The 55,342-nt window shown below is 58.3% G+C and carries 61 protein-coding genes, 5 tRNA genes and 1 pseudogene (2 of these 67 cut by a window edge); 55 read left to right on the top strand and 12 right to left on the bottom strand.

Annotation, left to right across the window (positions count from 1 at the left end; all coding sequences use genetic code 11):
• A protein-coding gene (locus HQN78_RS15955; RefSeq protein ID WP_235084841.1) for an adenosylmethionine--8-amino-7-oxononanoate transaminase crosses the window boundary here: on the bottom strand, positions 1–725 show its 5' portion. Its footprint begins 628 nt before the window's first position; 725 of the gene's 1,353 nt are visible here — the first part of the coding sequence; its start codon is at positions 723–725; the stop codon falls past the left edge of the window.
• Positions 726–920: 195 nt separating this feature from the next.
• Between HQN78_RS15955 and HQN78_RS15945 the strand changes: the two genes are divergently transcribed.
• The 5 genes from HQN78_RS15945 to HQN78_RS15925 all read left to right on the top strand — a co-directional run bounded on the left by HQN78_RS15945 (position 921) and on the right by HQN78_RS15925 (position 5,511).
• Positions 921–1,340 carry a pilin gene (locus HQN78_RS15945; protein WP_304502819.1) on the top strand — a complete coding sequence of 140 codons (420 nt, stop codon included), beginning with the start codon at positions 921–923 and terminating at the stop codon, positions 1,338–1,340.
• A 15-nt stretch (positions 1,341–1,355) separates the two neighbouring features.
• A complete protein-coding gene (locus HQN78_RS15940) occupies positions 1,356–1,793 on the top strand; it encodes a pilin (protein WP_235084839.1) in 438 nt (145 codons plus the stop codon).
• A gap of 47 nt (positions 1,794–1,840) precedes the next feature.
• Positions 1,841–2,788, top strand: a complete 948-nt coding sequence (locus HQN78_RS15935; protein ID WP_235084837.1) for a pilin glycosylation ligase domain-containing protein — start codon at positions 1,841–1,843, stop codon at positions 2,786–2,788.
• Positions 2,710–3,651 (top strand): PglL family O-oligosaccharyltransferase, encoded by a 942-nt coding sequence (locus HQN78_RS15930; protein ID WP_235084834.1) that lies wholly within the window; start codon positions 2,710–2,712, stop codon positions 3,649–3,651. The genes HQN78_RS15935 and HQN78_RS15930 overlap by 79 nt, the downstream gene beginning before the upstream one ends.
• 75 nt (positions 3,652–3,726) lie before the next feature.
• On the top strand, positions 3,727–5,511 hold the full coding sequence (locus HQN78_RS15925; RefSeq protein WP_235084832.1) for a PglL family O-oligosaccharyltransferase: 1,785 nt from the start codon (positions 3,727–3,729) through the stop codon (positions 5,509–5,511).
• A 72-nt stretch (positions 5,512–5,583) separates the two neighbouring features.
• Here HQN78_RS15925 and rpoH read toward each other — a convergent pair whose 3' ends face one another.
• The 4 genes and pseudogenes from rpoH to ftsY form a co-directional block, all read right to left on the bottom strand.
• Entirely contained in the window at positions 5,584–6,447 is an 864-nt protein-coding gene (gene rpoH, locus HQN78_RS15920; protein ID WP_235084829.1) for an RNA polymerase sigma factor RpoH, read from the bottom strand.
• 185 nt (positions 6,448–6,632) lie between these two features.
• Positions 6,633–7,541 (bottom strand): permease-like cell division protein FtsX, encoded by a 909-nt coding sequence (gene ftsX, locus HQN78_RS15915; protein WP_107797924.1) that lies wholly within the window; start codon positions 7,539–7,541, stop codon positions 6,633–6,635.
• Positions 7,538–8,191 carry a cell division ATP-binding protein FtsE gene (gene ftsE, locus HQN78_RS15910; protein WP_043592279.1) on the bottom strand — a complete coding sequence of 218 codons (654 nt, stop codon included), beginning with the start codon at positions 8,189–8,191 and terminating at the stop codon, positions 7,538–7,540. The genes ftsX and ftsE overlap by 4 nt, the downstream gene beginning before the upstream one ends.
• 60 nt (positions 8,192–8,251) lie before the next feature.
• Positions 8,252–9,408 (bottom strand): annotated as a pseudogene (gene ftsY / locus HQN78_RS15905) (signal recognition particle-docking protein FtsY).
• Between the two features lie 237 nt (positions 9,409–9,645).
• Here ftsY and rsmD point away from each other — a divergent pair.
• The 48 genes from rsmD (at position 9,646) to rplQ (ending at position 42,819) form a co-directional block, all read left to right on the top strand.
• Entirely contained in the window at positions 9,646–10,203 is a 558-nt protein-coding gene (gene rsmD, locus HQN78_RS15900) for a 16S rRNA (guanine(966)-N(2))-methyltransferase RsmD (protein WP_107797926.1), read from the top strand.
• Between the two features lie 104 nt (positions 10,204–10,307).
• Positions 10,308–10,559: a YfhL family 4Fe-4S dicluster ferredoxin gene (locus tag HQN78_RS15895; protein ID WP_107797927.1), complete on the top strand. Its 252-nt coding sequence runs from the start codon at positions 10,308–10,310 to the stop codon at positions 10,557–10,559.
• 138 nt (positions 10,560–10,697) lie between these two features.
• A tRNA-Tyr gene (locus tag HQN78_RS15890) sits at positions 10,698–10,782 on the top strand.
• Between the two features lie 53 nt (positions 10,783–10,835).
• Positions 10,836–10,909 (top strand) — tRNA-Gly (locus HQN78_RS15885).
• Positions 10,910–10,931: 22 nt separating this feature from the next.
• Positions 10,932–11,006, top strand: a tRNA-Thr gene (locus HQN78_RS15880).
• A gap of 40 nt (positions 11,007–11,046) precedes the next feature.
• The gene (gene tuf / locus HQN78_RS15875; RefSeq protein ID WP_227106574.1) at positions 11,047–12,237 is read left to right on the top strand and encodes an elongation factor Tu; all 1,191 of its coding nucleotides are present in this window, start codon (positions 11,047–11,049) and stop codon (positions 12,235–12,237) included.
• Between the two features lie 10 nt (positions 12,238–12,247).
• Positions 12,248–12,323: transfer RNA gene (locus tag HQN78_RS15870), tRNA-Trp, on the top strand.
• A 68-nt stretch (positions 12,324–12,391) separates the two neighbouring features.
• Positions 12,392–12,748 (top strand): preprotein translocase subunit SecE, encoded by a 357-nt coding sequence (gene secE, locus HQN78_RS15865; RefSeq protein ID WP_107797905.1) that lies wholly within the window; start codon positions 12,392–12,394, stop codon positions 12,746–12,748.
• A complete protein-coding gene (nusG, locus tag HQN78_RS15860) occupies positions 12,748–13,281 on the top strand; it encodes a transcription termination/antitermination protein NusG (RefSeq protein ID WP_048411720.1) in 534 nt (177 codons plus the stop codon). Before secE ends, nusG begins: the two co-directional genes overlap by 1 nt.
• A 99-nt stretch (positions 13,282–13,380) precedes the next feature.
• Positions 13,381–13,812: a 50S ribosomal protein L11 gene (rplK, locus tag HQN78_RS15855; protein WP_048416070.1), complete on the top strand. Its 432-nt coding sequence runs from the start codon at positions 13,381–13,383 to the stop codon at positions 13,810–13,812.
• Positions 13,812–14,507 (top strand): 50S ribosomal protein L1, encoded by a 696-nt coding sequence (rplA, locus tag HQN78_RS15850; protein ID WP_048416069.1) that lies wholly within the window; start codon positions 13,812–13,814, stop codon positions 14,505–14,507. Before rplK ends, rplA begins: the two co-directional genes overlap by 1 nt.
• 179 nt (positions 14,508–14,686) lie before the next feature.
• Positions 14,687–14,761 (top strand) — tRNA-Thr (locus HQN78_RS15845).
• An 86-nt stretch (positions 14,762–14,847) separates the two neighbouring features.
• Positions 14,848–15,345, top strand: coding sequence for a 50S ribosomal protein L10 (rplJ, locus tag HQN78_RS15840; protein WP_107797906.1), 498 nt, complete (start codon positions 14,848–14,850; stop codon positions 15,343–15,345).
• A gap of 36 nt (positions 15,346–15,381) precedes the next feature.
• A complete protein-coding gene (gene rplL, locus HQN78_RS15835) occupies positions 15,382–15,753 on the top strand; it encodes a 50S ribosomal protein L7/L12 (protein ID WP_019102910.1) in 372 nt (123 codons plus the stop codon).
• 158 nt (positions 15,754–15,911) lie between these two features.
• Positions 15,912–20,087, top strand: coding sequence for a DNA-directed RNA polymerase subunit beta (gene rpoB, locus HQN78_RS15830; protein ID WP_107797907.1), 4,176 nt, complete (start codon positions 15,912–15,914; stop codon positions 20,085–20,087).
• 54 nt (positions 20,088–20,141) lie between these two features.
• Positions 20,142–24,338 carry a DNA-directed RNA polymerase subunit beta' gene (gene rpoC, locus HQN78_RS15825; RefSeq protein WP_107797908.1) on the top strand — a complete coding sequence of 1,399 codons (4,197 nt, stop codon included), beginning with the start codon at positions 20,142–20,144 and terminating at the stop codon, positions 24,336–24,338.
• Positions 24,339–24,544: 206 nt separating this feature from the next.
• A complete protein-coding gene (gene rpsL / locus HQN78_RS15820; protein WP_019103491.1) occupies positions 24,545–24,916 on the top strand; it encodes a 30S ribosomal protein S12 in 372 nt (123 codons plus the stop codon).
• A 109-nt stretch (positions 24,917–25,025) separates the two neighbouring features.
• Positions 25,026–25,496: a 30S ribosomal protein S7 gene (rpsG, locus tag HQN78_RS15815; protein WP_019103492.1), complete on the top strand. Its 471-nt coding sequence runs from the start codon at positions 25,026–25,028 to the stop codon at positions 25,494–25,496.
• A gap of 27 nt (positions 25,497–25,523) precedes the next feature.
• The gene (fusA, locus tag HQN78_RS15810) at positions 25,524–27,620 is read left to right on the top strand and encodes an elongation factor G (protein ID WP_107797909.1); all 2,097 of its coding nucleotides are present in this window, start codon (positions 25,524–25,526) and stop codon (positions 27,618–27,620) included.
• A gap of 76 nt (positions 27,621–27,696) precedes the next feature.
• Positions 27,697–28,887 (top strand): elongation factor Tu, encoded by a 1,191-nt coding sequence (gene tuf, locus HQN78_RS15805; RefSeq protein ID WP_227106574.1) that lies wholly within the window; start codon positions 27,697–27,699, stop codon positions 28,885–28,887.
• Between the two features lie 15 nt (positions 28,888–28,902).
• Positions 28,903–29,214, top strand: coding sequence for a 30S ribosomal protein S10 (rpsJ, locus tag HQN78_RS15800; protein ID WP_011137734.1), 312 nt, complete (start codon positions 28,903–28,905; stop codon positions 29,212–29,214).
• A 158-nt stretch (positions 29,215–29,372) separates the two neighbouring features.
• Positions 29,373–30,017 carry a 50S ribosomal protein L3 gene (gene rplC / locus HQN78_RS15795; protein ID WP_107797928.1) on the top strand — a complete coding sequence of 215 codons (645 nt, stop codon included), beginning with the start codon at positions 29,373–29,375 and terminating at the stop codon, positions 30,015–30,017.
• A complete protein-coding gene (gene rplD, locus HQN78_RS15790) occupies positions 30,017–30,637 on the top strand; it encodes a 50S ribosomal protein L4 (RefSeq protein WP_048413700.1) in 621 nt (206 codons plus the stop codon). Before rplC ends, rplD begins: the two co-directional genes overlap by 1 nt.
• Positions 30,634–30,942: a 50S ribosomal protein L23 gene (gene rplW / locus HQN78_RS15785; protein WP_019100830.1), complete on the top strand. Its 309-nt coding sequence runs from the start codon at positions 30,634–30,636 to the stop codon at positions 30,940–30,942. The genes rplD and rplW overlap by 4 nt, the downstream gene beginning before the upstream one ends.
• 11 nt (positions 30,943–30,953) lie before the next feature.
• Positions 30,954–31,787, top strand: a complete 834-nt coding sequence (rplB, locus tag HQN78_RS15780) for a 50S ribosomal protein L2 (protein WP_231464410.1) — start codon at positions 30,954–30,956, stop codon at positions 31,785–31,787.
• Between the two features lie 6 nt (positions 31,788–31,793).
• Positions 31,794–32,072 carry a 30S ribosomal protein S19 gene (rpsS, locus tag HQN78_RS15775; RefSeq protein ID WP_019099947.1) on the top strand — a complete coding sequence of 93 codons (279 nt, stop codon included), beginning with the start codon at positions 31,794–31,796 and terminating at the stop codon, positions 32,070–32,072.
• A 9-nt stretch (positions 32,073–32,081) separates the two neighbouring features.
• A complete protein-coding gene (rplV, locus tag HQN78_RS15770) occupies positions 32,082–32,411 on the top strand; it encodes a 50S ribosomal protein L22 (protein WP_019099946.1) in 330 nt (109 codons plus the stop codon).
• Positions 32,412–32,421: 10 nt separating this feature from the next.
• Positions 32,422–33,123 carry a 30S ribosomal protein S3 gene (gene rpsC / locus HQN78_RS15765; protein ID WP_043594108.1) on the top strand — a complete coding sequence of 234 codons (702 nt, stop codon included), beginning with the start codon at positions 32,422–32,424 and terminating at the stop codon, positions 33,121–33,123.
• Positions 33,107–33,523 (top strand): 50S ribosomal protein L16, encoded by a 417-nt coding sequence (gene rplP, locus HQN78_RS15760; RefSeq protein ID WP_019101458.1) that lies wholly within the window; start codon positions 33,107–33,109, stop codon positions 33,521–33,523. The genes rpsC and rplP overlap by 17 nt, the downstream gene beginning before the upstream one ends.
• Positions 33,523–33,711 (top strand): 50S ribosomal protein L29, encoded by a 189-nt coding sequence (gene rpmC / locus HQN78_RS15755; protein WP_011137725.1) that lies wholly within the window; start codon positions 33,523–33,525, stop codon positions 33,709–33,711. Before rplP ends, rpmC begins: the two co-directional genes overlap by 1 nt.
• Position 33,712: 1 nt before the next feature.
• The gene (gene rpsQ / locus HQN78_RS15750; RefSeq protein ID WP_043594104.1) at positions 33,713–33,976 is read left to right on the top strand and encodes a 30S ribosomal protein S17; all 264 of its coding nucleotides are present in this window, start codon (positions 33,713–33,715) and stop codon (positions 33,974–33,976) included.
• 203 nt (positions 33,977–34,179) lie between these two features.
• On the top strand, positions 34,180–34,548 hold the full coding sequence (rplN, locus tag HQN78_RS15745) for a 50S ribosomal protein L14 (protein WP_019104491.1): 369 nt from the start codon (positions 34,180–34,182) through the stop codon (positions 34,546–34,548).
• Between the two features lie 9 nt (positions 34,549–34,557).
• Positions 34,558–34,872, top strand: coding sequence for a 50S ribosomal protein L24 (gene rplX, locus HQN78_RS15740; RefSeq protein WP_048413703.1), 315 nt, complete (start codon positions 34,558–34,560; stop codon positions 34,870–34,872).
• A 10-nt stretch (positions 34,873–34,882) separates the two neighbouring features.
• Positions 34,883–35,422, top strand: a complete 540-nt coding sequence (rplE, locus tag HQN78_RS15735; RefSeq protein ID WP_019104493.1) for a 50S ribosomal protein L5 — start codon at positions 34,883–34,885, stop codon at positions 35,420–35,422.
• Between the two features lie 4 nt (positions 35,423–35,426).
• A complete protein-coding gene (gene rpsN, locus HQN78_RS15730; RefSeq protein ID WP_081546296.1) occupies positions 35,427–35,732 on the top strand; it encodes a 30S ribosomal protein S14 in 306 nt (101 codons plus the stop codon).
• A gap of 14 nt (positions 35,733–35,746) precedes the next feature.
• Positions 35,747–36,142, top strand: coding sequence for a 30S ribosomal protein S8 (rpsH, locus tag HQN78_RS15725; protein ID WP_019104495.1), 396 nt, complete (start codon positions 35,747–35,749; stop codon positions 36,140–36,142).
• 9 nt (positions 36,143–36,151) lie between these two features.
• Positions 36,152–36,685, top strand: coding sequence for a 50S ribosomal protein L6 (gene rplF, locus HQN78_RS15720; protein WP_019104496.1), 534 nt, complete (start codon positions 36,152–36,154; stop codon positions 36,683–36,685).
• A 13-nt stretch (positions 36,686–36,698) separates the two neighbouring features.
• Complete coding sequence (rplR, locus tag HQN78_RS15715) at positions 36,699–37,052, top strand: 50S ribosomal protein L18 (RefSeq protein WP_048411919.1); 354 nt, start codon at positions 36,699–36,701, stop codon at positions 37,050–37,052.
• Positions 37,053–37,065: 13 nt separating this feature from the next.
• Entirely contained in the window at positions 37,066–37,572 is a 507-nt protein-coding gene (gene rpsE / locus HQN78_RS15710) for a 30S ribosomal protein S5 (RefSeq protein ID WP_235084826.1), read from the top strand.
• Positions 37,573–37,575: 3 nt separating this feature from the next.
• A complete protein-coding gene (gene rpmD / locus HQN78_RS15705) occupies positions 37,576–37,761 on the top strand; it encodes a 50S ribosomal protein L30 (RefSeq protein WP_011137715.1) in 186 nt (61 codons plus the stop codon).
• A 3-nt stretch (positions 37,762–37,764) separates the two neighbouring features.
• Positions 37,765–38,196: a 50S ribosomal protein L15 gene (rplO, locus tag HQN78_RS15700; RefSeq protein WP_048413704.1), complete on the top strand. Its 432-nt coding sequence runs from the start codon at positions 37,765–37,767 to the stop codon at positions 38,194–38,196.
• 11 nt (positions 38,197–38,207) lie between these two features.
• The gene (gene secY, locus HQN78_RS15695) at positions 38,208–39,527 is read left to right on the top strand and encodes a preprotein translocase subunit SecY (protein ID WP_039755684.1); all 1,320 of its coding nucleotides are present in this window, start codon (positions 38,208–38,210) and stop codon (positions 39,525–39,527) included.
• 263 nt (positions 39,528–39,790) lie between these two features.
• Positions 39,791–39,904 carry a 50S ribosomal protein L36 gene (rpmJ, locus tag HQN78_RS15690; protein WP_011137711.1) on the top strand — a complete coding sequence of 38 codons (114 nt, stop codon included), beginning with the start codon at positions 39,791–39,793 and terminating at the stop codon, positions 39,902–39,904.
• Between the two features lie 70 nt (positions 39,905–39,974).
• Entirely contained in the window at positions 39,975–40,337 is a 363-nt protein-coding gene (gene rpsM, locus HQN78_RS15685; RefSeq protein ID WP_048411917.1) for a 30S ribosomal protein S13, read from the top strand.
• 19 nt (positions 40,338–40,356) lie between these two features.
• A complete protein-coding gene (rpsK, locus tag HQN78_RS15680) occupies positions 40,357–40,752 on the top strand; it encodes a 30S ribosomal protein S11 (protein ID WP_008955659.1) in 396 nt (131 codons plus the stop codon).
• 18 nt (positions 40,753–40,770) lie between these two features.
• Positions 40,771–41,391, top strand: a complete 621-nt coding sequence (rpsD, locus tag HQN78_RS15675; RefSeq protein ID WP_043594097.1) for a 30S ribosomal protein S4 — start codon at positions 40,771–40,773, stop codon at positions 41,389–41,391.
• A gap of 23 nt (positions 41,392–41,414) precedes the next feature.
• Positions 41,415–42,398 (top strand): DNA-directed RNA polymerase subunit alpha, encoded by a 984-nt coding sequence (gene rpoA, locus HQN78_RS15670; RefSeq protein WP_039755788.1) that lies wholly within the window; start codon positions 41,415–41,417, stop codon positions 42,396–42,398.
• A 25-nt stretch (positions 42,399–42,423) separates the two neighbouring features.
• Positions 42,424–42,819, top strand: a complete 396-nt coding sequence (gene rplQ / locus HQN78_RS15665; protein WP_048411916.1) for a 50S ribosomal protein L17 — start codon at positions 42,424–42,426, stop codon at positions 42,817–42,819.
• Positions 42,820–43,107: 288 nt separating this feature from the next.
• On the opposite strand, the gene gmtX is transcribed toward rplQ, so the two are convergent.
• The 7 genes from gmtX to HQN78_RS15635 form a co-directional block, all read right to left on the bottom strand.
• Positions 43,108–43,770 carry a gamma-mobile-trio protein GmtX gene (gmtX, locus tag HQN78_RS15660; protein ID WP_227106578.1) on the bottom strand — a complete coding sequence of 221 codons (663 nt, stop codon included), beginning with the start codon at positions 43,768–43,770 and terminating at the stop codon, positions 43,108–43,110.
• On the bottom strand, positions 43,767–45,971 hold the full coding sequence (locus HQN78_RS15655) for a VPA1269 family protein (RefSeq protein WP_255701157.1): 2,205 nt from the start codon (positions 45,969–45,971) through the stop codon (positions 43,767–43,769). The genes gmtX and HQN78_RS15655 overlap by 4 nt, the downstream gene beginning before the upstream one ends.
• Positions 45,869–46,225 carry a VPA1269 family protein gene (locus HQN78_RS25890; protein WP_370646561.1) on the bottom strand — a complete coding sequence of 119 codons (357 nt, stop codon included), beginning with the start codon at positions 46,223–46,225 and terminating at the stop codon, positions 45,869–45,871. The genes HQN78_RS15655 and HQN78_RS25890 overlap by 103 nt, the downstream gene beginning before the upstream one ends.
• Positions 46,226–46,387: 162 nt before the next feature.
• A complete protein-coding gene (gene gmtY, locus HQN78_RS15650) occupies positions 46,388–47,782 on the bottom strand; it encodes a gamma-mobile-trio recombinase GmtY (RefSeq protein ID WP_235084823.1) in 1,395 nt (464 codons plus the stop codon).
• A 646-nt stretch (positions 47,783–48,428) separates the two neighbouring features.
• The gene (locus HQN78_RS15645) at positions 48,429–49,340 is read right to left on the bottom strand and encodes a glutaminase (RefSeq protein ID WP_235084818.1); all 912 of its coding nucleotides are present in this window, start codon (positions 49,338–49,340) and stop codon (positions 48,429–48,431) included.
• Positions 49,341–49,392: 52 nt separating this feature from the next.
• Positions 49,393–50,190: an MOSC domain-containing protein gene (locus HQN78_RS15640; RefSeq protein ID WP_235084816.1), complete on the bottom strand. Its 798-nt coding sequence runs from the start codon at positions 50,188–50,190 to the stop codon at positions 49,393–49,395.
• A 35-nt stretch (positions 50,191–50,225) separates the two neighbouring features.
• Positions 50,226–51,605: a PLP-dependent aminotransferase family protein gene (locus HQN78_RS15635; RefSeq protein WP_255701251.1), complete on the bottom strand. Its 1,380-nt coding sequence runs from the start codon at positions 51,603–51,605 to the stop codon at positions 50,226–50,228.
• 285 nt (positions 51,606–51,890) lie between these two features.
• Here HQN78_RS15635 and HQN78_RS15630 point away from each other — a divergent pair, with 285 nt between their 5' ends.
• Together HQN78_RS15630 and HQN78_RS15625 are read left to right on the top strand one after the other, a co-directional pair.
• Entirely contained in the window at positions 51,891–53,747 is a 1,857-nt protein-coding gene (locus HQN78_RS15630) for a methyl-accepting chemotaxis protein (protein ID WP_227106585.1), read from the top strand.
• 332 nt (positions 53,748–54,079) lie between these two features.
• Positions 54,080–55,342, top strand: partial view of an aspartate aminotransferase family protein gene (locus HQN78_RS15625; RefSeq protein WP_235084810.1) — the 5' portion only. Its footprint extends 54 nt past the window's final position; only the first 1,263 of its 1,317 coding nucleotides appear in the window; its start codon is at positions 54,080–54,082; its stop codon lies beyond the right edge, outside the window.

The following is a 55,342-nucleotide window of genomic DNA, read 5'->3' as shown; positions in this document are numbered from 1 at the left end:
AGCCGGCGCAGCTCGCTCAGATACAGCGGATCGTACATCGCCATCCCGGCCGCGCCTTGAACCAAGGGCTCCACGATGACGGCGGCCACTTCCCCCGCGTGTTTGGCCAGCAGGCTTTCCAGCGCCTGGATCGCTCTGAGCGCGGCATCGGCCGCGCTTTCACCGGGCAGCGCGCGGCGGGCGTCCGGAGACGGCGCGCGCAGGCCCGGCTTCAGCAAGCCGGCGTAAGTGTTGGAAAACAAGGGAACGTCGGTCACGGCCAGGGCGCCGACGGTTTCGCCGTGGTAACTGTTTTCCAGGCTGATGAAGCGGGCCTTGTCCGCTTGCCCCTGGTTGCGCCAATAGTGGAAGCTCATCTTGAGCGCAATTTCCGTGGCGCTGGCGCCGTCGGATCCATAGAACACGTGGGCCAGGCCGCTGAGCTTGGCCAGACGTTCCGACAGCTCCACCACGGGCTGATGCGTAAAGCCCGCCAACATCACGTGCTCCAGCTTGTCCAGCTGATCCTTGATCGCCTGCTTGATCCGAGGCTGACCATGGCCAAACAGATTGACCCACCAGGAGCTGACCCCGTCGAGATAGCGCTTGCCGTCGAAGTCGCTCAGCCAGACGCCGTCGGCGCTGGCGATGGGCACGATGGGCAAAGCCTCATGACGTTTCATCTGGGTGCAGGGGTGCCAGACGGTGTTGAAGCTGCGTTGCAGCCAGTCTTGGTTATCACTCATATCTGTTCTATGTATTCAGACTAAGCATTCGATGCTATCACAGGGAGGGCGAAGGCAGCGGACTGACCAAAAACGTCACATTTCTACCTGTTGCGCTGTTGATGCCTGTCAGATTGATTGGAATGGGAGTGGAAGAGGGGGTGGCATGATTTCTGCATAAGCTACACCCTATAAAACAAGCCTTGGAGCCGAGCAATGAGGAAGGCGGCTGGTTTTACCTTGATTGAACTAATGATTGTTGTCGCTATTATCGGTATTTTGGCGGCGATTGCGATTCCGGCTTATCAGAATTATACGATTCGAGCCAAGGTGGCGGAAGGTCTAACTTATGCAGATCAGGCAAAGACCTCGGTGTCTGAATTCTATCTGGCGGGCAATACTTGGCCAAGCACCAATGCCAGTGCGGGTTTGCCTGATACTTTGGCGGGAAATTATGTCAGTAATGTGCAGGTTGGAGTCAGTAGCGGAGTCAGTACGGTGACTGTGCTGTTTAATAATAGTGTGGTCTCTGGTTTGTCTGTAGTTTTTACCCCAGTAGTGAGTAGTGGTACTATAGCGTGGTCGTGCTCTACTGATGCGGCTTATGCCCAATATGTGCCTTCGTCTTGCCATTAATGAATGGAGCTTTCAATGCAAAAATCCCAACAAGGTTTTACTCTTATCGAGCTGATGATAGTTGTTGCTATCATTGGTATTCTCGCCGCGATTGCCATTCCCGCTTATCAGGACTACACGAAGCGGGCCAGAGTTTCTGAGGGTCTGAGTCTGGCTTCTGCTGCAAAAACTGCTGTGGCAGAGTACTATGCTTCAAATGGCTCATTTCCGACAAGCAATGCCTCTGCTGGATTGCAAACTACTATTACGGGTAATTCGGTGACTGACCTTTCTGTCGGTGCTAGTGGGGTGCTTACTGTGACGTACAGTACGACACTTGTGGATTCTACTAACAATAAATTGACTTTGACTCCCTCTGCATCAGGAGGGTCGATTATATGGATTTGTGCGAAGGCGAGTTCCAATGGTGTTAAAGATCAATGGTTGCCAGCAAACTGCCGAGCTGGTAACTGATGTTTAATTTTTGTTGAAATGGGGGTGCCGAAAGGCACCCTTTTATTATGAATAAAAATATAAAGATATTAGTTTATTTTTTTATTGCCCTATCAGTTTCTGCCCCATTTTTAAGTTGGCTGCGCTATGCACCACTTCCGGATTGGTTTTCTGATGCTTCTGCACTTGCGCTTCTTGGTGTGGCCATGTGTGGCTTGTGTCTATTGAGTATTGATAGAGTCCTTGTTTCGTGGCTTGAACTGGTCCTACTTGCGCTTGCTTTTTCTGTGTTGCATTCCAGTTTTTATGGCTACTTGGCACTATTGTTTATTGGGTTGGCCCTGTTTTCTATTTTGCTTAGAAGTTGTCTCAGTATATCGGATGCCGATAATCTGATCTTTGTGCTTGCCTGTGTAGTCACCTTTTTTTCATTGTTGCAATCGTTGGTGGGTATATTGCAAGCAGTAAAGTTAGCCTATCTTTTTAATGGGTTTGTTGTGTATGATCCAAAATCTAATGCTGTGATAGGAAATATTGCTCAGCGTAACCAGTACGCTAATTTTCTGTTTTGGGGTGTGTTGTCTATCTGTTATTTGTATGCGATTAATAAACTTAGAGTGGTGTTTGCTGTATTGTGTTTGCTCCCAGTTGTGCTTTCGATGTCATGGTCTGGTGCTCGCTTGCCTTTGATTTATGCTTTGTTGGCTAGTGTATTGGTTTGGTATTGGTTTAGAAAAGAAAGAGCGCAAAAAGAGCTCGGCCGATTAGCGATGGCTGTGTCAATCGCAGTATTATTAATTGCGATATTTCAAATTTGGAGTCGTGATATTGTTGCATTTCTAAATTATATGGGATTGTCTGTTGATGTGGTTAGCGGAGCGGAACGTATCTCAGATGGGGGATTTGCTGCAAAAAGACGCATTGAATGGACTAAGGCGTGGTTGATGTTTTCTCAGCACCCATGGTTTGGGCTTGGCTGGGGGGCTTTGCCGCGGAAGCCGCAAAGATGGAGTTGATGGCGGGGTTGCCAAAGTTTTCAGAAAGTTGGTTGTTTACCCATAGCCATAATTTATTTTTCCAACTTTTGGCAGAGTCTGGGCTGGCAGGAGTCCTACCTATTGCGTTAGGTTTTGTTTTTTATATCTGGTGGTTTGTGATCGGGGCAAAAAAGAAGATAGAATCTTTCTGGATGTTGTGTGTGCTGATGGTGCTGTTGACGCATAGCATGTTTGAGTATCCATTGTGGTACATGCCGTTTTTGATCATGCTTATATTGATCTGTGCGTTGGCAGGAAATAGAGGGCATGCTTTTTTGCTTCGACCAGCGCTTCTGAAAATATTTTCCTGTGTTTTTGGATTTGGATTCATTTTGTATTTTGTTTTAGGGGTGTTCCCATTTTTTGTGATTGTTAGGAATAATTTTCCGGTTGTTGAGGAAAAAGAAAATATATTGCGCTTGGAGCAGTTGTCCTCAATGAGTAAGAATCCTTTCTTCGCAAGAGAGGTTGATCTAGTTATTGGTAATTATATGCTGCCGAGTCGCGAGCAACTGGATATAAAGTTGGCTCATTTTAACTCGCTGGCAAGTTATCGACCCTACCCTAATGTTTTGATAAAATTAGCCATTTTTCAAGCGTTAAACGACCAGCAGAGGGAGGCCTTGCAGTCGTTAAAAGTTGCAATTGCCAATTATCCAGATTACGTCAAAGAGTTTTCAGAAATGTTGGCAAGGGTTCCTGAACCTAATGTTACGCCTTTGAAGGACGTGGCGCTGATTGCCGCCCAAGCCTATGCAAAGTACCCTGCCTATAGCCAAGCTGCGCAGCGTGCCGCAGTGATGACCGTTGCCGCGCCCGTGACGCGCAAGCCCTTGTTTTGACCGCTAGGCTGCGGTTTGTTTGAGCGCCTGCTTGAGGTATCCTGCGTCCTCCATCTAGCAAACGACTGCCGTAATATGAGTGCTCAAAGATTTTCCACATTTCTGGCGATGCTGGCCCTATGCCTCATCGCCATCCTGCCTTTCGCCTCGCGCATCCACTATGTGCCGCTGCCGCAGTGGTTTGGCGAAATCAATGTGGTCTGGCTGCTGCTGGCGGCGGCGGTCTTCTTGTTGCCTAGCGGATCGTTATTCCGCTACATGCCGCGCAGCGCCTGGTGGTGTCTGGCCATGGGCCTGCTGTGGGCCGGGCAGCCGTTCTGGGTGGAGGCCTTGTTCCCCGGGATGAATTACGCCACCGCCTTGGCCTGGCTGGCTGCGGGCTTGCTCGCGGCTGTCACCGTGTCCTTGCGCGAGGAAATGGGGGAGCGGCCGTTCGCGGTCTGGTTGGCCTGGGCCTTGATTGTGGGCGGCTTGGTGCAGGCGGCGATAGGCGTGGCTCAGTTGACCGGTTACGCCGCGGAGCTGGGCTTGTTTTACGATGGCTCGCATCCCACCAGTAATATTTTTGGCCATATCGGCCAGCGCAATCAATACGCGCATTATTTGATGTGGTCGGTAGTGGCCGGCGTGTATTTGTACGCGGCCGGCCGGCTGCCGCGTTGGGGTTTGGCGATACTGGTGCTCGGCCTGGCCTTGATGTTGGGCTGGGCAGGTTCGCGAACCATTCTATTGTACTTGGTGGCTTTGTCCGCTCTGGCCGCGCTGTGGCATTGGCGCATCGGCAGCGCGGAGTCGCGCCGGATGCTGTGGGCGATGTGGTTGTCTTGCCTGGTAGTATTGGCGATGCAGTTCGCCCTGCCTTGGTTCAATCAGCTGATTTCCTGGCTGACGCATGAAAACTTGCAGAACACTTCCGGCCTGGCCCGTCTGGCGGCCAATGGCGACGATATGGGTTCGCGGCGTTTCGCCGAAATGCACAAAGCATGGTTGAGCTTCCAGTCGCATCCGCTGACGGGGGTGGGTTGGTCGCAGTTTGCCGCGGAGAGCGTGCGTTTGCAGCCGCTGCCGCAATTCGCCGCATCCGGCTTCAACAGCGGCTTGTTCACCAATTCCCATAACCTGGTGCTGCAATTGCTGGCCGAGATGGGCGGCGTGGCCACCTTGTTGATCGTCGGCGGTTTTGCCTGGGCGCTGTGGCCGTTCTTTGGCCGTCGCGCCACCCTGGAAGGGGTGTTGGCTTTGGGCTGCCTGGCGGTGACGCTGACGCACAGCATGTTGGAGTATCCGCTGTGGTATTACTACTTCCTGGCAATGCTGGTGATCTTCGCCGCAATGGCACCGCGCGGTGATAGGCAATTGGCTTGGCCGCTGCGTCTGCCGCTGCTCGCGGCGCTGGTTTGGGTGGGTTGGCTGTCGATCAGCAGTCTGTCGATGTTCTGGGAGCTGGTGGGCTTGTATACGCCGACCAATGACGCCAAGCGCGATGCAACGCGGATGGAGCGTCTGATTGAGATCGCGGACACCAAGCCGCTGTTCGCCTACCATGCGCTTTACACCGTGGACGACTACTTGAAAGTAGGGCCGGAGCAACTTGAGCGCAAGCTGGCGCTGGAGAGCCGGCTGACCGCGTTCCGTCCTTATCCGGAAGTGATGCTGAAGCGCGCACAGTTGGAAATTTTGGCGGGAAAGCAGGTTCAGGCGGAGCAGACCTTGCGGACGACGCTGGCATCGTTCCCCACTTACGCCGGCGTGTTTCTGGGTACGCTGGACGATGACAGGGCGGAATGGGAGCCTCTACGCGCGGTGGCCCGCGAGGCCTATGCCAAGCTGCCGGCGAAGTACCAGACCATGTTGGAGTAAGCGCTTTCTCGTGCTCGGGACACAAAAAAACCACAGGCTGAGGCCTGTGGTTTTTTATTGAGCGGAAGACGCTTAGCCTTCTATCACCACGCCTTGGCTGAGGGCGGTCTTCATTTTGCCCAAAGCCTTGGCTTCGATCTGGCGGATGCGCTCGGCGGACACGCCGAATTCGGCTGCCAGCTCGTGCAGCGTGGAGCCGCTGTCGTCGGCCAGCCAGCGCGCTTCAACGATGCGGCGGCTGCGCGGGTCCAGCGTGGCCAAAGCCTGTTGCAGGCCTTCGGTCTGCAGCTGGTCGAACGCGCGGCGCTCCATCTCGCGGGTGGGCTCATTGTGATGATCGGCCAGCCAGTCGATCGGCGCGTAGCCGTCGTCGTCGTTATCGTCCGCCAGCAAGGCGATGTCCTGGCCGCTCATGCGGGTTTCCATCTCGCGGACTTCTTCCGGCTTGACGCCCAGATCGGCAGCGATTTGGCGGGCCTCGTTTTCCGACAGCGCGGAGAAACTGCTCTTCATGCTGCGCAGGTTGAAGAACAGCTTGCGCTGAGGCTTGGTGGTGGCGATGCGCACCAGGCGCCAGTTACGCAGGATGAATTCGTGAATCTCGGCCTTGATCCAGTGCACGGCAAAGGAAAACAGGCGCACGCCGCGATCAGGCTCGAAGCGTTTGACGGCTTTCATCAGGCCGATATTGCCTTCCTGAATCAAGTCGGCTTGCGGCAGGCCGTATCCGGAGTAGCCGCGGGAAATCGATACCACCACGCGCAGGTGCGAGAGCACCAGCTGGCGCGCGGCCTCCAGGTCGTTTTGCTCCTGGAAGCGCGTTGCAAGCTCGTTTTCCTGCTCAGGCGTCAGCATGGGTACGCTGTTCACAGCTTGGATGTATTGCTCCAGGCTGCCGCTGGTGGACGGGACGGGCAAAGCAAATGTTGTGGTCATCTGTATAACTACCTCCTTGGGTAGTGATATGTTAGCACTCGTATATGGAGAGTGCTAGCAATGAAAGGTTCCAGCGTCAATGATTTTTTCTATCGTCTCGATAGTAGCGTAGCCGGTGCGCCGACGCCGTTCGCTCTGATTAACAGTTGTTGCGCCGCTTACATGCGCGTGCAAACGGCCGCGTTTCATTTGGGTTCAATCTTGCGCAGATGATGGTCGGAGGCGAGGCGGGCGCCTAGCATCGCCAGCAGGGCGGAGACGGCGACGGCGACTGCCAGTTCGATCGGGTTCAGATTGCGCAGTTCCACTCGTTCGCCGTACAACTGGGCGAATTCGCGAATCGCCGGATTGGCCACCGAGGTCAGCCAACCGGTCAGCGCCCAGGCGGCCAAGCCGGCCAGGATGCCTTGCCACATCGCGTGGTACATGAAGGGGCGGCGGATGAAACTGTCCGGCGCGCCTATCAATTTGGACACCTCGATTTCGTCCTGGCGCGCCAGGATTTGCATCCGGATCGCGTTATTGGTCACCAGCACCAGCGCCAGGCCCAGGGCGATGGCCATGAACCAGGTCAGATGCTTGCCCATTTCCACCATGCCGTACAAACGCTTGGCCCAGTCCGCGTCGAATTGCGCCTGTTCCACCATGGGCAGGCCGGAGAGCTCTTTTTGCAGCATCTCCAGCTCACGCGGCTCCAGCGCCTTCGGCGTGACCACGAAGGCGTCCGGCAGCGGATTGCTGTCCAGACCGTCGGCCAGGCCCGGCAGGCCGTTGCGCTTTTCCATATCGGCCAGCGCCTTGCTCTTGCTGACGAAGCTGTAGCTCTTGATTTTGGGATGATGCGTCAGCGTGGAGGTCACCGCGGCCAGGTCCGCCTCTTCCGATGACTGTTCCATGAACAGGGTGACTTGCGGCGTGGCGCTCAGCCGGCCCACCCAGTCTTGCACGCTGCTGACGGCCAGATAAAGCGAGAGCGGCAAGGCCAGCGCCAGCGACAGCATCAGCAAGGTCAGCAGGCTGCCGAAAGGTTGCCGCAGAATCTTGATCAGCGCGAGTTTGGCGCTTTGCCAGTTCAGATAGAGATAATGTTTCATGCGGCAAATTGTCCTTCCCGCAGGCGAATGATTCGGCGGCCGTAGTCTTCCATCAGGGTCTCGTCGTGGGCGGAGATCAATACGGTGACGCCCACTTGGTGGAAGGATTTGAACAATTCCATGATGTCCAGCGCATAGGCGCGGTCCAGGTTGGCGGAAGGTTCGTCGGCCAGCAGGATGCTGGGGCGGTGCACCACGGCGCGGGCGATGCACAGGCGCTGCTGCTCGCCGCCTGACAGGCGGATCGGCATGCTCTTTTCCTTGCCGAGCAGGCCTACTTTGTCCAGCGCGGCGCGCACGCGCTTGGCGGCGTCGCGGCGATCGAAGCCGATGATGTCCAGCGGCAGCATCACGTTGTCGAACACGCTGCGGTCGAACAGGATCTTGTGGTCCTGAAACACCAGGCCGATATGCTGGCGCACATAGGGGATCTGGCTGGAGCGCAGCTTGGACAGGTTCTGGCCGTTGACGACGACGCCGCCCGCGGTGGCGCGTTCTATGCCGGCGATCAGCTTGAGCAAGGTGGACTTGCCGGCGCCGGAATGGCCGGCGAGGAAGACCATCTCGCCGGTGTCGATGTTGAAAGACAGGTTTTTCAGGGCTTCATTGCCACCTGGGTAGCGCTTGGTGACCTGGTCGAACTGGATCATTATTCTGTTCCCGCGTTAGCTGGTGACGGCAAGAGTGAGAGCTTGCAATGGCTGATGCGTTCAGTCGAACAGCGCGTCGATGTAGTCCTTGGCCTTGAACGGCCGCAGGTCGTCTATGCTTTCGCCCACGCCGACAAAACGCAGCGGAACCGGACGTTGCTTGGCGATGGCCGCGATCACGCCGCCCTTGGCCGTGCCGTCCAGCTTGCTCAGAATCAGCCCGGTCAGGCCGAGGGCGTCGTCGAAGGTCTTGACCTGGGTGATGGCGTTCTGGCCGATATTGGCGTCCAGCACCAGGATGATTTCATGCGGCGCGTCGGGCAAGGCTTTCTGGATCACCCGCTTCACCTTCTTGATTTCCTCCATCAGGTGCAACTGGGTGGGCAGGCGGCCGGCGGTGTCTGCCAGCACGATGTCGATGCCGCGGGCGACCGCGGCCTGGATCGCGTCATAGCAGACGGCGGCGGAGTCGCCGCCTTGCTGGGCGATCACGGTGACGTTGTTGCGTTCGCCCCAGGCCATCAGCTGTTCGCGCGCGGCGGCGCGGAAGGTGTCGCCGGCGGCGAGCAGCACGCTCTTGCCCTGGCTCTGGTAGTACTTGGCCAGCTTGCCTATCGACGTGGTCTTGCCGGCGCCGTTGACGCCGGCCATCATGATGACGAAAGGTTTCTTGCCGCTGACGTCCAGCGGCTTTTCCAGTGGCGAGATCAGGTCGCTGAGCGAGTCCTTCAACGCGTCTTTCAGTTCCGAGGCGTCTTTCAGTCCTTTCAGCGAAACGCGCTCGCGCACGTCGCTAAGCAGGTGCAGGGTAGCGTCCACCCCCATGTCGGCGGTGAGCAGCACGGTTTCCAGCTCTTCGTACAGCTCCTCGTCTATCTTGCCGCCGCCAAACAGGCCGGCCAGGGATTTACCCAGCTTGTCGCGGGTTTTGGACAGCCCGGCCTTCAGGCGTTCGGCCCAGCTCATTTTCTTCAGCGAGAGCGGCTCGGCTTCAAGCGGCTCGGCCGCCGGCGGCGAAGCCGGTGCGATGGGGCGGGCGTCGGGGGCGTCGGCTCGGGCTGCGCTTGCTGCGGCTCGGGTGTCCGCGTTTCGGACTGGGTGGCTGGCGCGTCCGCATCGGGCAGCGCGGCGGGCTGGATATCGGCCGTCGGCTCCGCTGGGGCGGTTGCCGGAGGCGTGGGCTCGGATTGGGTTTTTCTTTTGAAGAAGCTAAACATGCGTAAAGGCCGGCGGAATTCGGTAAATGGCTAAATTGTATCCTCAAATGGAGGTGCTTACCCAATTGTTGCTGCGCGGCGGGAGACGGAGGCGCCGCATCGTTGAAATCTATATATAAGGAATAGACGGCTTTTTGTGGCGTGAGCGGCGACAGATGGCGGCCGGTTTGCGCGACAATGAGGCGCGACGGCGCGGATCGGGTTACACTCAGCCCCTTGTTTTTTGAGCTTGGAATTATGAGTCAGTCGCGTAACACGGTCAGAATCATCGGTGGCGAGTATCGGCGCCGGCTATTGCCGTTTCCCGACGCTCAGGGTTTGCGGCCAACGCCGGACCGTGTGCGGGAGACTTTGTTCAACTGGTTGGGCCAGCAGCTGTACGGCAAATCCTGTCTGGATCTTTTCGCCGGAAGCGGGGCTCTGGGCTTTGAGGCGGCTTCGCGCGAGGCGCGGCGCGTGGTGATGGTGGAGAAATCCCGCGTGGTCGCCGAGTCCTTGAAAGCCAACCGGCAGTTATTGTCCGCCGCGAGCATCGATGTGGCGCAGTTCGATGCCCTGGCCTATCTGAAGGGCTGCCGAGATCGTTTCGACGTCGTCTTCGTCGACCCGCCGTTCGATACCGATTTGCTGACGCAGGTTTTGCCTTTGCTGGCTCAGGTGATGAGTGAGGACGGCCTGGCGTATATCGAAAGCCGCCGTTGGCCCGAAGAGCTGCCGGGCTGGGAGGTGCTGAAGCGGGCCAAGGCCGGCCAGGTGCATTACGGTTTGCTGCGCCGGGCGGCGGAGCCGGCCTGAGCGGTTTGCCTGCAGCCAGTCTCATAAATATATAACGGGGCGAACTTGCGAGCCCGACTGTCGGGTGACAAAATTCATGTTGTGGAATACTTGAGGAATTTACTATGTCTTTGATGATTACCGACGAATGCATCAACTGCGACGTCTGTGAGCCGGAGTGCCCCAATAACGCGATTTCCCAAGGCGAGGAAATCTATCAAATCGACCCCAATCTGTGCACCCAGTGCGTCGGCCACTACGACGAGCCGCAATGCCAGCAGGTCTGTCCGGTCGATTGCATCCCTCTGGATCCGTCTCACGAGGAGACTCAAGAGGTCTTGCATCAGAAGTATCTGCGGATATCCGGCCAGGCGTGACGCGCTAAGTTTTTGAATTTATTGGAAGCGCCCCGGGCTTGCCGGGGTGCTTTGCTTTTGCGGGCAAAATAATTAGAAAAAAATGCAAAAACCGGTTGACGGCCATCGGGGCTATCTATAATATTCGGGTCTCTTTCAGGAGGGATTCCCGAGCGGTCAAAGGGATCAGACTGTAAATCTGACGGCTCTGCCTTCGAAGGTTCGAATCCTTCTCCCTCCACCAGAATTTAGCGTCTTGGCGTGTGCGATGAAAGTCGCTCGAGGTTGTTGTTGCAGGCGGGTGTAGCTCAATGGTAGAGCAGAAGCCTTCCAAGCTTACGACGAGGGTTCGATTCCCTTCACCCGCTCCAAGCGTGTAGCCTGTTTTAAAGGGCCCATGTAGCTCAGGGGTAGAGCACTCCCTTGGTAAGGGAGAGGTCGGCAGTTCAATTCTGCCCATGGGCACCACCATTTACTTTGTGTTGTTTCGTATCCAGGAAATTTTGCCATGGCTAAGGAAAAGTTCGAGCGGACTAAACCGCACGTAAACGTCGGCACCATCGGTCACGTGGACCATGGTAAAACCACTCTGACCGCTGCGATCACCACTATTCTGTCGAAGAAGTTCGGTGGCGAAGCCAAGGACTACTCCCAGATCGACAGCGCGCCGGAAGAGAAGGCTCGCGGTATTACCATTAATACCGCTCACGTAGAATACGAAACCGAGTCCCGTCACTACGCTCACGTAGACTGCCCGGGTCACGCCGACTACGTTAAGAACATGATTACCGGTGCCGCCCAGATGGACGGTGCTATCCTGGTGTGCTCGGCCGCTGACGGTCCGATGCCGCAAACCCGCGAACACATCCTGCTGTCCCGTCAGGTTGGCGTTCCGTACATCATCGTGTTCCTGAACAAGGCCGACCTGGTGGACGACGCTGAGCTGCTGGAACTGGTTGAAATGGAAGTGCGCGATCTGCTGTCTTCCTACGACTTCCCGGGTGACGACACCCCGGTGGTGATCGGCTCCGCTCGTCTGGCGCTGGAAGGCGACCAGTCCGAATACGGCGAACCGGCCATCTTCAAGCTGGCTGCTGCTCTGGATTCCTACATCCCGACTCCGGAACGCGCCATCGACAAGCCGTTCCTGCTGCCGATCGAAGACGTGTTCTCGATCTCCGGCCGCGGCACCGTGGTAACCGGTCGCGTAGAGCGCGGCATTGTTAAAGTCGGCGAAGAACTGGAAATCGTGGGCCTGAAGGCTACCGCGAAGACCACTTGCACCGGCGTGGAAATGTTCCGCAAGCTGCTGGACCAAGGTCAAGCCGGCGACAACGTGGGCGTGCTGCTGCGCGGCACCAAGCGTGAAGACGTTGAGCGTGGTCAGGTGTTGGCTAAGCCGGGTTCCATTACCCCGCACACCAAGTTCCAGGCTTCGGTATACGTGCTGAGCAAAGACGAAGGTGGCCGTCACACTCCGTTCTTCGCGAACTACCGTCCGCAGTTCTACTTCCGCACTACCGACGTAACGGGCGCCGTTACCCTGTCGGAAGGCGTGGAAATGGTAATGCCGGGCGACAACGTGGAGATCACTGTTGAGCTGATCGCTCCGATCGCCATGGAAGATGGTCTGCGTTTCGCCATCCGCGAAGGCGGTCGTACCGTCGGTGCCGGTGTGGTAGCTAAGATCATTGCTTAATCAGGTTTAAAGGCCAGTAGCTCAATTGGTAGAGTATCGGTCTCCAAAACCGAGGGTTGGGGGTTCGAGACCCTCCTGGCCTGCCAATTAAGACCAGCCGGCGCTTGTGCGCCGGTTGGTCTTTTGTCGCATACGCGCAAGAGAAGATATCGACATGGAAATGCAAGATAAAATCAAGCTGGCGCTGGCCGGTTTGCTGGTGGCGGCCGGTATCGTCGGCTTTTACATGATTCCGGCGGACCAGGGTATTTTGCGCGCGCTTTCGTTTGTGGCCGGCGTGATTCTGGCGGTTGGGGCGGTTTGGCTGTCGCAGCCGGGCAAGAGTTTCGTCACTTACGCCAACGAGTCTCTGGTCGAGGCTCGCAAGGTGGTGTGGCCCACTCGCAAAGAGGCGATGCAGATGACCGGCATGGTGTTTGTTTTCGTGCTGGTGCTGGCCTTGTTCATGTGGTTGGTGGACTCCAGTCTGTCCTGGTTGTTTTATGATGTGATTCTCGGTCGAGGTAAATAATGGCAATGCGCTGGTATGTGGTTCACGCTTATTCTGGCTTTGAAAAAAGCGTGCAAAAGGCGTTGCGCGAGCGCATCGAGCGTTCTCATGTCGCCGATCAGTTTGGTCAAATCCTGGTGCCGGTGGAAGAGGTTGTCGACGTCAAGAATGGCCGTCGCTCCATTACCGAGCGCAAGTTTTTCCCGGGCTATGTGTTGGTCGAGATGGAGATGACCGACGATACCTGGCATCTGGTCAAGAGCACGCCGAAAGTAACCGGCTTTGTTGGCGGCACCGCCAACCGCCCGGCGCCGATTTCCAAGAAGGAAGTCGAGGCCATCATGCAGCAGATGCAAGAGGGCGTGGAAAAGCCGAAGCCGAAGGTGCTGTTCGAAGTGGGCGAGAAGGTGCGCGTCATCGACGGCCCGTTCAACGACTTCAACGGTTCGGTCGACGAGGTGAACTACGAGCGCAACAAGCTGCGCGTGTCGGTGCAGATTTTTGGTCGCGACACCCCGGTTGAGCTCGAATTCAGTCAGGTTGAGAAGTTGTAAGCCTGCCTCTTGGCAAGCTTTTTTTAAGCGTGTATACTGTTGCGCTTTCGTCGGGAAGCGAGTTGACGCTCGCGCTATACCCAAACTAGGAGTTTAATCGTGGCAAAGAAAATTGTCGGCTATATCAAGCTGCAAGTGCCCGCTGGCAAAGCCAACCCGTCGCCGCCGATCGGTCCGGCCCTGGGTCAGCGTGGTCTGAACATCATGGAATTCTGCAAGGCGTTCAACGCCGCGACCCAAGGCGTTGAGCCGGGTCTGCCGATTCCCGTAGTGATTACCGCATTCGCGGACAAGTCCTTCACCTTCGTGATGAAGACCCCGCCGGCCACCATCCTTCTGAAGAAGGCTGCTGGCATCAAGTCCGGTTCGGCCAAGGCCAATACCGACAAGGTGGGTAAAGTGACTCGCGCTCAGCTGGAAGAAATCGCCAAGACCAAGCAGCCGGATCTGACCGCTGCCGATCTGGACGCCGCTGTTCGCACCATCGCCGGCTCCGCCCGTTCGATGGGTCTGGAAGTGGAGGGCGTGTAATGGCTAAGGTTTCCAAGCGCTTGCAAGCTCTGAAGGCTGGCGTTGATCGCAACAAGCTGTACGCTATCGACGAAGCGATCTCCCTGGTGAAAGCCGCCGCCACCGCCAAATTCGACGAGTCCATCGACGTGGCCGTGAATCTGGGCGTGGATCCGCGTAAATCCGACCAAGTGGTTCGTGGTTCCGTGGTTCTGCCGCGCGGTACCGGCAAGTCCGTACGCGTTGCCGTGTTCGCTCAAGGCGCGAACGCTGAAGCCGCTAAAGCCGCTGGCGCCGAAGTCGTTGGTTTCGACGATCTGGCCGAGCAGGTTAAAGCCGGCAATCTGGACTTCGACATCGTGATCGCCTCCCCGGACGCCATGCGCGTTGTGGGTCAGCTGGGTCAGATCCTGGGCCCGCGCGGCCTGATGCCGAACCCGAAGGTGGGCACCGTGACCCCGAACGTAGCCGAGGCCGTGAAAAACGCCAAGGCCGGTCAGGTTCAGTACCGTACCGACAAGGCCGGTATCGTTCACGCCACCATCGGCCGCGCTTCTTTCGAAGCCGAAGCCCTGCGTGAAAACTTCTCCGCTCTGGTTGATGCCCTGGTGAAAGCCAAGCCGGCAGCTTCCAAGGGCGTGTATCTGAAAAAGATCGCCGTATCCAGCACCATGGGTGTCGGCGCTCGTGTAGATACCAACTCGATCAGCGCTTAATCGCTGTTTGAGTTTGGCGGGGCGGTTCGCCGCCTCGCCAAGGCTTTGGGCTGGCAAGTTCGCTTGCCAGGTTGTCAAAGACCGTAGGCGCCGCAAGGCTTAATCGCGGATTTGCCAGTATGGAAGTCCGCACCCTACGCAGATGGTGTACCCGAAACAGGCTTCTGAACAAAGTTCAAGCTCATGTAGCTCAGGGGTAGAGCACTCCCTTGGTAAGGGAGAGGTCGGCGGTTCAATTCCGCCCATGAGCACCAGTTCTTTATGATGTCTCCTGATGTAGGTCGCCGCTGCAAAGCGAAGCGAAAATCCTTTCGCTTCATTTCAGTCTAGGAGGTAGACCTTGAGTCTCAATATCGAAGATAAAAAGGCGGTCGTAGCTGAAGTATCTGCCACGCTGGCAGACGCTCAGACCCTCGTTATCGCTGAATATCGGGGCATCGAGGTAAGCAGCATGACCAAACTCCGCGCTCAGGCGCGCGAGAATGGCGTATACCTGCGCGTTCTGAAGAACACGCTGGTTCGCCGTGCTGTGGAAGGCACTCCGTTTGCCGGTCTGGCTGACCAAATGGTCGGCCCGCTGGTTTACGCTGTTTCCACCGACCCGGTAGCTGCTGCCAAGGTGCTGCATCAATATGCCAAGGCTGACGACAAAATCATCGTCAAAGCAGGTTCCTACGATGGCCAGGTGCTGAACGCCGCTCAGGTTGCTGAGCTCGCGTCCATCCCGAGCCGCGAAGAACTGCTGTCCAAGCTTCTCTACGTTATGCAGGCTCCGGTCGCTGGCTTCGCCCGCGCGCTGGCCGCCCTGTCCGACAAGAAGCAAGCCGAAGCCGCTTAACTTATTTGATTCTTATAGAATTCAGGAGATTTTCACATGGCAATCACCAAAGAAGACATCCTCGAGGCCGTTGCTGGTCTGACCGTGATGGAACTGAACGACCTGGTTAAGGCGTTCGAAGAGAAGTTCGGCGTTTCCGCCGCTGCTGTTGCTGTTGCTGGCCCGGCTGGCGCCGGCGCTGCTGCCGCTGAAGAAAAAACCGAGTTTGACGTTATCCTGACTGGCGCTGGCGACAACAAGGTTGGCGTGATCAAGGTTGTGCGCGCAATCACCGGTCTGGGCCTGAAAGAAGCCAAAGACCTGGTTGACGGCGCTCCGAAAGCCCTGAAAGAAGGCGTGGCGAAGGCTGAAGCCGACGACATCCTGAAACAGCTGACCGAAGCCGGTGCTAAGGCTGAAATCAAATAATCTTCTTTGAAAAAAGAGGGTGAGGCTGGCGGAGAAATCCGCCAGCCTTATTGCGCTTGTAGTTGGCCGAAACGAAGAAGGTAAAAGCCAGCAATTATTGAGCGTGGCTGCTGACTTTTGGTTTCTTGCTTGCGCCACCCCACCTCGATGGAGACTCTATGAGTTATTCGTTTACTGAGAAGAAGCGTATTCGTAAAAGTTTTGCGAAGCGTGCCAGTGTTCTCGATGTCCCATTCCTGTTGGCGACCCAGATTGATTCCTACACCGAATTTCTCCAGTTGGGTGTGCCGCTTGACCAGCGTAGGGATGTGGGCCTTCAGGCTGCGTTCAAATCGATCTATCCGATCATCAGCCATAATGGCTATGCGCGTCTGGACTTCGCTCATTACGTCTTGGGCGAGCCGCCGTTCGACGTGCAGGAGTGCCAGCTGCGCGGCATTACCTACGCCGCTCCGTTGCGCGCGCGCATCCGCCTGACCATCTTCGACAAAGAGTCTTCCAAGCCGGTGGTGAAGGAAGTGCGCGAGAACGAAGTGTACATGGGCGAAATCCCGCTGATGACGACCAATGGTTCGTTCATCATCAACGGCACCGAGCGCGTCATCGTTTCTCAGTTGCATCGTTCCCCGGGCGTGTTCTTCGAGCACGACCGCGGCAAGACTCATTCCTCCGGCAAACTGTTGTTCTCCGCCCGCGTGATTCCTTACCGCGGTTCCTGGCTGGACTTCGAGTTTGACCCGAAAGACCTGCTGTACTTCCGTATCGACCGTCGCCGCAAGATGCCGGTGACCATCCTGCTGAAGGCGCTGGGTTACACCAACGAAGAAATCCTGTCCGAGTTCTACAGCTTCGACACCTTCTACCTGACCAAGAGCGGCGTGTTCATGCGCGTGGTTCCGGATCGTCTGAAGGGCGAAGTGGCCAAGTTCGACATCGTTGCCGCCGACGGCAAGCTGATCGTGGCCAAGGACAAGCGTATTACCGCCAAGCACATCCGCGACATCCAGACCGCTGAGCTGGACCGCATCGAAGTGCCGGCCGACGCGCTGCTGGGCAAGGTGCTGGCGCACAACGTCGCCAACGCCGACACCGGCGAGCTGATTTCGCGCGCCAACGACGAAGTGACCGAGGAAGTGCTGGCCAAGCTGGCGCTGGCCGATATCCAGCAGGTGGAAGTGTTGTTCACCAACGATCTGGATCAGGGCTCCTACATCTCCCAGACGCTGCGCGCCGACGACATCCAGGACCAGCTGCAGGCCCGCGTGGCCATCTACCGCATGATGCGCCCGGGCGAACCGCCGACGGAAGACGCGGTGGAAGCGCTGTTCCAGCGTCTGTTCTTCAGCGAAGAAACCTACGATCTGTCGCGCGTGGGCCGCATGAAGTTCAGCTCGCGCACCTACCAGTACAAATTCGACGACAAGACCCCTGAGTGGTTCAAGGTGCTGATCGGCGAGAAGTTCGCCGAGCGTCGCGATGTGATGGAAGGCACGCTGTCGACTGAAGACATCGTGTCCGTGATCGCCATCCTGACCGAGCTGCGCAATGGCCGCGGCGAAGTGGACGATATCGATCACCTGGGCAACCGTCGCGTGCGTTCGGTGGGCGAACTGGCCGAAAACCAGTTCCGCGCCGGCCTGGTACGCGTGGAGCGCGCGGTCAAGGAACGCCTGAATCAGGCGGAATCCGACAACCTGATGCCGCACGACCTGATCAACGCCAAGCCGGTGTCCGCCGCGATCAAGGAGTTCTTCGGCTCCTCGCAGCTGTCCCAGTTCATGGACCAGACTAACCCGCTGTCGGAAATCACCCACAAGCGCCGCGTATCGGCTCTTGGCCCGGGCGGTCTGACCCGCGAACGCGCCGGTTTCGAAGTGCGCGACGTACACCCGACCCACTACGGCCGCGTGTGCCCGATCGAAACGCCGGAAGGCCCGAACATCGGTCTGATCAACTCCTTGTCCGTCTATGCGCGCACCAATGAGTTCGGCTTCCTGGAAACCCCGTACCGCAAGGTAGTGGACAGCAAGGTCACCAACGAGATCGACTACCTGTCCGCGATCGAAGAAGGCCGCTACGTGATTGCTCAGGCCAACGCCGAGTTGAGCGAAGAAGGCGCGCTGATCGACGAGCTGGTGACCTGCCGCGAGAAGGGCGAAACCATTCTGGCGACTCCGGACCGCGTACAGTACATGGACGTGGCCACCGGTCAGGTGGTGTCCGTCGCCGCTTCGCTGATTCCGTTCCTGGAACACGATGACGCCAACCGCGCATTGATGGGCGCCAACATGCAGCGCCAGGCCGTGCCTTGCCTGCGTCCGGAAAAAGCCCTGGTGGGCACCGGTATCGAGCGCTCGGTGGCGGTTGACTCCGGCACCACCGTGGTGGCGCGTCGCGGCGGCGTGGTCGACTATGTCGACGCGACCCGCGTGGTGGTTCGCGTCAACGACGAAGAAGCCGTTGCCGGCGAAGTGGGCGTGGACATCTACAACCTGACCAAGTTCACCCGCTCCAACCAGAACACCAACATCAACCAGCGTCCGGTGGTGAAAGTGGGCGACCACATCGCCCGCGGCGACGTGGTGGCCGACGGCGCCTCCACCGATCTGGGCGAGCTGGCGCTGGGTCAGAACATGACCATCGCCTTCATGCCGTGGAACGGTTACAACTACGAGGACTCGATCCTGATCTCGGAGAAGCTGGTCGCCGAAGACCGCTACACCTCGATCCATATCGAAGAACTGTCCGTGGTTGCCCGCGACACCAAGCTGGGCCCCGAGGAAATCACCCGCGACATCCCGAACCTGTCCGAGCGCATGGCCGGCCGTCTGGATGAATCCGGCATCGTGTACATCGGCGCCGAAGTCGAAGCCGGCGACGTGCTGGTGGGCAAGGTGACGCCTAAGGGCGAAACCCAGCTGACCCCGGAAGAGAAGCTGCTGCGCGCGATCTTCGGCGAGAAGGCTTCCGACGTGAAGGACACCTCGCTGCGCGTGCCGACCGGCACCGTGGGCACCGTGATCGACGTTCAGGTGTTCACCCGCGAAGGCATTGAGCGCGACAAGCGCGCCCAGTCCATCATCGATTCGGAACTGAAGCGCTATCGCCTGGACCTGAACGACCAGCTGCGTATTTTCGACAACGACGCCTTCAGCCGTATCGAGCGTCTGATCGTCGGCAAAGTGGCCAACGGCGGTCCGAAGCGTCTGGTGAAAGGCACTGTGATCGATCAGGAATACCTGGCCGATCTGCCGTCCAAGCACGACTGGTTCGACATCCGCATGGCCGATGAAGACATCGCCAAGCAGCTGGAACTGATCAAGGAAAGCCTGGCGCAGAAGCGCGAAGAATTCGACCTCAAGTTCGAAGACAAGAAGCGCAAGCTGACCCAGGGCGACGAGCTGCCGCCGGGCGTGCAGAAGATGGTCAAGGTTTACCTGGCCGTTAAGCGCCGCCTGCAGGCCGGCGACAAGATGGCCGGCCGTCACGGCAACAAGGGCGTGGTATCGCGCATCCTGCCGATCGAAGACATGCCTTACATGGGCGACGGCCGTCCGGTCGACATCGTGCTGAACCCGCTGGGCGTACCGTCGCGTATGAACATCGGTCAGATCCTGGAAGTGCATCTGGGTTGGGCCGCCAAGGGTATCGGCGAACGCATCGACCGCATGATCAAGGATCAGCAGAACGCTTCCTTGGTGCGCGGCTATCTGGAGCGCATCTACAACGAAGCGGGCAAGGTCGAAGACATCGCCTCGCTGAGCGACGACGAAGTGCTGGCCCTGGCGGACAATCTGCGCAAGGGTATGCCGTTCGCGACGCCGGTGTTCGATGGCGCCAAGGAGACCGAGATCAAGCACATGCTGGATCTGGCCTACCCGGATGCGGACCCGCTGACCGAGAAAATGGGCTTTAATGAGTCCAAGACCCAGATGACCCTGTACGACGGCCGCTCCGGCGAAGCCTTCGACCGCAAGGTCACCGTGGGCGTGATGCACTATCTGAAGCTGCATCACCTGGTCGACGACAAGATGCACGCGCGTTCCACCGGCCCGTACTCGCTGGTGACTCAGCAGCCGCTGGGCGGTAAGGCCCAGTTCGGCGGCCAGCGTTTCGGTGAGATGGAGGTTTGGGCGCTGGAAGCTTACGGCGCCGCCTACACCCTGCAGGAAATGCTGACCGTGAAGTCGGACGATGTGACCGGTCGTACCAAGGTGTACGAGAACATCGTCAAGGGCGAGCACAAGATCGATGCCGGCATGCCGGAATCCTTCAACGTGCTGGTGAAGGAAATCCGTTCGCTCGGCCTCGACATGGACCTGGAACGTTATTGATTGGGTTGAATGGGCGCGGCAAGCCGCCGCGCCTGTCCCCTGACTGGAGACGCAATGAAAGCTCTGCTCGACCTCTTTAAGCAAGTTACGCAAGAAGAAGAGTTTGATGCGATTAAGATCGGCATCGCCTCGCCTGACAAGATCCGTTCCTGGTCTTATGGTGAAGTAAAAAAGCCTGAAACCATCAACTATCGTACCTTCAAACCGGAACGCGACGGCCTGTTCTGCGCGCGCATCTTCGGACCGGTGAAGGACTATGAGTGCTTGTGCGGCAAGTACAAGCGCCTGAAGCATCGCGGCGTGATCTGCGAGAAGTGCGGCGTGGAAGTCACCTTGTCCAAGGTGCGCCGCGAGCGCATGGGCCACATCGAGCTGGCCAGCCCGACCGCGCACATCTGGTTCCTGAAGTCGCTGCCGTCGCGTCTGGGCATGGTGCTGGACATGACGCTGCGCGACATCGAACGCGTGCTGTACTTCGAAGCGTTCGTGGTGACCGATCCGGGCATGACCCCGCTGCAATACCGTCAGCTGCTGACCGAAGAGGACTTCCTGGACAAGGAAGACCAGTACGGTGAAGAGTTCGTCGCCATGATGGGCGCCGAAGCGGTCAAGGAATTGCTGAAGAAGCTGAACCTGGACAGCGAGATCGAGACCCTGCGCGCCGAACTCAAGGCCACCAGCTCCGACACCAAGATCAAGAAGATCTCCAAGCGCCTGAAAGTGCTGGAGGCCTTCCAGCGTTCCGGCATGAAGCCGGAATGGATGATCCTGGAAGTGCTGCCGGTGCTGCCGCCGGAACTGCGTCCGCTGGTGCCGCTGGACGGCGGTCGCTTCGCGACTTCCGATCTGAACGATCTGTATCGCCGCGTGATCAACCGTAACAACCGTCTGAAGCGCCTGCTGGAACTGCGCGCGCCGGACATCATCGTGCGCAACGAGAAGCGCATGCTGCAGGAATCGGTTGACTCGCTGCTGGACAACGGCCGTCGCGGCAAGGCGATGACCGGCGCCAACAAGCGTCCGCTGAAGTCGCTGGCCGACATGATCAAGGGCAAGGGCGGTCGTTTCCGTCAGAACTTGCTGGGTAAGCGCGTGGACTACTCCGGTCGTTCCGTGATTACCGTGGGCCCGACCCTGCGTCTGCATCAGTGCGGCCTGCCTAAGAAAATGGCGCTGGAGCTGTTCAAGCCTTTCATCTTCCACAAGCTGGAAGTGATGGGTCTGGCCTCCACCATCAAGGCGGCCAAGAAGCTGGTAGAGCAGGAAGTGCCGGAAGTCTGGGACATCCTGGAAGACGTGATCCGCGAGCATCCGGTGCTGCTGAACCGCGCGCCGACGCTGCACCGCCTGGGTATCCAGGCGTTCGAGCCGGTGCTGATCGAAGGCAAGGCCATCCAACTGCACCCGCTGGTCTGCGCGGCGTTCAACGCCGACTTCGACGGTGACCAGATGGCTGTTCACGTGCCGCTGTCGCTGGAAGCGCAGATGGAAGCCCGCACTCTGATGCTGGCCACCAACAACGTGCTGTCCCCGGCCAACGGCGACCCGATCATCGTGCCGTCGCAGGATATCGTGTTGGGTCTGTACTACATGACCCGCGATAAGGTGAACGGCAAGGGCGAAGGCATGGTGTTTGCGGACACCAAGGAAGTGCATCGCGCCTACGAAACCCGTCAGGTTGAACTGGCGACGCGCATCACCGTGCGTCTGCGCGAGTGGGAAAAAGACGAGCAGGGCGAGTTCCAGCCGGTGATCAAGCGTTACGACACCACCGTGGGCCGCGCCATTCTGTCCGACATCCTGCCGAAAGGCCTGCCGTTCGAGCACATCAACAAGGCGCTGAAGAAGAAGGAAATCTCCAAGCTGATCAACGTATCGTTCCGCCGTTGCGGCATCCGCGATACCGTGATCTTCGCCGACCAGTTGATGTACACCGGTTTCGCCTACTCCACTCGCGGCGGCATCTCCATTTGCGTGGACGATATGCAGATCCCGGCCAAGAAGGTCGACCTGCTCGCCGACGCGCAGAAGGAAGTCAAAGAGATCGAAGAGCAGTACCGTCAAGGTCTGGTGACCCAGGGCGAACGCTACAACAAGGTAGTGGACATCTGGGGCCGCACCGGCGACAAGATTGCCAAGGCGATGATGGACGAGCTGTCCAAGCAGAAGGTGCTGGACCGCGAAGGCAAGGAAGTCGATCAGGAATCCTTCAACTCCATTTACATGATGGCCGACTCGGGCGCGCGGGGTTCCGCCGCTCAGATCAAGCAGCTGGCCGGCATGCGGGGTCTGATGGCCAAGCCGGACGGCTCGATTATCGAGACGCCGATTACCGCGAACTTCCGCGAAGGCCTGACCGTACTGCAGTACTTTATTTCCACTCACGGTGCGCGTAAGGGTCTGGCGGATACCGCTTTGAAGACCGCGAACTCCGGTTACCTGACGCGTCGTCTGGTCGACGTGACCCAGGACTTGGTGGTGATCGAGGACGATTGCGGCACCAGCAACGGCTTCACCATGAAGGCCGTACTGCAAGGCGGCGACGTGATCGAACCGCTGCGCGACCGCATCCTGGGCCGCGTGGCCGCGATCGACCTGGTGGATCCGTCCACCGGCGAGACCGTGATCGAAGCCGGCACGCTGCTGGACGAGCATCTGGTGGACGTGGTGGACAGCTTGGGCATCGACGAAGTGAAGGTGCGTACCGCCATCACTTGCGACACCCGCTACGGCCTGTGCGCCAAGTGCTATGGTCGCGACCTGGCGCGCGGCAAGCGCGTCAACGCCGGCGAAGCCATCGGCGTGATCGCCGCCCAGTCCATTGGCGAACCGGGCACCCAGCTGACCATGCGTACCTTCCACATCGGTGGCGCGGCGTCGCGAAACGCGGCCGCCAGCCAGGTGGAGGGCAAGTCCAACGGCACCGTGCGCTTCTCCAGTCAGATGCGCTATGTGGCGAACACCAAGGGCGAGCTGATCGTCATCACCCGCTCCGGCGAAGTGGTGATCCACGACGATATGGGCCGTGAGCGCGAGCGTCACAAAGTGCCGTACGGCGCGACCCTGATGGTCACCGACGGTCTGGTGATCAAGGCGGGCGCCGTGTTGGCCACTTGGGACCCGCACACCCGTCCGATCATCACCGAGTACGCTGGCCGCGTGAAGTTCGAAAACGTGGAAGAGGGCAACACCGTAGCCAAGCAGACCGACGAAGTGACGGGTCTGTCGACGCTGGTGGTGATCGATCCGAAGCGCCGCGCCGGTTCGCAGTCCAAGATGCTGCGTCCTCTGGTGAAGCTGCTGGACGACAACGGCAACGAAGTGAAGCTGGCCGGTTCCGAAGCCTCGGTATCGATCACCTTCCAGGTGGGCGCCATTATCACGGTGCGCGACGGTCAGGAAGTGGGCAAGGGCGAAGTGCTGGCCCGCATCCCGCAAGAATCGTCCAAGACCCGCGATATTACCGGTGGTCTGCCGCGTGTGGCCGAGCTGTTCGAAGCGCGTTCGCCGAAAGACGCCGGCATGCTGGCGGAAGTGACCGGTACGATCTCCTTCGGCAAGGACACCAAGGGCAAGCAGCGCCTGATCATCACCGATCTGGAGGGCAACGGTTACGAAAACCTGATCCCGAAAGACAAGCACGTGCTGGTGCACGACGGTCAGGTGGTGAACCGCGGCGAATCCATCGTCGACGGTCCGGTGGATCCGCACGACATTCTGCGTCTGCAGGGTATCGAGGCCTTGGCCCGCTACATCGTTCAAGAGGTGCAGGAGGTGTATCGTCTGCAGGGCGTGAAGATCAACGACAAGCACATCGAGGTGATCATTCGCCAGATGCTGCGTCGCGTGATCATCTCCGACAGCGGCGACACCGAGTTCATCCAGGGCGAGCAGGTGGAACGCGCCGACGCGCTGGAAATGAACGACAAGATGCTGGCGGAAGGCCGTGAGCCTGCGCAGTACGAAAACGTGCTGCTGGGTATCACCAAGGCGTCCTTGTCCACCGACTCCTTCATCTCCGCGGCTTCCTTCCAGGAAACCACCCGCGTGCTGACCGAAGCGGCGATCATGGGCAAGAAGGACGACTTGCGCGGCCTGAAGGAAAACGTGATCGTCGGTCGTCTGATCCCGGCGGGTACCGGCCTGGCTTACCACCGCACCCGTCGCGGTTCGACGCAGCATACGCTGGAAGCGGCCGAAGCTCAGTTCTTCGACATCGCCCCGGCCGACGCGCTCGACAGCAACGAATAACGCTTAGTCGCCCTGGCCGGAAGGGGCGGAATTGCCCGCCTCGGAAGGCCCTGACGCAAAGTGTTGAAAAAACGCTGCCCTATCAACGGTTAAGGTGATGGGGCGGCGTTGTTTTCATTGACGGTAGGACGTTGACTAAAATATAATCCTCCGTCCTTTCTGGCGGCGTGTTGCCGCTGGAGAGCTTCAACTAGGAACTGATAGTAATGCCAACCATTAACCAACTCGTTCGCAAAGGCCGCGTCGCCATCAAGGCGAAGAGCAAGGTGCCTGCGCTGGAAGCCTGCCCGCAGAAGCGTGGCGTGTGCACCCGTGTCTACACCACCACTCCGAAGAAGCCGAACTCGGCTCTGCGTAAAGTGTGCAAGGTTCGTCTGACCAACGGTTTCGAAGTGATTTCCTACATTGGTGGTGAAGGCCACAACCTGCAGGAACACTCCGTAGTGCTGCTCCGCGGCGGTCGTGTAAAAGACTTGCCGGGTGTTCGCTACCACACCGTTCGCGGCTCCCTCGACACCGCAGGTGTTAAAGACCGTAAACAGGCTCGTTCCAAGTACGGCGCCAAGCGTCCCAAGTAATTGGGTTGCACTCAAGGCGGCCTGATCAACACTCAGGGTCGTCTAGTAAGTGACTGCTCCATTGGGTAGTCATGAGCCAAAGCTCAACTGAATAATCTAAGGAAGTAACATGCCACGTCGCAGAGAAGTCCCCAAGCGCGAAATCCTGCCGGATCCGAAGTTCGGTTCCCAGGACCTGTCCAAGTTCATGAACGTAGTCATGATCGATGGCAAGAAATCCGTTGCAGAACGCATCATCTACGGTGCTCTGGAACAGATCGAAAAGAAATCCGGCAAGAATGCCCTGGAAGTATTCAACACCGCTCTGGCCAACGCCAAGCCGGTTGTTGAAGTAAAAAGCCGCCGTGTAGGCGGTGCCAACTATCAAGTTCCTGTTGAAGTACGTCCGTCGCGTCGTATGGCTCTGGCCATGCGTTGGCTGCGCGACGCTGCGCGCAAGCGCGGCGAAAAGTCCATGGACCTGCGCCTGGCTGGTGAGTTGCTCGACGCGGCCGAAGGCCGTGGCGGCGCGATGAAGAAGCGTGACGAAGTGCACCGTATGGCAGAAGCCAACAAGGCCTTCTCGCACTTCCGCTTCTAAGCAGACCCACTATTTAAGGTGTAGATCGTGGCAAGGAAAACCCCCATTGAGCGTTACCGTAACATCGGTATCTCCGCTCACATTGACGCCGGTAAGACGACCACTACCGAGCGTATTCTGTTTTACACCGGTGTGAACCACAAGCTGGGCGAGGTTCATGACGGCGCTGCCACCACCGACTGGATGGAGCAGGAGCAGGAGCGTGGCATTACCATCACCTCCGCTGCTGTGACCACCTTCTGGAAAGGTATGGGGATGCAGTTCCCCGAGCACCGCTTCAACATCATCGACACCCCGGGACACGTGGACTTTACCATTGAGGTAGAGCGTTCCATGCGTGTACTGGACGGCGCGGTGATGGTGTACTGCGCGGTGGGCGGCGTTCAGCCCCAGTCTGAAACCGTATGGCGTCAGGCTAACAAGTACAAAGTTCCGCGTATCGCCTTCGTGAACAAGATGGACCGTCAAGGCGCCAACTTCTTCCGTGCGGTTGAACAGGTGAAGACTCGCCTGCGCGGCAACCCGGTGCCCATCGTTGTGCCTATCGGCGCTGAAGATGGTTTCACCGGCGTGGTCGATCTGTTGAAGATGAAGGCCATCATCTGGGATGAAGCGTCCCAGGGCATGAAATTCGAATACGGCGACATTCCGGCCGATCTGGTTTCCGTGGCCGAAGAATGGCGCGAAAAAATGGTCGAAGCCGCTGCCGAAGTCAGCGACGAGATGATGGACAAGTACTTGGGCGGCGAAACGCTGACCGAGGAAGAAATCATCGCCGGCCTGCGCGAGCGTACCCTGCGTTGCGAAATTCAGCCGATGCTGTGCGGCTCCGCGTTCAAGAACAAGGGTGTTCAGCGCATGCTGGACGCCGTGATTGAACTGCTGCCGGCGCCGATCGACATTCCGGCCATCGCGGGTGAAACCGACGGCAAGCCGGCCGAGCGTCACGCTTCCGACGACGAGCCGTTCTCGGCTCTGGCGTTCAAGCTGATGAACGACCCGTACGTTGGTCAGCTGACCTTCTTCCGCGTCTACTCCGGTGTGGTGAAGTCCGGTGATACCGTGCTGAACTCCATCAAGGGCAAGAAAGAGCGTATCGGCCGTATCGTGCAGATGATGGCGAACGACCGTATCGAGCTGGAAGAAGTGCGTGCCGGCGACATCGCCGCCGCCATCGGCCTGAAAGAAGTGACCACCGGCGAAACCCTGTGCGATCTGAACGCCGAAATCATCCTGGAGCGCATGGAGTTCCCGGAGCCGGTGATTCACGTTGCCGTTGAGCCGAAGACCAAGGCCGACCAGGAGAAGATGGGCGTTGCCCTGAACCGCCTGGCCAAGGAAGACCCGTCGTTCCGCGTGCGTACCGACGAAGAATCCGGCCAGACCATTATTTCCGGTATGGGCGAACTGCACCTGGAAATTCTGGTTGACCGCATGCGGCGTGAATTTGGCGTTGAAGCCAACGTTGGCGCTCCGCAAGTGGCTTACCGCGAAACCATTACCAAAGTCGTTACCGACGTTGACGGCAAGCACGTCAAGCAGTCCGGTGGTAAGGGTCAGTACGGCCACGCAGTCATTACCCTGGAGCCGTCCGGCGAGGGCAATGGCTACAAGTTTGTCGACGAGATCAAGGGTGGCGTGATTCCGCGTGAATTCATTCCGTCCGTGGACAAGGGTATTCAGAACACCCTGTCCAGCGGTATTCTCGCCGGCTTCCCGGTGGTTGACGTTACCGTGCGTCTGACCTTCGGTTCCTACCACGACGTCGACTCCTCGCAGATCGCGTTCGAACTGGCGGGCTCCCTGGCATTCAAAGAAGCCATGCGCCGCGCCGGTCCGTGCATCCTCGAGCCGATGATGGCGGTGGAAGTGGAAACTCCGGAAGAGTACATGGGCGATGTGATGGGCGACTTGAACCGTCGTCGCGGCATCGTTCAGGGTATGGACGACGATGGTTTGGGTGGCAAGAAGATCAAGGCCGAAGTACCGCTGGCCGAGATGTTCGGTTACTCCACCGACCTGCGTTCCGCTACCCAGGGTCGTGCGACTTACTCCATGGAGTTCAAGCACTACTCCGAAGCTCCGAAGCATGTTGCCGACGCCGTAATGGCCGCTCGCAAGTAATGCGCGCTGAGGCTGGCCGGGCCGAAAGGTCCGGTCAGTCCCGATCTAATGTTCTTTAATTAAGGATTTTTGCAAAATGGCAAAAGAAAAGTTTGAGCGGACCAAACCGCACGTAAACGTAGGCACCATCGGTCACGTGGACCATGGTAAAACCACTCTGACCGCTGCTATCACCACCATTCTGTCCAAGAAGTTCGGCGGCGAAGCCAAAGACTACTCCCAGATCGACAGCGCGCCGGAAGAGAAGGCTCGTGGTATTACCATTAATACCGCTCACGTAGAATACGAAACCGAGTCCCGTCACTACGCTCACGTAGACTGCCCGGGTCACGCCGACTACGTTAAGAACATGATTACCGGTGCTGCCCAGATGGACGGCGCTATCCTGGTGTGCTCGGCCGCTGACGGTCCGATGCCGCAAACCCGCGAACACATCCTGCTGTCCCGTCAGGTTGGCGTTCCGTACATCATCGTGTTCCTGAACAAGGCCGACCTGGTGGACGACGCTGAGCTGCTGGAACTGGTTGAAATGGAAGTTCGCGATCTGCTGTCTTCCTACGACTTCCCGGGCGACGATACCCCGGTGGTGATCGGCTCCGCTCGTCTGGCGCTGGAAGGCGACCAGTCCGAATACGGCGAACCGGCCATCTTCAAGCTGGCTGCTGCTCTGGATTCCTACATCCCGACTCCGGAACGCGCCATCGACAAGCCGTTCCTGCTGCCGATCGAAGACGTGTTCTCGATCTCCGGCCGCGGCACCGTGGTAACCGGTCGCGTAGAGCGCGGCATTGTTAAAGTCGGCGAAGAACTGGAAATCGTGGGCCTGAAGGCTACCGCGAAGACCACTTGCACTGGCGTGGAAATGTTCCGCAAGCTGCTGGACCAAGGTCAAGCCGGCGACAACGTGGGCGTGCTGCTGCGCGGCACCAAGCGTGAAGACGTTGAGCGTGGTCAGGTGTTGGCTAAGCCGGGTTCCATCACCCCGCACACCAAGTTCCAGGCTTCGGTATACGTACTGAGCAAAGACGAAGGTGGCCGTCACACCCCGTTCTTCGCGAACTACCGTCCGCAGTTCTACTTCCGCACCACCGACGTAACGGGCGCCGTTACCCTGTCGGAAGGCGTGGAAATGGTAATGCCGGGCGACAACGTGGAGATCACTGTTGAGCTGATCGCTCCGATCGCCATGGAAGATGGTCTGCGTTTCGCCATCCGCGAAGGCGGTCGTACCGTCGGCGCCGGCGTTGTTGCCAAGATCATCGCTTAAGGATCGGAGAATCTAATGTCTAGCCAGAAAATCCGCATCCGCCTGAAAGCTTTCGATTACAACCTGATCGATCGCTCCGCTCAGGAAATCGTTGAAACCGCCAAGCGCACCGGCGCCGTTGTTAAGGGCCCGGTTCCGCTGCCGACCAAAATCGAGCGTTTCAACGTTCTGCGTTCCCCGCACGTGAACAAGACTTCCCGCGACCAGCTGGAAATCCGCACTCACCTGCGTCTGATGGACATCGTGGATCCGACCGACAAGACCGTCGACGCTCTGATGAAGCTCGACCTGCCGGCCGGTGTTGATGTGGAAATCAAGCTGCAGTAATCGCTTAAGTTCAAGGGTTTGCGAGCTAAGTTCTTGCGATTCTTGAATTTTCTGTGATACATTAGCGGACTCGCCATTTTGGCGAGTCCGTTTTTGTTTTTTCTGTCGTGTTTTTTATGCCGGTCAATCGTAATCGGCGCCTGAAAAAGGAAATAAACATGAGTTTAGGTCTTGTCGGTCGCAAAGTCGGCATGACCCGCATTTTTGCCGAAGATGGCGCAACCATCCCGGTAACTGTGCTGGACATGTCCGCTAACCGCGTCACGCAAATCAAAACTGCTGAAACCGACGGCTACAATGCCGTGCAGGTTACCTATGGCTCCAAAAAGGCCAGCCGTGTTGTTAAGGCTGCCGCGGGCCACTTCGCCAAGGCTGGCGTTGAAGCAGGTCTGGGTCTGGTCGAGTTTCCGCTGACCGCCTCCGATCTGTCCAACTTCAAGCCGGGCGATGCCATCGCTGTTGAGATCTTCACCGTTGGTCAACTGGTTGATGTAACCGGCACCTCCAAAGGTAAAGGCTTCTCCGGCGTGATCAAGCGTCACAACTTCTCTTCCAACCGTGCTTCCCATGGTAACTCGCGTTCGCATAACACGCCGGGTTCCATCGGTCAGGCGCAAGATCCGGGCCGCGTTTTCCCGGGTAAGCGCATGGCGGGCCAATACGGTAACGTCAAGAGCACCGTGCAGTGCCTGGAAATCGTTCGTGTCGATGCCGAGCGTCAACTGATTCTGGTTAAAGGTGCTGTTCCTGGCGCCAAGAACGGTGACGTAGTCGTTCGTCCTAGCGTGAAGGCAGGTGCGTGATGGAATTGAATGTAATCAATACCCAAGGCAAGGCTGTTGGCAGCCTGCAAGTGTCCGACTCTTTGTTCGGCCGCGAGTACAACGAAGCCCTGGTGCACCAGGTTGTTACCGCATTCCTGGCGAATGCTCGTAGCGCCAACCGCGCCCAGCTGACCCGTGCTGAAGTGAAGCACTCGACCAAGAAGCCTTTCCGTCAGAAAGGTACTGGTAACGCTCGTGCCGGTATGACTTCCACCCCGAACCGTCGTGGTGGTGGCCGTGCCTTCCCGAACAAGCCGGACGAGAACTTCACCCAGAAAGTTAACCGCAAGATGTTCCGTGCAGGCATGGCCGCGATTCTGTCGCAGCTGGTTCGCGACGAACGCCTGATCGTGGTTGACGAACTGAACGTTGAAAGCCCGAAGACCAAAGAATTCGTTGGCGCCGTTCAGCCCATGGGCCTGGAGCAGGCTTTGTTCATCACTAGCGAGCTGAGCGAAAACCTCTATCTCTCTTCGCGTAACCTGACTAACGTGCTGGTTATCGAAGCGGTTCAAGCTGACCCGTACAGCCTGTTGCGCTTCAAGAAGACCGTGATCACTCGCGATGCTGTGAAGCAACTTGAGGAGCAGTGGGCATGAACCAAGAACGTCTGTTGCAAGTAATTCTTGCTCCCATCGTTTCCGAAAAGAGCACCATGATTGCTGAGAAGAACCAGCAAATGGCGTTCCGCGTTGCTAAAGATGCGACCAAGCCGGAAATCAAGGCTGCTGTTGAAATGCTGTTCAATGTAAAAGTTGAAGGTGTTTCCACTGTCAATGTCAAGGGCAAGGTTAAGCGCTTTGGCCGTTCCATCGGTCGTCGCAGTGACTGGAAAAAGGCCTACGTTAGCCTGGTGGAAGGTCAAGAAATTGATCTGACCGCTACCCCGGCCGCAGCGGAGTAAGGAGATAGAGCATGCCTATCGTTAAGGTAAAACCGACTTCCGCGGGCCGCCGTGCCGTTGTCAAGGTAGTAAACCCTGACCTGCACAAAGGTGCTCCGCACGCCGCCCTGTTGGAAAAGAAATCTTCCACCGGTGGCCGTAATCACAATGGTCACATCACCACGCGTCATCGTGGCGGTGGCCATAAGAAGCACTACCGCATCATCGACTTCCGTCGCAACAAGGATGGCATCCCGGCTAAAGTGGAACGCATCGAATACGATCCGAACCGCACCGCCCACATCGCCCTCCTGTGCTACGCCGATGGCGAGCGTCGCTACATCATCGCCCCGCGCGGTGTGAAGGCCGGCGCCGAGCTGTTGTCCGGCGCGGAAGCTCCGATCAAGGCCGGTAACGCTCTGCCGATCCGCAACATCCCGGTGGGTACCACTATCCACTGCGTGGAAATGCAGCCTGGCAAGGGCGCCCAGATGGTTCGTTCCGCTGGTGCATCCGCAATGCTGCTGGCTCGCGAAGGCGCTTACGCTCAACTGCGTCTGCGCTCGGGCGAAATCCGCCTGGTGCATGTTGATTGCCGTGCAACTATTGGTGAAGTGGGTAACGAAGAGCACTCCCTGCGCAAGCTGGGTAAAGCTGGTGCTACCCGCTGGCGTGGTATCCGTCCGACCGTACGTGGCGTTGCCATGAACCCGGTTGACCACCCGCATGGTGGTGGTGAAGGCCGCACTGGTGAAGGCCGTGTGCCGGTTAGCCCGTGGGGTACTCCGACTAAGGGCTTCCGTACCCGCCGCAACAAGCGTACCGACAATATGATCGTACGCCGTCGCTATTCCAAAAAAGGGTAATTGACAATGGCACGTTCGCAGAAAAAAGGCCCGTTCGTTGATCTGCATCTGCTGAAAAAAGTAGATGCGGTGCGGGCAACCAGCGACAAGCGTCCGATCAAGACTTGGTCGCGTCGTTCGACCATCCTGCCGGATTTCATTGGTCTGACCATCGCTGTGCACAACGGTCGCACCCATGTGCCTGTTTATGTTTCCGAAAACATGGTCGGCCATAAACTGGGCGAATTCTCGCTGACTCGTACCTTCAAAGGCCACGCGGCCGATAAGAAGGCGAAGAAGAGATAAGGTGAAGCGATGAGAGTATCTGCAAATCTGAAAAGCGTTCGCCTGTCGGCACAAAAATGCCGCCTGGTGGCCGATCTGATCCGCGGCAAGTCCGTTGATCAGGCTCTGAATATCTTGGCCTTCTCCCCGAAGAAGGGCGCGGTAATCATCAAGAAAGTGCTGGAATCTGCCATCGCTAACGCCGAGCACAACGAAGGCGCCGACATTGACACCCTGCGTGTTACCGGCATCTTTGTTGACAAAGGCGCTAGTCTGAAGCGTTTCACTGCCCGTGCTAAGGGTCGTGGCAATCGCATCGAAAAGCAGACCTGCCACATCTCGTTGACCGTTGGCAATTAAGGGGTAAGAAATGGGTCAGAAGATTCATCCGACGGGATTCCGTCTTGCCGTTAACAAAAACTGGTCTTCCAAGTGGTTCGCGAATTCGCAGAACTTCCCGGAAATGCTGAAGCAGGATATCGAAGTTCGCGAATTCCTGAAAAAGCGTCTGGGTCACGCTTCGGTTGGCCGTGTGACCATCGAGCGCCCGGCTAAGTCCGCCCGCATCACCATCCACAGTGCCCGCCCGGGTGTTGTGATCGGTAAAAAAGGCGAAGACATCGAGCTGCTCAAGCAAGAACTGCAAAAGCGCCTGGGCGTTCCTGTGCATGTGAACATCGAAGAAGTTCGCAAGCCGGAACTGGACGCTCAAATCATCGCCGACGGCATCGCTTCCCAGCTGGAGAAGCGCGTGATGTTCCGTCGCGCCATGAAACGCGCTATGCAAAACGCAATGCGCATGGGCGCTCAAGGCATCAAGATCATGAGCTCCGGCCGTCTGAACGGTATCGACATCGCTCGTAGCGAATGGTACCGCGAAGGCCGCGTGCCGCTGCATACCCTGCGCGCAGACGTAGACTACGCAACCTCCGAAGCCAAGACCACCTACGGGATCATCGGCATCAAGGTATGGGTATACAAGGGCGAGCTCAAGCCGGGTCAAGTTCAGCCGGCTCCGGTAGCGACCGAGAAGAAATCGAGAAAGGGTGCTCGAAATGCTGCAGCCAACTAGACTCAAGTACCGTAAACAGCATAAAGGCCGCAACACGGGTATCGCTACTCGTGGCAACAAAGTGAGCTTTGGTGATTTCGGTCTGAAGGCGGTTGGTCGTGGTCGTCTGACCGCGCGCCAGATCGAAGCTGCGCGTCGCGCGATGACCCGTCACATCAAACGTGGCGGCCGCATCTGGATCCGCATCTTCCCGGACAAGCCGATCACCTCCAAGCCTGCTGAAGTTCGTATGGGCGGGGGTAAAGGCTCTCCGGAGTACTACGTGGCCGAAATCCAGCCTGGCAAGATGCTGTATGAAATGGATGGTGTTTCCGAGGAACTCGCTCGTGAAGCTTTCCGTCTGGCCGCAGCCAAGTTGCCGATCGCCACTGTGTTTGTAACTAGACAGGTAGGTCAGTAATGAAAGCGTCCGAACTGAAAGCCAAAACTGTTGACGAGCTGAAGGCGGAACTGCTTAGCCTCTTGAAGGCCCAGTTTGCTCTGCGTATGCAGCACGCCACTCAGCAACTCGCCAAGACCTCTGAACTGAAGAAAGTACGTCGCGACATCGCTCGCGTGCGCACCGTTCTGAAAGAAAAGGCAGTTTAAGATGAGCGAAACCAAAGTGGTACGTACGCTGACCGGTACCGTAGTCAGCGACAAGATGGATAAGACCGTGACCGTACTGGTCGAGCGCAAAGTAAAGCACCCGATCTACGGCAAAATTATCCGTCGTTCTAAGAAGTTCCACGCGCACGACGAGAACAACGAGTTCAAGGCCGGCGATATCGTTGTTATCAGCGAGTCCCGTCCGCTCTCGAAGACCAAGACGTGGGTGGTAACTGCCCTGGTAGAGAAATCCCGCCAGGTGTAAAGACTTGCAGGGGGCGAAAGCTCCCTGTATAATGGCCATCTTCCTACTCCTATCGAGTAGGAGTTCCGCCCTTACGGGGTCCAAAACTGGCCGTTGGATACGCCACAGTTTCTGTGGCGTTTCGTCTGTTTGGTCTTGCTCTTATGCGAGAAACCGGCAGGTGAGAGTGACGGATAAAGTTGGATTAGAAAGGTAATCATCACATGATCCAAATGCAGACCATGCTTGAGGTCGCTGACAATACAGGTGCGCGTCACGTTATGTGCATCAAGGTATTGGGCGGTTCCAAGCGTCGCTATGCAAGCGTAGGCGACATCATCAAGGTGACCATCAAGGATGCTGCTCCGCGCGGACGCGTCAAAAAAGGCGACGTTTACAACGCGGTTGTGGTTCGCACTGCCAAAGGCGTGCGTCGTCCGGATGGCTCGTTGATCAAGTTCGACGGCAATGCCGCCGTCCTGCTCAACAACAAGCTTGAGCCTATCGGCACTCGTATCTTCGGGCCTGTTACGCGTGAACTGCGTACCGAGCGCTTCATGAAGATCGTTTCGCTGGCTCCTGAAGTACTGTAAGGAGATCGCATGCGCAAAATTCGCAAGGGTGATGAAGTCGTAGTAATCACCGGCAAAGACAAAGGTAAGCGCGGCACCGTTCTGCGCGTTCTGGACGAGAAACTGGTTGTTGAAGGCGTGAATGTCGCCAAGAAACACCAGAAGCCGAATCCGGTGCGTGGCGTGGCCGGCGGCATCGTTGAAAAGACCATGCCTGTTGACGCATCGAACGTCGCCATTTTCAATCCGGCAAGCCAAAAGGCTGACCGCGTAGGCTTCAAGGTTCTTGAAGACGGCCGCAAGGTACGCGTGTTCAAGTCCAACGGCGAAGTCATTGGCGCGTAAGGAACAAAACATGGCACGTCTCTACGATTTCTACAAAGACACCGTAGTGCCTGAACTGATGAAACAGTTCGGCTACAAGTCGATCATGCAAGTCCCGCGCATTGAGAAGATCACTGTGAACATGGGTGTGGGCGAAGCTGTTGCCGATAAAAAGGTAATGGATTTCGCCGTGGGCGACCTGGAAAAGATCGCCGGCCAGAAGCCGGTTGTCACCACCGCTCGCAAATCCATCGCAGGCTTCAAGATTCGCGATCACTACCCGGTAGGTTGCAAGGTAACTCTGCGTCGCGAACGCATGTACGAGTTCCTGGACCGCCTGGTGACGATCGCGCTGCCGCGCGTTCGCGACTTCCGTGGTGTTTCCGCCAAGTCTTTCGACGGCCGCGGCAACTACAACATGGGCGTTAAAGAACAGATCATCTTCCCGGAAATCGAGTACGACAAGATCGATGCTCTGCGTGGTATGAACATTACTGTTACCACCACCGCGAAGACTGACGAAGAGGCCCGCGCTTTGCTGGCCGCGTTCAAGTTCCCGTTCAAGGGTTAAGCACATGGCAAAACTTGCACTGATTCAGCGCGAAGAGAAGCGTGTCAAGCTGGCTGCAAAATTTGCTGCCAAGCGCGAAGCCCTTATCGCGACTATCAACAATCAAAGCCTCTCGGAAGAAGAGCGCTTTGCAGCTCGCCTGCAACTGCAGCAGCTGCCGCGCAATGCTTCCCCGGTTCGCCAGCGTCGTCGCTGCGCCATCACCGGTCGTCCGCGTGGCGTATTCCGCAAATTCGGTCTGGGTCGTAACAAACTCCGTGAAATCGCTCTGAAGGGCGAGATTCCGGGGGTTGTGAAGGCCAGCTGGTAATAGGAGACACATAAATGAGCATGCACGATCCTATTTCCGATATGTTGACCCGCATCCGCAACGGCCAAATGGCTTCCAAGGTGGCAGTTTCCATGCCGTCTTCCAAGCTGAAAATTGCGCTGGCGCAGGTGTTGAAAGAAGAAGGCTACATCGAAGACTTCGCCGTTGCCGGCGAAGAGAAGAAGCCTGTTCTCGATATCCAGCTCAAGTACTATGCTGGCCGTCCGGTGATTGAGCGCATTGACCGCGTCTCCCGCCCTGGCCTGCGTGTGTACAAGGGCTCCACCGAAATCCCGAAAGTCATGAATGGCTTGGGCGTGGCTATCCTGTCCACCTCCAAAGGCGTTATGACTGATCGCAAAGCGCGCGCGGCCGGCATCGGCGGCGAGTTGCTGTGCGTCGTGGCTTAAGGGGGTCAAATGTCTCGCGTAGCTAAGAATCCCGTAGTCATCCCGGCTGGCGTCGAAGTGAAGTTCGGCGCTGCAGAAGTGACTGTTAAGGGCGCCCTGGGCTCCCTGAGCACCGCTCTGTGCGAAGAGGTAGATGTCAAGCTGGACAACGGCCAACTGACATTCGCCGCCAAGAACGACAGCAAATTCGCTCGTGCCATGTCCGGCACCCTGCGCGCGCTGCTGAACAATATGGTGACCGGCGTGTCCAAAGGCTTCGAGAAGAAGCTGCAGCTGGTAGGCGTGGGCTATCGTGCCCAGGCTCAAGGCGACACCCTGAACCTGTCTCTGGGTTTCTCCCACCCGGTGGCTCATCAAATGCCTGAAGGCGTTAAAGCTGAGACCCCGAGTCAGACCGAGATCCTGATCAAAGGCGCTGACAAACAGCGCGTTGGCCAGGTGGCTGCCGAAATCCGCGCTTACCGCGCTCCTGAGCCGTACAAAGGCAAGGGCGTTCGTTACGCTGATGAGGTTGTGGTTCTGAAAGAAACCAAGAAGAAGTAACTGAGGCACTGATATGGACAAGAAACAAGCTCGACTCCGCCGCGCACGTAAAACCCGTGCCCGGATCGCGGAGCTCAAGATGGTGCGTCTCACTGTGTATCGCACCAATAGCCACATTTATGCCCAGATCGTTGATGAGACCGGCAGCAAAGTACTGGCCAGCGCTTCTTCGCTGGAAGCCGACGTGCGCGCTGATCTCAAAAATGGCGGCAACGTGGCAACTGCAGCCGTGATCGGCAAGCGCATTGCTGAAAAAGCAAAAGCTGCTGGCATCGAGAAAGTTGCTTTCGACCGCTCTGGTTTCAAATACCACGGTCGTATGAAAGCGCTGGCTGACGCCGCTCGCGAACACGGTCTCGTATTCTAATTCGGAGTGAAGAATGGCTAAACACGAAACGGAAGATCGTGGCGACGGTCTGGTCGAGAAAATGATCAGCGTCAACCGCGTCACCAAAGTGGTTAAAGGCGGCCGTATCATGGCTTTCTCCGCCTTGACCGTGGTTGGTGATGGCGATGGCGGAATCGGCATGGGTAAGGGCCGTTCCAAGGAAGTTCCGGTTGCCGTACAAAAGGCAATGGAACAAGCTCGCCACAACATGGTTAAGGTTCCGTTGAAAAACGGCACTTTCCACCACACTGTGGTTGGCAAGCACGGCGCTACTACTGTATTCATCCAGCCCGCTAAAGAAGGTACCGGTGTAAAAGCCGGCGGCCCGATGCGCGCTATCTTTGATGCTATGGGTGTTCATAACGTCTCGGCGAAAATTCATGGTTCCACCAACCCGTACAACGTGGTGCGTGCAACTCTGGATGGTCTGAGCAACATCAACACCCCGGCGCAAATCGCCTCCAAGCGTGGCCTGAGCGTCGAGGACATCCTGGGGTGAGCCATGAGTAACGCCAAGACTGTAAAGGTCACTCTGGTAAAGAGCCTGATCGGTCGCCTGGAGTCTCACAAGGCTTGCGCCCGTGGTCTGGGTCTGAAGAAGATTCGCCAGACTGTTGAAGTGCTCGATACCCCTGAAAACCGTGGCATGATCAACAAGATCAGCTACTTGTTGAAATTCGAGGGCTAAGCGATGCTGCTGAACACTGTACAGCCGGGTGCCGGCGCCAAGCATGCCAAGCGCCGTGTAGGCCGTGGCATCGGCAGCGGCCTGGGCAAGACTTGTGGCCGCGGTCACAAAGGTCAGAAGAGCCGTGCAGGTGGTTTCCACAAGGTTGGTTTCGAAGGCGGTCAAATGCCGCTGCAACGTCGTCTGCCGAAGCGCGGCTTCAAGTCGCTGAACGCAGGCAAGGTTGCCGAGATTCGCCTGTCCGAACTGAACCTGCTGCCGGTTGATGAAATCGACCTGCTCTCTCTCAAGCAAGCTGGTCTGGCTTCCATCCAGGTGACTTCCGCCAAGGTGGTGCTGTCCGGCAAGATTGAGCGCGCAGTAAAACTGCGCGGCGTTGGCGTAACTGCCGGCGCTCGCGCCGCCATCGAAGCTGCCGGCGGCAGCGTAGAATAAGGCAATAATCTGTGGCGAATACTTCTCTAGTGGCAAATGCCAATAAGTTTGGTGATCTCAAGCGTCGAATCTGGTTCCTGATTGGTGCCCTGATCGTTTATCGCATCGGTGCCCACATTCCGGTTCCGGGTATCAACCCTGCCGAGCTAGCGAAGTTGTTCCACTCATCGCAGACGGGCCTGCTCGACATGTTCAACATGTTCTCGGGCGGCGCCCTCTCGAGGTTTACGGTGTTTGCCATCGGCATCATGCCGTACATCTCCGCCTCCATCATTCTTCAGCTTGCCTCCGAGGTTCTTCCGAGCCTCAAGCAGCTGAAGAAGGAGGGCGATGCGGGACGTCGTAAGATAACCCAGTACACACGTTACGCCACCGTTTTGCTCGCGACTTTCCAAAGTTTCGGCATTGCGGTGATGCTGTACAAGCAGCCTAACCTGGTGGTGACTCCGCAGTGGGAGTTCTACCTGACGACAGTCGTATCGCTGGTAACCGGCACCATGTTCCTCATGTGGCTGGGCGAGCAGATCACCGAGCGCGGAATTGGCAACGGTATTTCGTTGATCATTTGCGCGGGTATCGCCGCAGGCGTTCCGGCTGCGATCGGCAAGACCTTGACTCTGACCAGTCAGGGTTCTTTGCCCATCCTGTTTGCCGTCGTGTTGTTTGTCGGAGTGATCGTAGTGACTTATGTGGTGGTGTACGCCGAGCGCGGCCAACGCAAAGTCCTGGTGAACTACGCCAAGCGGCAGGTAGGCAATCGCGTCATGCAGGGCCAGAGCACGCATCTGCCGCTCAAGCTCAACATGGCGGGGGTGATTCCGCCGATTTTCGCGTCCAGCATCATCCTGTTCCCGGCCACCGTTCTCGGTTGGTTCGGCCAGGGCGAGCACATGGGCTGGTTGAAGGGCATTGCAGACAAACTGCATCCCGGTCAGCCGATCTACGTGCTGCTGTATGCGGCGGCCATCGTCTTCTTCTGCTATTTCTACACGGCGTTGGTATTCAACCCGAAGGAAACGGCTGACAACTTGAAGAAGAGCGGTGCTTTCATCCCGGGTATTCGTCCAGGTGAGCAGACTTCCCGATACATCGAGAAGATCATTCTGCGGCTGACGCTGATTGGTGCGATCTACATCACACTGGTCTGCTTGCTGCCGGAATTCCTGATCTTGAAGTGGAACGTACCGTTCTACTTCGGCGGCACCTCGCTGCTGATCATCGTGGTGGTTACCATGGATTTCATGGCGCAGGTACAGTCTTACGTGCTGTCGCATCAGTACGAGAGCTTGCTGAAGAAGGCCAACTTCAAAGGCAACGCGCTCACGCGCTGACAACTTGAGCTCACGCTGGGTTATTGGCTAAGGAAGACACCATCCAGATGCAGTGCGAAATTCCGAAGTTCGCTTCGGAGTTTTGCTTGTGAATGGACACGTGGTAACCGGGCACTTCAGACGGGATGCGATTGCGAAGGCATTCGCATCCAATCTGACGGCGGTTTGGGGCGAGGGGAATCCCCCCGCGGTCCTGCCTGTCCCGGATAGTGTTCCGTGCGAAATAACGCACTTGCTCTTTTAGAGGATTGAAAGGAACTGACATGCGAGTACAGCCTTCGGTAAAGAAGATTTGCCGCAACTGCAAAATCATTCGTCGCAATCGCGTAGTTCGCGTGATTTGCACGGATCCGCGTCACAAGCAAAAACAAGGCTAACATTTGTTAGACCTGGATTTGCGTGTTACAATCGCAAACTTTTCAAGGTCTTAAGGCTTAAGGAAAGAGTATGGCCCGTATTGCAGGGGTAAACATCCCCAATCATGCGCATGCCGTTATCGGCCTGCAGGCAATTTTTGGCATCGGTCAGACTCGCGCCCAGCAGATTTGTGCTGCTGCCAGCGTGAACCCTTCCACGAAAGTGAAGGATCTGACGGACGCCGAGATGGAAACTCTGCGTGACGAAGTCGCCAAGTTCACCGTTGAAGGTGATCTGCGCCGCGAAGTCACCATGAGCATCAAGCGTCTGATGGACATGGGCTGCTATCGCGGCTTCCGCCATCGTCGTGGCCTGCCGTGCCGCGGTCAGCGCACTCGCACTAACGCTCGTACCCGCAAGGGACCGCGTAAGGCGATCGCCGGCAAGAAGTAATCAATAGGAACAACAGATAATGGCTAAAGCAAACACAGCAGTTCGTGTACGCAAGAAAGTGCGCAAGTCTGTTAGCGAAGGTATCGTGCACGTGCACGCTTCGTTCAACAACACCATCATCACGATCACCGACCGTCAAGGCAATGCATTGTCTTGGGCTACCTCTGGCGGCGCTGGTTTCAAGGGCTCGCGCAAGAGTACACCCTTTGCTGCTCAAGTAGCAGCAGAGCACGCTGGTAAAGTTGCCCAAGAATACGGTGTGAAGAACCTCGAAGTTCGTATCAAGGGCCCGGGTCCGGGTCGTGAATCCGCTGTTCGCGCACTCAACGCGCTGGGTTTCAAGATCACCAGCATCTCCGACGTGACGCCGGTACCGCACAACGGTTGCCGTCCGCCCAAAAAACGTCGTATCTAATTCGGAGAGTGTGAGAACATGGCACGTTATATCGGCCCTAAGTGCAAACTCGCTCGTCGTGAAGGCACCGACCTTTTCCTGAAGAGCGCACGTCGTGCACTGGATTCCAAGTGCAAACTGGATAGCCCTCCGGGCCAGCATGGCGCTCGTAAGAGCCGCCTGTCTGACTACGGTGTGCAACTGCGTGAAAAGCAGAAAATCCGTCGTATTTACGGTGTACTCGAGCGTCAGTTCCGCAATTACTTTGCGGAAGCTGTGCGTCGCAAAGGCTCCACGGGTGAAAACCTGCTGAAGCTGCTCGAGGCCCGCCTGGACAACGTTGTATATCGCATGGGCTTTGGCTCCACTCGCGCCGAAGCGCGCCAGCTGGTTAGCCACAAGGCTATCGTTGTGAACGGCCAGGTTGTGAACATTCCGTCCTACCAGGTTAAAGCCGGTGACGTAGTGTCCGTCCGTGAAAAAGCCAAGAAACAGGCCCGTATCGTAGAAGGTCTGGCTCTGGCCGAGCAGGGTGGTTTCCCGTCTTGGGTCCTGGTTGACTCCAAGAAAATGGAAGGCACTTTCAAATCCGCTCCGGAACGTTCCGAACTGTCTAGCGATATCAACGAACAACTCGTTGTGGAATTCTACTCCAAGTAATCGCTAGCTCTTAGGGAATGACTATGCAAAACAGCGCTTCGGAATTTCTGAAACCTCGTCTTATCGACGTTCAGCCGGTTTCCGCCACTCACGCTCGTGTGTCGATGGAGCCGTTCGAGCGCGGCTACGCTCATACTCTGGGTAACTCGCTGCGCCGGATTCTGCTGTCGTCGATGCCGGGCTATGCTCCGACCGAAGTGACTATCGCTGGCGTTTTGCATGAGTATTCCGCACTTGATGGCGTGCGCGAGGATGTCGTTGACATCCTCCTCAACCTCAAGGGCGTAGTGCTTAAGCTGCATGGTCGTGACAGTGTCGTTCTGTCCTTGAAAAAGGACGGCGAAGGCGCTGTCTTGGCTGGCGATATCGAACTGCCGCACGATGTGGAAGTGATCAATCCGGACCACGTGATTTGTCACATCTCCTCTGGCGGTAAGATCGACATGGAGATCAAGATCGAAAAAGGCCGCGGCTATCAGCCGGTGTCGGTTCGATCCAATCATGAAGACAACCGTTCCATCGGTACCATTCAACTGGACGCTTCCTTCTCGCCGGTTCGCCGCGTGAGCTTTGCTGTGGAAAGCGCCCGTGTTGAGCAGCGTACCGACCTTGACCGCCTGGTGCTCGATATCGAGACCAACGGCGTAATCGAGCCGGAACAGGCAGTGCGCAACGCTGCCCGTATTCTGATGGATCAACTGTCGATCTTTGCCGATCTCCAAGGCACAGCGGTTGAAGAAGTCGTTGAAAAGGCGCCGCCGATCGATCCGATCCTGCTGCGTCCGGTAGACGATCTTGAACTGACGGTTCGTTCGGCCAACTGCCTGAAAGCTGAGAACATTTATTACATCGGCGATCTGATCCAGCGTACTGAAACCGAGCTTCTGAAGACTCCGAACCTCGGCCGCAAGTCGCTGAACGAGATCAAGGAAGTTCTCGCTTCCAAAGGCCTGACTCTCGGGATGAAACTCGAGAACTGGCCGCCTGCTGGCCTCGAAAAGCCGTAAGGTTTGAGATAAAAGGACATTAACAATGCGTCATCGTTACAGTAATCGTAAACTGAACCGCACGACCAGCCATCGTCTGGCGATGCTGCGTAACATGGCCAACTCGCTGCTGAAGCACGAAGTGATCGTGACCACGCTGCCGAAAGCCAAGGAACTGCGTCGTGTGGCCGAGCCGTTGATCACGCTCGGCAAAAAGCCGTCTCTCGCCAACCGTCGTCTGGCGTTTGACCGCACTCGTGACCGCGATATCGTGGTTAAACTCTTCGACGTGCTCGGCCCGCGCTTCTCCGCCCGCAACGGCGGCTATGTGCGTATCCTGAAGTACGGTTTCCGCAAGGGCGACAACGCCCCGATGGCTCTGGTAGAGCTGGTGGACCGTCCGGAAGATGCCGTAGCGGTTGAAGACAACTCCGCCGAGTAATCGACGAAGTTGAGGAAAAAGCCAGGCGCAAGCCTGGCTTTTTTCATTGCCGTAAAAGAAAAGACCCGCCATTGGAACTTATACCCTAACGGTACATAGTTCGTGAGTAGGTAGCTATGAAAGCTTTTTAGTAAAGCCTTCTCTGCATCAAAGTCTTGCGATGTAGAAATACATCATAATGCATAGTAACTTCCAAGCGCCGGCGGTAACGTCGGCGCTTTTCGTATTATGCGACTTGTATCTCTGGGGGGGGCAGATTCCATACTCGTCGTGAGGGCGCAGCCGGTGTCATTCGCCCAGCACCTTGCGGATTCCCCGGGCAAAGCCCACCTCAAAAACCGTCCGCCCACGTTCGTTGACGATTTCGCCGTGGCTGCCTTCGCGCAGGCCGCGCTCTTCCAGATAGTCGGTCGATACTGCCTTCTGTAAGGCTTCACGCTCTGATGGAGTCAGCTGTGCTGCCAGCTCTAGCACGGCCACTGGAGACACGCTGGGGACAGTCGAGAAAGTTGCTCCCAGTGGACGACGGTCGACGGTCACTTGCGTGTTGCCCCTTAGGACATTGAGTTGCGCCTTGAGCTTATCCCGTTCGACGATAATAGCCTGCATGATGGAGCGAATGGCTGGGTCCTCAATTCGCATCAGGTATTCGTGGCTCGCCAGCGTCTTTGGAGGCTTAGACGCGGGCGGCCCGGCGTAGGCCACCCAGGCTTCGATAAGCGCCCGGTAGTCGGCGGACTGGGCATTGTAGAGCGCTCGACCTTTCAGGATGCCTTCTGCTTCAGCCAAGCGACCGATGGTAGGCAGCGAGAAGTCACGGGAGCCGGTGGCATGCTGCTTGCGACACAGTTCGTGCATCTTCGTCAAGTTCGCCCGTTTATTGGAGCGCCCGCCCTTGGCGAGTAGCGACTCAAGTACTGCGTCCGGGTGGATGTCTGTCACACCATTCATGCATCATCTCCCGTGAGGGCCTGGTGCCCGATGGGAAACGCTTGGGCGCGATTTGTCGTGGCCAGCAGTGAGGAAAGGTCCATGTCGAAGTGCTGGCTAAGGCTTACGCCGGCATCCATTAGGCGGATCACATCCCGTTGGCCAAGTGCTGGATTCGCTGGGTTCATCTGCTGGGCGAGGCGGCGCATGAAGGCGTTGCCTACGAGCAGTTGTTCCTGTTCGTTCAACAGCATGAACATGGGAGGCCGGTTCTCACGGTAAAGGACCGCATCGAGCAGTTGGCTGCGGCGGAACACCGCCTTGCCCGGTTCCAGGTCGGGGTAGACCTCGACGTTTTCGCATACACTGGCGAGCTGGAGCAATTCCGACTCCGTTTCCTCGAAGGCGACATGCACGTCGCACACCGTGCCGGTGGCCACCAACGGGGTACCTTTTCCCTGCGGTGCGTCGAGCGCCGCCTTGCAGCGTTCGATGAGACGCCAGCAGGCTACGAGGTCCTCCGCGAAGTCGCTGAAGTGCTTCATGGCGCCCTCCCACACCCGTTCGGCCTTCTGGTAAGCATCCATCCGGGCGAACGGCCTGCCCGCATCCTCTGCATCAGCTTTCTGTTTCTTCAAGCCCTGAAGCTCATTTTCGCGAGTGAGACAGGCATTGCGCGCTTCGTCGAAGTGGTAGGCAAGTGTGTTGAAGTGGGCGGCCAACGCCGGCAGGTAGTGCGGCTCGGTCACAAACCAGCGACAACGCACGCAGTTCCGACTTCCGCCCGGAACGGGCCCGTACTTCGGATTCATTGACGAAGAACCCTTGGCAATCATCGACCCACCGTTATAGCAGCCGCCCACCGCACCGTTCTCTTCGACCTCACTGGTATTGCCGCCGACTAGGCACAGGCCGTGGTGCATCGGCATCCAGCCCGCCGGATTGCGTGCGGCCGGATGCTGCGGAATAGCGGCGGCGAGGCTGGGTACGCTGTTGCAGATGGTCTTTTGCAAGAGTTCGTTATGCTCGGTGTCGAGCAGGAAGTGCTGGATGCTCGCCTCCTTGTTCATCTCCAGCCGCTCCGCCGCGCGGAGCAGCACGTCGCGGATGTGCGTTGCGCCAGGTTTGATGTAATACAAGGTCATTAACAGGCGACTGTGGCCAACGAGTTTCTGGAGGACAGGGAAAGGCACTTGCCCTTCCAGGGCCAGCGCGGTGATGAGGGAGACGCGCAGGCTGTGCAGCGGGAAGAGCGTTGTTAGCCTTCTGTTCTGATCTTCCTCTGGTGGGAGGAATCGAATCGGCATGCCGTTGCGATGAGTTTCACCTCGGTCGGCGAGTCGCTTCTCTAGTGCTTCCAACAGAGGAAACCACGTTGCGAATAAAGTATGTATCCTCAGGGGAAGCTGACGCTCGCTCTCGGCTGCCTCGGGCAAGCGGAAGAGGAAGCAAGTGTCAGGATAGCCTGCGAGTTGCATCTCGCTCTTTCCATTGAGGTGACGGCCGTCCAGATCCCTCCAAGAGGAACGCTGCGAGATGGGGTTATATTTCTCCTGCCAGTTACGCAGCTTTTCCAGCCAGTAGAAGACATCCTGCTGCACCGGCCCACCAAAGGACCACGGTAATACGTAACCCTTCTCGGGACCGGACTTGGCGATATCAGCGGTCTTGTTGGTATTGATGTAGAGTACGGTCGATATGGACTCGCCATCGGTGAGTAAGCTGCGGCGGCGGAACACCCCCTGTTGCAGCGGTCTCCGTTCATTGCCATGCGCGAGCCGGCTCGAATTCAACGTCCAACTCCCTGCCGCGTAGCGCCAGGTATCCGCTTCGCCCGAGTCCAGCATACGGACCTGGAAGGTGCGCAATGGTAAGATGAGTTTCACAAGCAGGGCTACCCAGCGGACCGGACTCCACATTTCCAGGCGGGTAGTGCCATTTTTCATTGTACGCTCACGCCACACGCAGTCCGGGTCACTCCGGTCAATCTCGGTTTCGGATACCTCAAACCAATCAGGACCGCTTCGCCCACGCTGGCCAATTTCAGCGCCCAGTCCACTCTGCGCCCACTGCCAGTCACGAAAGTGAGGTCCTGCCGCGAGCATCTGTCGCAGTTCGTCTATGTAGCCGTAGGGTAGTGGCGAATGGACACTCTCGTCGCGCTTCGGTAGGCCACTCTTGGACATCCTTGGCACCGGGTTATGGAATACCGGCGAGACCACAGGGGGCTGAAGTCATCTGCTTCGCTGAACTCGCTCAGTAGCACAAAGTGCAGAAAGGTATGGATGTAATTATTGTATTCGATGCCGCTGCCAGAGTCTGGGCAGGCTGTTCGGTAAAAATCGGGCAGGACCGTATCACGTGCGAGGAACACTGCAGGGGCGAGCGGCAGCTTCTGCTGGATAAGGTAGCGTACAAAGAAGACTGCCAAGGCTTCCAGCCGCCCGTGAACACGCTTGGTCTCCCCTTTAACCACTCTACCGCCAGGATTCGCCAAGAATCGAGCTGTGGATAGTCCCGCGCAACCCAGCCGAGGGTCACATCCGTACTACGCTTCACTCTTTTGGCTTTTGGGGCCGGAATGGTAGATGCTTTCGACTCAGTTGTGTTCGTCTTTTTTGTCATGAAAGTCAATGAGTTACTTAAGTTCAATGCCTGGCAATAGGCTAAATGCAGACTGTATTCTGGTGTGATTGCCTTGCAGTCGCTGCATGGCTGCTTCGAGCGCAGCCAGGGCTTCGTGGGTGCTGGCCTGGGTGTAGACCTCCTGGCTTTCCAGCGAGGCGTGATGCATGAAACGACGGATGAGAGCCTTGTCGACGCCGGCGATTCGCAGGCGGCGGCCGTAGGCGTGGCGGTGGCCGTGTGGCGTCGTGCCCAGAGCCTTGCCCACCGTAAGTCCGATGCGCTCGCACGCAGCGGCATGAGCCTTGTTGTACTGGGAGAGCGAGTACATGGCACCGATGGGCTCGCGGTGCAGGTTGATGAAGGCGAAGGGGTGGTCGCGCTCAATACGTGCGACCTGTTCCAGGTAGCGGTACCAGAGAAGTTGAAACCATTCGCCGTATTCCGGCAAGAACCAGTACGCCTGCTTGTAGTAGGCCCCATCGTGTGTGCCCCCCTTCCAGCCGGCGTGCCGGCAGTTCATTAGGTCGGTGCGGTGTGCGAGGCCGAACTGATGGGCGAGGTATTCCGCTCGGTTACCTTTACGTGGTCGTCCCCGCTCGTCGCGCCAATCGGCGGGTGCGGCACCGTAGCTCGGGTGATGGATGAGGACCTTGGCCTGGGATGGATTGGTGGAGTCCGGGAACACATCCGAGATGTACAGGTGGAAAGGCTCCGATTCGCGGAAGCCCGCGCCGTGCAGCAGCAGAGTGATAAGCATGCTGCGATAGTCGTAGCGCCCGGCTGCGCAGAATCCTTGGACCAGCAGCTTCTCGAAGTGCTCCTCTGGGAAGGCTGGCGGCTCGCCCTTTTCGACTTTGGGTAGGCGCCGGCTCCGGACGTGGTGTCCGCTCCCGGCGGGAGAGGCGTTCGCTGCCCACGTGTGACCCAGGAAGGCCTTGCTGCGTCGGTATTGGTAAGCAGCCTGGTCGGTCTGTCGGTCGAAGGCCCCACCTACATAGCGTGGATTCACCTTGGCCGCCTCAGGGCGCATCTCGCCAAGCCAGTCGAAGAAGTCGGTCAGGTGGGTGATGATGTGCGAAGCATCCTGCGGTGAACGTGGTGACCAGCACAGGTTGCTAGGGTCGAGGCCAGTCTCCCGATCGAAGGTCCCGGTGTAGAGCCGCTGGGCAAAGTTCTGAAATAGTCGGTAAGTGTCACTTTCAGCCGGATTCGTCTGCAGGTACTCGAGGAACATCCGCACCGACCGGATTACCTTCGTCATCCACGCCAGGCTGCGGTCGTGGCTGCGATAGAGGAAGTAGTCGAGCAGTGGCTCTAGCACGCCAACTGGCGTCAGAAGAACCGGAAGCTCCGTATAGATACCCGTAGCGTCGGTGTAGACGCGGGCTTTGACTTTTACGAACACAAAGTGGGCTCTATCTGTACATTGCGCTGGTCAAAACACCCATCCGCGGCCTTCTCCAACGACCTGATGCGTCTCGCTGACCACGATGAGCGTCTTGCCACGATGCACCAAGCAGAAGCTCGGCATGAGGTCAGCGTCGACACCGGCTGTGGACGTTGTGTCGCTAAGAGTACCAATCCAGACATAGCGGTGGGTTTCGTGGCACGCCAAGTAGTAGCCGGAGGCATCGCATTGCTCCAATCGAGAAGTTATGAGGCGCTAGCGGGCAGACGTTATACAGCACACACGCAAGCGTAGCAACGAAGCCAAAGGTCAAAGCGCTCTCGTCAGATGCCTGTCAGAAAGATTAAGGGCAGTAGTGGAAGGCAATCAGGCTAGTCAGCCAACTGACCGTACTGGGCGGGCAACGAGTTGGGAGTGGGTCTGACCCTGACTTATAGATCAGAGCGGTCGTGCATAGAACCGGGTTCTTTTTACATACTATGTCAAATCAGGGTATAGCTTTGTATGTAGCGGTACGAAAAAATACCCCTCAGAGAGGGGTGTCGGTGAGAAATTTGCCTAAAAAGACCCTAACTATGTATCCCTACCTGGGGGGATAACCTCGAGCGGGTTTTTCTTTGTGGGCTTTTATAAAGGCGCGCGCTTAAAAAATCGATAAGCCGGTACGCGTGGTGAAGCGATCCAGCGCTTCCAGGCCCAGCACCGAGTTGCCCTTGCCGTCCAGTTCCGGGCTCCATACGGCGATGCTCATCTTGCCGGGAATGATGGCGAGCATGCCGCCGCCGACCCCGCTTTTCACCGGCAGGCCCACGCGGTAGGCGAATTCGCCGGCGGCGTCGTAAGTGCCGCAGGTCAGCATCACCGCGTTGATCTGCTTGGCCTGGCTGCGGCTCAGCGATTGCCGGCCGTCGCGGGTAATGCCGTGGTTGGCGAGAAAGAGCCCGGCATTGGCCAGTTCCACGCAGTTCATCGCGATGCTGCAGCTGTTGAAGTATTGCTGCAGCACGGTCTCCACTTCGTTGTCGAGGTTGTCGTAGCTTTTCATGAAGTGGGCCAGCGCCGCGTTGCGGTGGCCGTGGGCGCGTTCGGATTCGGCGACGCGGGCGTTGCCGCACAAGGTGGCGTTGCCGGACTCCTGCCGCAGGCGGGCCAGCAGCGCGCCGTGGGCGTCTTCAAAATGGCTGACGGCGCGGTCGGTCACCACGAGGGCGCCTGCGTTGATGAAGGGATTGCGCGGCACGCCGTCCTCGTACTCCAGCTGCACCAGCGAGTTGAACGGGTTGCCGGACGGCTCCTTGCCGACATGGCTCCACAGGGCGTCGCCGTCCGCCTCCAGCGTCAGCGCCAGCATGAAGGCCTTGGAAATGCTCTGGATGGAGAAGGGGACGGCGGCGTCTCCGCAGCGGTAGTGCCGGCCGTCCAGAGTGGTGACGGCCATGCCGAACTGGCGGGGCGGCACTTCGGCCAGCGCCGGGATGTAATCGGCGACGCGGCCCTGGCCGTAATAGGCGAGGACTTCGCCGTGGATTTGATCGAGTAGGTCTTGCAGATTCATTAATCTATTCAGCATAAAGCGGTAAAAACGCCGGCGGAGCGGCGTCGGAAAATCAGAACTCGTAGCGGGTTTCCAGCACGCTGAACTCGGCGCCCAATTCCAGCAAGCCTTCATTGCGCGGCACCAGGTTGACGCCGAAGCAGACGCCTTCCGGCAAGGTGCGAATGCTGACCAGGGTGCGCAGCGGCTGCTGTTCCGGCGATTTGATCCCGGTATCCGGATCCACGGTGGTCAGCACGCAGCGCGAGCAGGGCTTGGCGACGTCGAACACCACCTCGCCGATCTGGACCACCTTCCAATCGTCCTCTTCCCAGGCGTAATCGCCGCGGACCACCAGATTGGGGCGGAAGTGGCGCAGCGATACCGGCTGGTCCAGCTCGTCGTTGAGCGCGTCCAGCGAGGCCTGGTTCACCAGCAGATAGGGGTAGCCGTCGGCGAAGGACATCGCGTGCTCGCTGTCCTTCAGCCGGCGATTGGAGCGCATGCCCAGCCATAGCAACTGGCAGGGCTCGCCCAGCACCTCGCTGAACCAGAGATCGACGGCGGCGTCGCCGTGATAGGCGGCGAAGTTGTCCTTCCATACCGTAGCCGGCGCTTCTTGCTGGTATTGGGTACTCATCGCCAGCACCGGCGCCTTGCCCGGAAATTTGAACAGGGCGCCGCCGGGAATCAGGTCCACCTCCACGCGCACCAGCTGCGAGTGGGAGCGGGCGGTGAAGAAGCGGCCGTTGTCGCCGGCCAGCAGCCATTCGCGGTCGTGCAGCAAGCCCTGCTTGCCGGCGAAGGCGCGGCTGTAGGACAGGCCACGACAGGATTTCAACGGATGGACGAACATTTCGACAAGTTGCATGGAGGGCTCCGCTAAGCTGTGGTCAGGGCATGGTATCACTGCGGCGGGCAACTCAGAAAATCCCACAGCCTACGATCCTGGCTGAAAGCGACGTTGAAGCGCAGCCAATCCGAGGGCATGCCGTAGGCGCGGAACAGATGGCCGGGCGCGAGCAGGATTTTGTGTTGCTGAGCCTGCTCGGCCAAGCGTCTGGCGTCCAGCTCCCCAGGCGGGCGCGCCAGCAGGAACAGGCCGTTGGACGGCCGCGCGAACAACTGCCAGCCGTGTTCCAGAAACAGCTGCTGGCATTGGGCCTGAGCCTCGGACAAGCGCGCGCGCAGCCGTTCCAGTTGGCGGCGGTAGCGGCCCTCGGACACCAGTTCCAGCGCCAGCCTCTCGTTCAATTCCGGCGAGGTCAGCCCGGACATCATCTTGTAATGGACGATGCGTTCGAGCAGATCGGACGGGCCGCACAGGTAGCCGACGCGCAGTCCCGGCGATAGCGATTTGGAGAAGCTGTCGATGTAGAGCACGCGTTTGAGGCCGTCCAGCGCCGCCAGCGCGGGTTGGCGGCCGCCGGCGAAGTCCGCGGACACATTGTCCTCCACGATCAGGAAATCGTGCTCCTCGGCCAGGCGCAGCACCTGGTGGGCGACCGACGGCGAGTAGCTGGCGCCGGTGGGGTTTTGCAGCCAGGGATTGGTGAAGAAGGCGCGCGGCCGATGCTGGAGCAGCAGCGCGCGCAGTTGTTCCAAGTCGGGCCCGTGCTCGGTCCAGGGCACCGGCACCAGCTTGAACTCGCGAAACGCCAGGCAGGACAGCAGATTGCAATAGCCGGGATCGTCCACCAGCACGGTGTCCCCGGCCTGCAGCAGCGCGCAGGCGGCCATGTCCAGCGCGCGGCTGGCGCCCTGGGTCAGCGCGATGTCGTCGGCTCGGGCGGGGATGCCGCGTTCGGCCAGCCGGTCCGCCAAATGCTCGCGCAAGGGCAGAAAGCCCTTGGGGTCGCCGTAGCCGGGCGCGGCGACGGCGTCGCGGGCCAGCTGCCGCAGCGCTTTTTGCTGGGCCTCGGCGTCGTACCAGTGCGAGGGCAGCCAGCCGCAGCCCGCGAACAGGGTGTTGGCGTCCTGCTGGTAAATCTTGCGCAGCAGCCAGTATTCGTCCACCGGCCAGACGCGCGGCGCGGCGGGCAGATCGGGCGGCCGGCTTTCCCGCCTTCCCTCCACGTAAAAGCCGGAGCCGGGCCGCGCCGCCAGATAGCCCAAGGTCACCAGCCTATCGTAGGCCTCGACCACGGTGAAGGGACTGACGCCCAGCTCCCCGGCCATTCTGCGAATAGATGGGATTTTTGCGCCTTTGCGCCACTGACCGCATTGAATGGCGGAAATAGCTGAATTGACTATATTTTCCACCAGGGTAATGCCTTCCGCGGGCATAAGATTCAGGCTGGCCATTGCGCGTTAATTGAGCATCATTGATATTGGGCCTGTCCGTTGAGAACAGCTTGTGATAAATATCTCGTCATAAGCCGGATGGCATGTTGCAGCCGCCAATCTGTATGTTTTTTGTTGAGCTTTGCAGGCGAAACGGCTAAGACAAGAACAGAGCCTACCGGCATCGAGAATGATCATAACAGCGCTTTGTCGTGAATTGACAAGCAATCGCGGCAAGCCAAGTCGAATTGGGGATGGAGGACGGAAATGCGCTCTTTGCGTGTAAAGTTGATTGTATTCATTGCGGTGCTGCTGGTTCTGCTGGGCGCCATCATTACGACCCTGGTCTACACCCAGATGCGCAACGAGATTGTCCAGGGCGTGGATAACGAGTTGTCCAGCACCTCGCGCGGCTACGCCAACCTGGTCAAGGACTGGTACGGCAGCAAGGTCAAGGTGGTGATCGCCGGCAACCCGGTGGTGGGCACGCCCGAGCCCATGCCGATGCTGGCGCGCCTGAGCCAGGCCGGCGGCTACGACATGACCTATATCGGCACCGCCGATCACAAGATGATCCGTTCCGACTTCAAGCCGCAGCCGGCGGGCTACGACCCGGTGGCGCGGCCCTGGTATCAGCAGGCGCAGGCCAGCGGCAAGCCGGGGGTGTCCGATCCCTATGTCGATTTCGACACCAAGAAACTGGTGGTGACCTTCGTGTCGCCGGTGTTCGACGGCTCCACGCTGAAAGCGGTGGTGGGCGGCGACATCTTCATCGACGACTTGGTCAAAACCGTGCTGTCCGCCAAGCTGCGCGGCAACGGCTACGCCTTCCTGGTGGACAAGGCCGGCAAGGTGATCGCCCATCCGGACACCACGCTGACGCTGAAGCCTCTGGCGGAGAAAGTGCCGGCGCTGACCGGCGAGAAGCTGGTGCAGTTGTCCACCAGCAGCGCGATGGAGGAGATCGAAGTCAACGGCGAAACCAAGCTGGTGCAGGTGGACCCGGTGGAGGGCACCAACTGGCTGCTGGGCGTGATGATAGACAAGTCCGTGGTCAGCGAGCCGCTGGAAAAACTGTTGCTGACCGTGGTGGGCCTGGGCGCGCTGTGCGTGGTGGTGCTGATCCCGGTGGCCAGCGTGATGCTGAGCAAGATGTTGGCCGGCCTGGGCCGCTTGCGCAACGCGATGCTGGAGATCTCCAAGGGCGAGGGCGATTTGACCCGCCGCATCGAGGTGCAGGGCCAGGATGAGATCGCCGAAACCGCGACCGCGTTCAACAGCTTCATCCATCGCTTGCAAAGCATGTTCGTGGCGGTGCGCACCGAGGCGGAAAACGTCACCAACGGCGTGCAGAGCGTGGCCACCACGGTGGATCAGGTGGCGCGCGATTCCCGGCAGATTTCCGACGTGTCCAGCTCCAACGCCGCGACGCTGGAGGAAATCACCGTCAGCATCTCCCATATCGCCGACGCCGCGCGCGAGGCGGATTCGCTGGTCAACCACACCGGCACCGTGTCCAGCGAAAGCGCCGACGAAATGCAGCGCATCTCCCGCGAAATGAACAGCACGGTGGAGGCGGTGAAGGGCTTGTCCGGCATGTTGGTGTCGCTGGATCAACGCTCGCAGCAAATCAGCGGCATCACCAATGTGATCAAGGACATCGCCGATCAGACCAACCTCTTGGCCTTGAACGCGGCGATCGAAGCGGCGCGCGCCGGCGAAATGGGCCGCGGCTTCGCGGTGGTGGCGGACGAAGTGCGCAAACTGGCCGAGCGCACCGGCCAGGCCACGGTGGAGATTTCCAGCATGGTCAGCACCATCCGCGAGGAAACCAGCCAGGCGGTGACCAATATGCAGCGCACCGTCAGCTCGGTGGACGACGGCGTGGAACTGACCGACAGCGCGGTGCAGCGCATCGAGCAGATCCAGCAGGCGATGCAGGAAGTGATGGCCAAGATGAACGAGATCACCTTGTCCACCAGCGAGCAGCACAAGGCCACCACCTTGATCGCGCAGAGCACCGAGCAGATCAACGGCCGCATCGTCGACAGCGACGGTGCCCTGCAGACCGTGCACGACACCTTGAACGATTTGTCGCAGGCGGCCAAGGACATGCGCCAGCTGTTCTCCAGCTTCCGCGTCTGAGAACCTGTTTACGATCTGCTGCGCGTCGGCGGGATGGATAGACATGGGCGTTGAAACCGAGCTCAAAATGCTCATGTACCACGAGTACATTCCGCTTTTTCGCTCGTTTCCGCCTTGTCTCGCCTTAGCTCGCGAGATCGTAAACAGGCTCTGAGTCGATTGGCGCGACACAGGAAACCCGGCTGCGGCCGGGTTTTTTCATGGTCTTGGACTGTATTGGCGATTTGGCCGGTACGGGATTGGGCAAATCCGCGCAAACTGTACCTGTAATTGTATTGGTGCAGCCGCTAGATTAGTTGTCATCATTCGGCCGAGAGCCAGGGGAGACAACGATGAATCAGCCGCAGATGGACGCGTTCTGGATGCCCTTCACCGCCAACCGCCAGTTCAAGAGCGCTCCGCGCATGCTGGTGAGCGCCGATGGCATGTATTACACCGACGACCAAGGCCGCCAGGTCCTGGACGGCAGCGCCGGCCTGTGGTGCGTGACCGCCGGCCACAACCGCAAGCCCATCGTCGAGGCGGTGCAGCGCCAGGTGGCGACGCTGGATTACGCGCCGCCGTTCCAGATGGCGCACCCCAAGGCCTTCGAGGCCGCCGACAAGCTGGTGGCGATGGCGCCCAAGGGCTTGAGCAAGGCCTTCTTCGTCGGCTCCGGCTCGGAGGCGGTGGACACCGCGCTGAAGATGGCGGTGGCCTATCACCGCGTGCGCGGCGACGCCGCCCGCGTCAAGCTGATCGGCCGCGAGCGCGGCTATCACGGCGTCAACTTCGGCGGCGTCTCGGTGGGCGGCATGGCCGGCAACCGCAAACACTTTCCGGTGTCCCTGCCGGCGGTGGACCATTTGCGCAGCACCCATGATCTGGCGCGCAACGCCTTCAGCCGCGGCGAGCCGGAGCACGGCGCCGAATTCGCCGACGAACTGGAAGCGCGCATCCTGACCCTGCACGACCCGTCCACCATCGCCGCCGTCATCGTCGAGCCGATGGCCGGCTCCACCGGCGTGCTGATCCCGCCCAAGGGCTATTTGCGGCGCCTGCGCGAAATCTGCGACCGCTACGGCATCCTGCTGATCTTCGACGAGGTGATCACCGGCTTCGGCCGCCTGGGCGCGGATTGGGCGGCCAACAAGTTCGGCGTGCTGCCGGACATCATCACCTGCGCCAAGGGCCTGACCAACGGCGTGGTGCCTATGGGCGCGCTGTTGGTGAAGCCGGAGATCCACGACGCCTTCATGGCCGCCGCCGGCGAGCGCATGATCGAGTTCCCCCACGGCTACACCTATTCCGCCCATCCGCTGGCCTGCGCCGCGGCGATCGCCTCGCTGGACCTGTACCGCGAGGAGCAGTTGTTCGAGCGCGCCGCCGGGCTGTCCGCTTATTTCGAGGAGCGCGCGCACGCCTTGCGCGGCCAGCCCTACGTCAAGGACATCCGCAACCTGGGCCTGGTGGCTGGCATCGAAATGGACAGCCGCCCCGGCGCGGCCGGGCAGCGCGGTTTCGACGTCTTCCTCAAGTGCTGGGAACAAGGCGTGCTGGTGCGCTTTACCGGCGACATCCTGGCGGTGTCGCCGCCCTTGATCATCGAAAAGCAC

The sequence above is a fragment of the Chromobacterium sp. Beijing genome (assembly GCF_021496765.1).
Classification (GTDB): Bacteria; Pseudomonadota; Gammaproteobacteria; order Burkholderiales; family Chromobacteriaceae; genus Chromobacterium.
The sequence above is the reverse complement of the archived record's forward strand: the minus strand, read 5'-3'. Positions and strand labels throughout refer to the sequence as shown.

Bases quoted from the DNA above. Each gene is read 5' to 3' on its own strand.
- tuf (WP_227106574.1), top strand. From the start codon at position 11,047: ATGGCTAAGGAAAAGTTCGAGCGGACTAAACCGCACGTAAACGTCGGC.
- rpsL (WP_019103491.1), top strand. From the start codon at position 24,545: ATGCCAACCATTAACCAACTCGTTCGCAAAGGCCGCGTCGCCATCAAG.
- rpsS (WP_019099947.1), top strand. From the start codon at position 31,794: ATGGCACGTTCGCAGAAAAAAGGCCCGTTCGTTGATCTGCATCTGCTG.
- HQN78_RS15645 (WP_235084818.1), bottom strand. From the start codon at position 49,340: ATGAATCTGCAAGACCTACTCGATCAAATCCACGGCGAAGTCCTCGCC.
- rplC (WP_107797928.1), top strand. From the start codon at position 29,373: ATGAGTTTAGGTCTTGTCGGTCGCAAAGTCGGCATGACCCGCATTTTT.
- rpsM (WP_048411917.1), top strand. From the start codon at position 39,975: ATGGCCCGTATTGCAGGGGTAAACATCCCCAATCATGCGCATGCCGTT.
- rpmC (WP_011137725.1), top strand. From the start codon at position 33,523: ATGAAAGCGTCCGAACTGAAAGCCAAAACTGTTGACGAGCTGAAGGCG.
- rplR (WP_048411919.1), top strand. From the start codon at position 36,699: ATGGACAAGAAACAAGCTCGACTCCGCCGCGCACGTAAAACCCGTGCC.
- rplE (WP_019104493.1), top strand. From the start codon at position 34,883: ATGGCACGTCTCTACGATTTCTACAAAGACACCGTAGTGCCTGAACTG.
- HQN78_RS15895 (WP_107797927.1), top strand. From the start codon at position 10,308: ATGTCTTTGATGATTACCGACGAATGCATCAACTGCGACGTCTGTGAG.
- rpoH (WP_235084829.1), bottom strand. From the start codon at position 6,447: ATGACCACAACATTTGCTTTGCCCGTCCCGTCCACCAGCGGCAGCCTG.
- rplD (WP_048413700.1), top strand. From the start codon at position 30,017: ATGGAATTGAATGTAATCAATACCCAAGGCAAGGCTGTTGGCAGCCTG.
- rpsK (WP_008955659.1), top strand. From the start codon at position 40,357: ATGGCTAAAGCAAACACAGCAGTTCGTGTACGCAAGAAAGTGCGCAAG.
- rpsC (WP_043594108.1), top strand. From the start codon at position 32,422: ATGGGTCAGAAGATTCATCCGACGGGATTCCGTCTTGCCGTTAACAAA.
- rpsQ (WP_043594104.1), top strand. From the start codon at position 33,713: ATGAGCGAAACCAAAGTGGTACGTACGCTGACCGGTACCGTAGTCAGC.
- HQN78_RS15635 (WP_255701251.1), bottom strand. From the start codon at position 51,605: ATGCCCGCGGAAGGCATTACCCTGGTGGAAAATATAGTCAATTCAGCT.
- gmtX (WP_227106578.1), bottom strand. From the start codon at position 43,770: ATGAATGGTGTGACAGACATCCACCCGGACGCAGTACTTGAGTCGCTA.
- HQN78_RS15945 (WP_304502819.1), top strand. From the start codon at position 921: ATGAGGAAGGCGGCTGGTTTTACCTTGATTGAACTAATGATTGTTGTC.
- rpsE (WP_235084826.1), top strand. From the start codon at position 37,066: ATGGCTAAACACGAAACGGAAGATCGTGGCGACGGTCTGGTCGAGAAA.
- rplV (WP_019099946.1), top strand. From the start codon at position 32,082: ATGAGAGTATCTGCAAATCTGAAAAGCGTTCGCCTGTCGGCACAAAAA.
- rpmD (WP_011137715.1), top strand. From the start codon at position 37,576: ATGAGTAACGCCAAGACTGTAAAGGTCACTCTGGTAAAGAGCCTGATC.
- rpsD (WP_043594097.1), top strand. From the start codon at position 40,771: ATGGCACGTTATATCGGCCCTAAGTGCAAACTCGCTCGTCGTGAAGGC.
- rpoA (WP_039755788.1), top strand. From the start codon at position 41,415: ATGCAAAACAGCGCTTCGGAATTTCTGAAACCTCGTCTTATCGACGTT.
- rplB (WP_231464410.1), top strand. From the start codon at position 30,954: ATGCCTATCGTTAAGGTAAAACCGACTTCCGCGGGCCGCCGTGCCGTT.
- rplN (WP_019104491.1), top strand. From the start codon at position 34,180: ATGATCCAAATGCAGACCATGCTTGAGGTCGCTGACAATACAGGTGCG.
- rpsN (WP_081546296.1), top strand. From the start codon at position 35,427: ATGGCAAAACTTGCACTGATTCAGCGCGAAGAGAAGCGTGTCAAGCTG.
- HQN78_RS15935 (WP_235084837.1), top strand. From the start codon at position 1,841: ATGAATAAAAATATAAAGATATTAGTTTATTTTTTTATTGCCCTATCA.
- rplW (WP_019100830.1), top strand. From the start codon at position 30,634: ATGAACCAAGAACGTCTGTTGCAAGTAATTCTTGCTCCCATCGTTTCC.
- ftsX (WP_107797924.1), bottom strand. From the start codon at position 7,541: ATGAAACATTATCTCTATCTGAACTGGCAAAGCGCCAAACTCGCGCTG.
- rpsG (WP_019103492.1), top strand. From the start codon at position 25,026: ATGCCACGTCGCAGAGAAGTCCCCAAGCGCGAAATCCTGCCGGATCCG.
- HQN78_RS15640 (WP_235084816.1), bottom strand. From the start codon at position 50,190: ATGCAACTTGTCGAAATGTTCGTCCATCCGTTGAAATCCTGTCGTGGC.
- rplF (WP_019104496.1), top strand. From the start codon at position 36,152: ATGTCTCGCGTAGCTAAGAATCCCGTAGTCATCCCGGCTGGCGTCGAA.
- rplX (WP_048413703.1), top strand. From the start codon at position 34,558: ATGCGCAAAATTCGCAAGGGTGATGAAGTCGTAGTAATCACCGGCAAA.
- rplO (WP_048413704.1), top strand. From the start codon at position 37,765: ATGCTGCTGAACACTGTACAGCCGGGTGCCGGCGCCAAGCATGCCAAG.
- rplA (WP_048416069.1), top strand. From the start codon at position 13,812: ATGGCTAAGGTTTCCAAGCGCTTGCAAGCTCTGAAGGCTGGCGTTGAT.
- rsmD (WP_107797926.1), top strand. From the start codon at position 9,646: ATGAGTCAGTCGCGTAACACGGTCAGAATCATCGGTGGCGAGTATCGG.
- rplL (WP_019102910.1), top strand. From the start codon at position 15,382: ATGGCAATCACCAAAGAAGACATCCTCGAGGCCGTTGCTGGTCTGACC.
- nusG (WP_048411720.1), top strand. From the start codon at position 12,748: ATGGCAATGCGCTGGTATGTGGTTCACGCTTATTCTGGCTTTGAAAAA.
- rpoC (WP_107797908.1), top strand. From the start codon at position 20,142: ATGAAAGCTCTGCTCGACCTCTTTAAGCAAGTTACGCAAGAAGAAGAG.
- ftsE (WP_043592279.1), bottom strand. From the start codon at position 8,191: ATGATCCAGTTCGACCAGGTCACCAAGCGCTACCCAGGTGGCAATGAA.
- rpsJ (WP_011137734.1), top strand. From the start codon at position 28,903: ATGTCTAGCCAGAAAATCCGCATCCGCCTGAAAGCTTTCGATTACAAC.
- HQN78_RS15925 (WP_235084832.1), top strand. From the start codon at position 3,727: ATGAGTGCTCAAAGATTTTCCACATTTCTGGCGATGCTGGCCCTATGC.
- tuf (WP_227106574.1), top strand. From the start codon at position 27,697: ATGGCAAAAGAAAAGTTTGAGCGGACCAAACCGCACGTAAACGTAGGC.
- rpoB (WP_107797907.1), top strand. From the start codon at position 15,912: ATGAGTTATTCGTTTACTGAGAAGAAGCGTATTCGTAAAAGTTTTGCG.
- rplQ (WP_048411916.1), top strand. From the start codon at position 42,424: ATGCGTCATCGTTACAGTAATCGTAAACTGAACCGCACGACCAGCCAT.
- rpmJ (WP_011137711.1), top strand. From the start codon at position 39,791: ATGCGAGTACAGCCTTCGGTAAAGAAGATTTGCCGCAACTGCAAAATC.
- HQN78_RS15940 (WP_235084839.1), top strand. From the start codon at position 1,356: ATGCAAAAATCCCAACAAGGTTTTACTCTTATCGAGCTGATGATAGTT.
- rpsH (WP_019104495.1), top strand. From the start codon at position 35,747: ATGAGCATGCACGATCCTATTTCCGATATGTTGACCCGCATCCGCAAC.
- secE (WP_107797905.1), top strand. From the start codon at position 12,392: ATGGAAATGCAAGATAAAATCAAGCTGGCGCTGGCCGGTTTGCTGGTG.
- rplP (WP_019101458.1), top strand. From the start codon at position 33,107: ATGCTGCAGCCAACTAGACTCAAGTACCGTAAACAGCATAAAGGCCGC.